This window comes from Variovorax sp. OV084, from assembly GCF_900111625.1.
Taxonomy (GTDB): domain Bacteria; phylum Pseudomonadota; class Gammaproteobacteria; order Burkholderiales; family Burkholderiaceae_C; genus Variovorax.
Genome location: NZ_FOII01000014.1, coordinates 1 through 55287, shown reverse-complemented (window position 1 = coordinate 55287; position 55287 = coordinate 1). Strand labels below are relative to the sequence as shown.

Annotated in this window: 54 protein-coding genes (1 of these 54 only partly in view); 29 read left to right on the top strand and 25 right to left on the bottom strand. The window is 66.6% G+C overall.

The features are described from left to right. The 9 genes from BMW87_RS26285 to BMW87_RS26245 form a co-directional block, all read left to right on the top strand. Positions 1–669, top strand: partial view of an ABC transporter substrate-binding protein gene (locus BMW87_RS26285; protein ID WP_093057873.1) — the 3' portion only. Its footprint begins 600 nt before the window's first position; the window shows 669 of its 1269 coding nt (coding positions 601–1269); the start codon falls outside the window, past its left edge; the stop codon is at positions 667–669. Positions 670–685: 16 nt separating this feature from the next. Further along, entirely contained in the window at positions 686–1603 is a 918-nt protein-coding gene (locus tag BMW87_RS26280) for an ABC transporter permease (protein ID WP_093057874.1), read from the top strand. A 75-nt stretch (positions 1604–1678) separates the two neighbouring features. Continuing rightward, the gene (locus BMW87_RS26275; RefSeq protein WP_093057875.1) at positions 1679–2569 is read left to right on the top strand and encodes an ABC transporter permease; all 891 of its coding nucleotides are present in this window, start codon (positions 1679–1681) and stop codon (positions 2567–2569) included. A gap of 64 nt (positions 2570–2633) precedes the next feature. Then, on the top strand, positions 2634–3764 hold the full coding sequence (locus BMW87_RS26270; protein ID WP_093057876.1) for a sterol desaturase family protein: 1131 nt from the start codon (positions 2634–2636) through the stop codon (positions 3762–3764). Next, on the top strand, positions 3764–4552 hold the full coding sequence (locus BMW87_RS26265; RefSeq protein WP_093079876.1) for a YaeF family permuted papain-like enzyme: 789 nt from the start codon (positions 3764–3766) through the stop codon (positions 4550–4552). The genes BMW87_RS26270 and BMW87_RS26265 overlap by 1 nt, the downstream gene beginning before the upstream one ends. Next, positions 4549–5787 (top strand): BaiN/RdsA family NAD(P)/FAD-dependent oxidoreductase, encoded by a 1239-nt coding sequence (locus BMW87_RS26260; RefSeq protein ID WP_093079873.1) that lies wholly within the window; start codon positions 4549–4551, stop codon positions 5785–5787. Before BMW87_RS26265 ends, BMW87_RS26260 begins: the two co-directional genes overlap by 4 nt. A 111-nt stretch (positions 5788–5898) precedes the next feature. Next, positions 5899–6111, top strand: coding sequence for a 30S ribosomal protein S21 (rpsU, locus tag BMW87_RS26255; RefSeq protein WP_007833691.1), 213 nt, complete (start codon positions 5899–5901; stop codon positions 6109–6111). Positions 6112–6221: 110 nt separating this feature from the next. Then, a complete protein-coding gene (locus BMW87_RS26250; protein WP_093057879.1) occupies positions 6222–6671 on the top strand; it encodes a GatB/YqeY domain-containing protein in 450 nt (149 codons plus the stop codon). Continuing rightward, entirely contained in the window at positions 6671–7150 is a 480-nt protein-coding gene (locus tag BMW87_RS26245) for an NUDIX domain-containing protein (RefSeq protein ID WP_256216920.1), read from the top strand. Before BMW87_RS26250 ends, BMW87_RS26245 begins: the two co-directional genes overlap by 1 nt. A 7-nt stretch (positions 7151–7157) precedes the next feature. Here the strand turns inward: BMW87_RS26245 and BMW87_RS26240 are convergent, their stop codons facing one another. Next, positions 7158–7913 carry a sulfite exporter TauE/SafE family protein gene (locus tag BMW87_RS26240; RefSeq protein WP_093079870.1) on the bottom strand — a complete coding sequence of 252 codons (756 nt, stop codon included), beginning with the start codon at positions 7911–7913 and terminating at the stop codon, positions 7158–7160. Between the two features lie 102 nt (positions 7914–8015). Between BMW87_RS26240 and BMW87_RS26235 the strand changes: the two genes are divergently transcribed. Further along, on the top strand, positions 8016–8921 hold the full coding sequence (locus BMW87_RS26235; RefSeq protein WP_093079868.1) for a LysR family transcriptional regulator: 906 nt from the start codon (positions 8016–8018) through the stop codon (positions 8919–8921). Here the strand turns inward: BMW87_RS26235 and BMW87_RS26230 are convergent. The 5 genes from BMW87_RS26230 to BMW87_RS26210 are packed head-to-tail and all read right to left on the bottom strand — an operon-like array spanning position 8908 to position 14144. After that, on the bottom strand, positions 8908–9960 hold the full coding sequence (locus tag BMW87_RS26230; RefSeq protein ID WP_093079865.1) for an NAD(P)-dependent alcohol dehydrogenase: 1053 nt from the start codon (positions 9958–9960) through the stop codon (positions 8908–8910). The genes BMW87_RS26235 and BMW87_RS26230 overlap by 14 nt on opposite strands. 41 nt (positions 9961–10001) lie before the next feature. Continuing rightward, positions 10002–11105: an ABC transporter ATP-binding protein gene (locus BMW87_RS26225; RefSeq protein ID WP_093080009.1), complete on the bottom strand. Its 1104-nt coding sequence runs from the start codon at positions 11103–11105 to the stop codon at positions 10002–10004. Positions 11106–11137: 32 nt separating this feature from the next. Next, on the bottom strand, positions 11138–11986 hold the full coding sequence (locus tag BMW87_RS26220) for a carbohydrate ABC transporter permease (protein WP_093079863.1): 849 nt from the start codon (positions 11984–11986) through the stop codon (positions 11138–11140). Next, the gene (locus tag BMW87_RS26215) at positions 11983–12864 is read right to left on the bottom strand and encodes a carbohydrate ABC transporter permease (RefSeq protein WP_093079860.1); all 882 of its coding nucleotides are present in this window, start codon (positions 12862–12864) and stop codon (positions 11983–11985) included. The genes BMW87_RS26220 and BMW87_RS26215 overlap by 4 nt, the downstream gene beginning before the upstream one ends. Next, complete coding sequence (locus BMW87_RS26210; protein WP_093079858.1) at positions 12864–14144, bottom strand: ABC transporter substrate-binding protein; 1281 nt, start codon at positions 14142–14144, stop codon at positions 12864–12866. Before BMW87_RS26210 ends, BMW87_RS26215 begins: the two co-directional genes overlap by 1 nt. 285 nt (positions 14145–14429) lie before the next feature. Between BMW87_RS26210 and BMW87_RS26205 the strand changes: the two genes are divergently transcribed. After that, a complete protein-coding gene (locus tag BMW87_RS26205; protein WP_093079855.1) occupies positions 14430–15293 on the top strand; it encodes an alpha/beta fold hydrolase in 864 nt (287 codons plus the stop codon). Positions 15294–15308: 15 nt separating this feature from the next. Beyond that, complete coding sequence (locus BMW87_RS26200) at positions 15309–16544, top strand: MFS transporter (protein ID WP_093079852.1); 1236 nt, start codon at positions 15309–15311, stop codon at positions 16542–16544. A gap of 21 nt (positions 16545–16565) precedes the next feature. Here the strand turns inward: BMW87_RS26200 and BMW87_RS26195 are convergent, their stop codons facing one another. Both BMW87_RS26195 and pmbA read right to left on the bottom strand, forming a co-directional pair. Next, the gene (locus BMW87_RS26195) at positions 16566–17513 is read right to left on the bottom strand and encodes a helix-turn-helix domain-containing protein (RefSeq protein ID WP_093057885.1); all 948 of its coding nucleotides are present in this window, start codon (positions 17511–17513) and stop codon (positions 16566–16568) included. 39 nt (positions 17514–17552) lie between these two features. Next, positions 17553–18923, bottom strand: a complete 1371-nt coding sequence (gene pmbA, locus BMW87_RS26190; protein ID WP_093079849.1) for a metalloprotease PmbA — start codon at positions 18921–18923, stop codon at positions 17553–17555. A 95-nt stretch (positions 18924–19018) separates the two neighbouring features. Here pmbA and yjgA point away from each other — a divergent pair, with 95 nt between their 5' ends. Together yjgA and mog are read left to right on the top strand one after the other, a co-directional pair. Beyond that, the gene (gene yjgA / locus BMW87_RS26185) at positions 19019–19675 is read left to right on the top strand and encodes a ribosome biogenesis factor YjgA (RefSeq protein ID WP_093057887.1); all 657 of its coding nucleotides are present in this window, start codon (positions 19019–19021) and stop codon (positions 19673–19675) included. Next, the gene (gene mog, locus BMW87_RS26180; protein ID WP_093079847.1) at positions 19672–20262 is read left to right on the top strand and encodes a molybdopterin adenylyltransferase; all 591 of its coding nucleotides are present in this window, start codon (positions 19672–19674) and stop codon (positions 20260–20262) included. Before yjgA ends, mog begins: the two co-directional genes overlap by 4 nt. 4 nt (positions 20263–20266) lie before the next feature. On the opposite strand, the gene BMW87_RS26175 is transcribed toward mog, so the two are convergent. The 7 genes from BMW87_RS26175 to czcI all read right to left on the bottom strand — a co-directional run bounded on the left by BMW87_RS26175 (position 20267) and on the right by czcI (position 28869). Continuing rightward, positions 20267–20674, bottom strand: coding sequence for a cupin domain-containing protein (locus BMW87_RS26175; RefSeq protein ID WP_093079844.1), 408 nt, complete (start codon positions 20672–20674; stop codon positions 20267–20269). Positions 20675–20684: 10 nt separating this feature from the next. Then, complete coding sequence (locus BMW87_RS26170; protein ID WP_093079842.1) at positions 20685–21437, bottom strand: SDR family oxidoreductase; 753 nt, start codon at positions 21435–21437, stop codon at positions 20685–20687. Positions 21438–21565: 128 nt separating this feature from the next. Then, positions 21566–22483: a cation diffusion facilitator family transporter gene (locus BMW87_RS26165; RefSeq protein WP_093080006.1), complete on the bottom strand. Its 918-nt coding sequence runs from the start codon at positions 22481–22483 to the stop codon at positions 21566–21568. Next, positions 22473–25676 (bottom strand): CusA/CzcA family heavy metal efflux RND transporter, encoded by a 3204-nt coding sequence (locus BMW87_RS26160; protein WP_093079839.1) that lies wholly within the window; start codon positions 25674–25676, stop codon positions 22473–22475. Before BMW87_RS26160 ends, BMW87_RS26165 begins: the two co-directional genes overlap by 11 nt. 10 nt (positions 25677–25686) lie before the next feature. Beyond that, positions 25687–27036 carry an efflux RND transporter periplasmic adaptor subunit gene (locus BMW87_RS26155; RefSeq protein WP_093079837.1) on the bottom strand — a complete coding sequence of 450 codons (1350 nt, stop codon included), beginning with the start codon at positions 27034–27036 and terminating at the stop codon, positions 25687–25689. Between the two features lie 22 nt (positions 27037–27058). Continuing rightward, the gene (locus BMW87_RS26150) at positions 27059–28396 is read right to left on the bottom strand and encodes a TolC family protein (RefSeq protein ID WP_093079834.1); all 1338 of its coding nucleotides are present in this window, start codon (positions 28394–28396) and stop codon (positions 27059–27061) included. Positions 28397–28494: 98 nt separating this feature from the next. Next, positions 28495–28869, bottom strand: coding sequence for a cation efflux protein, CzcI family (gene czcI, locus BMW87_RS26145; protein WP_093079832.1), 375 nt, complete (start codon positions 28867–28869; stop codon positions 28495–28497). 161 nt (positions 28870–29030) lie between these two features. Here czcI and BMW87_RS26140 point away from each other — a divergent pair, with 161 nt between their 5' ends. After that, positions 29031–29708, top strand: coding sequence for a heavy metal response regulator transcription factor (locus tag BMW87_RS26140; protein ID WP_093057895.1), 678 nt, complete (start codon positions 29031–29033; stop codon positions 29706–29708). After that, complete coding sequence (locus BMW87_RS26135) at positions 29705–31036, top strand: heavy metal sensor histidine kinase (protein WP_093079829.1); 1332 nt, start codon at positions 29705–29707, stop codon at positions 31034–31036. The genes BMW87_RS26140 and BMW87_RS26135 overlap by 4 nt, the downstream gene beginning before the upstream one ends. On the opposite strand, the gene BMW87_RS26130 is transcribed toward BMW87_RS26135, so the two are convergent. Beyond that, positions 31033–32286, bottom strand: a complete 1254-nt coding sequence (locus tag BMW87_RS26130; RefSeq protein ID WP_093057897.1) for a cation:proton antiporter — start codon at positions 32284–32286, stop codon at positions 31033–31035. The two genes, BMW87_RS26135 and BMW87_RS26130, sit on opposite strands and share 4 nt — an antisense overlap. A 36-nt stretch (positions 32287–32322) precedes the next feature. Then, positions 32323–32640 carry a winged helix-turn-helix transcriptional regulator gene (locus BMW87_RS26125; RefSeq protein WP_093057898.1) on the bottom strand — a complete coding sequence of 106 codons (318 nt, stop codon included), beginning with the start codon at positions 32638–32640 and terminating at the stop codon, positions 32323–32325. Positions 32641–32766: 126 nt separating this feature from the next. Here BMW87_RS26125 and BMW87_RS26120 point away from each other — a divergent pair, with 126 nt between their 5' ends. Then, positions 32767–33339: a carboxymuconolactone decarboxylase family protein gene (locus tag BMW87_RS26120; RefSeq protein ID WP_093079827.1), complete on the top strand. Its 573-nt coding sequence runs from the start codon at positions 32767–32769 to the stop codon at positions 33337–33339. Between the two features lie 16 nt (positions 33340–33355). On the opposite strand, the gene BMW87_RS26115 is transcribed toward BMW87_RS26120, so the two are convergent. Further along, positions 33356–35653, bottom strand: a complete 2298-nt coding sequence (locus BMW87_RS26115; protein ID WP_093079824.1) for a heavy metal translocating P-type ATPase — start codon at positions 35651–35653, stop codon at positions 33356–33358. 70 nt (positions 35654–35723) lie between these two features. On the opposite strand from BMW87_RS26115, the gene cadR reads away from it, so the two are divergent. Then, entirely contained in the window at positions 35724–36194 is a 471-nt protein-coding gene (gene cadR, locus BMW87_RS26110) for a Cd(II)/Pb(II)-responsive transcriptional regulator (RefSeq protein WP_093057901.1), read from the top strand. Positions 36195–36216: 22 nt separating this feature from the next. Here cadR and cysE read toward each other — a convergent pair whose 3' ends face one another. Both cysE and BMW87_RS26100 read right to left on the bottom strand, forming a co-directional pair. Beyond that, the gene (gene cysE, locus BMW87_RS26105; RefSeq protein WP_093057902.1) at positions 36217–36987 is read right to left on the bottom strand and encodes a serine O-acetyltransferase; all 771 of its coding nucleotides are present in this window, start codon (positions 36985–36987) and stop codon (positions 36217–36219) included. 84 nt (positions 36988–37071) lie between these two features. After that, entirely contained in the window at positions 37072–37803 is a 732-nt protein-coding gene (locus BMW87_RS26100) for an RNA methyltransferase (RefSeq protein WP_093079822.1), read from the bottom strand. A gap of 112 nt (positions 37804–37915) precedes the next feature. Between BMW87_RS26100 and BMW87_RS26095 the strand changes: the two genes are divergently transcribed. Genes BMW87_RS26095 through BMW87_RS26080 form a run of 4 tightly spaced genes read left to right on the top strand, consistent with a single transcriptional unit; the run spans position 37916 to position 42756 of the window. Further along, on the top strand, positions 37916–39001 hold the full coding sequence (locus tag BMW87_RS26095) for an inositol monophosphatase family protein (RefSeq protein ID WP_093079819.1): 1086 nt from the start codon (positions 37916–37918) through the stop codon (positions 38999–39001). Positions 39002–39003: 2 nt separating this feature from the next. Next, positions 39004–41256: an FUSC family protein gene (locus tag BMW87_RS26090; RefSeq protein WP_093057905.1), complete on the top strand. Its 2253-nt coding sequence runs from the start codon at positions 39004–39006 to the stop codon at positions 41254–41256. Further along, positions 41256–42329, top strand: coding sequence for a mechanosensitive ion channel family protein (locus BMW87_RS26085; protein ID WP_093079817.1), 1074 nt, complete (start codon positions 41256–41258; stop codon positions 42327–42329). Before BMW87_RS26090 ends, BMW87_RS26085 begins: the two co-directional genes overlap by 1 nt. Positions 42330–42336: 7 nt before the next feature. Continuing rightward, positions 42337–42756, top strand: a complete 420-nt coding sequence (locus BMW87_RS26080) for a YbaN family protein (RefSeq protein WP_256216919.1) — start codon at positions 42337–42339, stop codon at positions 42754–42756. 16 nt (positions 42757–42772) lie between these two features. Here the strand turns inward: BMW87_RS26080 and BMW87_RS26075 are convergent, their stop codons facing one another. Continuing rightward, on the bottom strand, positions 42773–43960 hold the full coding sequence (locus BMW87_RS26075; protein WP_093079812.1) for a DUF418 domain-containing protein: 1188 nt from the start codon (positions 43958–43960) through the stop codon (positions 42773–42775). Positions 43961–44066: 106 nt separating this feature from the next. Here BMW87_RS26075 and BMW87_RS26070 point away from each other — a divergent pair, with 106 nt between their 5' ends. The 3 genes from BMW87_RS26070 to BMW87_RS26060 are packed head-to-tail and all read left to right on the top strand — an operon-like array spanning position 44067 to position 47386. Next, positions 44067–44534, top strand: a complete 468-nt coding sequence (locus BMW87_RS26070) for a helix-turn-helix transcriptional regulator (RefSeq protein WP_093079809.1) — start codon at positions 44067–44069, stop codon at positions 44532–44534. A gap of 10 nt (positions 44535–44544) precedes the next feature. Beyond that, a complete protein-coding gene (locus tag BMW87_RS26065; RefSeq protein WP_093079807.1) occupies positions 44545–44955 on the top strand; it encodes a VOC family protein in 411 nt (136 codons plus the stop codon). Between the two features lie 34 nt (positions 44956–44989). Further along, complete coding sequence (locus BMW87_RS26060) at positions 44990–47386, top strand: ATP-binding cassette domain-containing protein (protein ID WP_093079804.1); 2397 nt, start codon at positions 44990–44992, stop codon at positions 47384–47386. On the opposite strand, the gene BMW87_RS26055 is transcribed toward BMW87_RS26060, so the two are convergent. Together BMW87_RS26055 and BMW87_RS26050 are read right to left on the bottom strand one after the other, a co-directional pair. Then, positions 47371–47793 carry a TfoX/Sxy family protein gene (locus BMW87_RS26055; RefSeq protein WP_093079801.1) on the bottom strand — a complete coding sequence of 141 codons (423 nt, stop codon included), beginning with the start codon at positions 47791–47793 and terminating at the stop codon, positions 47371–47373. The two genes, BMW87_RS26060 and BMW87_RS26055, sit on opposite strands and share 16 nt — an antisense overlap. Beyond that, positions 47790–48452 carry a suppressor of fused domain protein gene (locus tag BMW87_RS26050; protein ID WP_176928914.1) on the bottom strand — a complete coding sequence of 221 codons (663 nt, stop codon included), beginning with the start codon at positions 48450–48452 and terminating at the stop codon, positions 47790–47792. The genes BMW87_RS26055 and BMW87_RS26050 overlap by 4 nt, the downstream gene beginning before the upstream one ends. Positions 48453–48601: 149 nt before the next feature. Here BMW87_RS26050 and BMW87_RS26045 point away from each other — a divergent pair, with 149 nt between their 5' ends. Beyond that, a complete protein-coding gene (locus BMW87_RS26045) occupies positions 48602–48856 on the top strand; it encodes a DUF1488 family protein (protein WP_093079799.1) in 255 nt (84 codons plus the stop codon). A gap of 4 nt (positions 48857–48860) precedes the next feature. On the opposite strand, the gene BMW87_RS26040 is transcribed toward BMW87_RS26045, so the two are convergent. Next, complete coding sequence (locus BMW87_RS26040; protein WP_256216918.1) at positions 48861–49790, bottom strand: LysR substrate-binding domain-containing protein; 930 nt, start codon at positions 49788–49790, stop codon at positions 48861–48863. 125 nt (positions 49791–49915) lie between these two features. Between BMW87_RS26040 and BMW87_RS26035 the strand changes: the two genes are divergently transcribed. The 3 genes from BMW87_RS26035 (at position 49916) to BMW87_RS26025 (ending at position 53405) form a co-directional block, all read left to right on the top strand. Next, the gene (locus BMW87_RS26035) at positions 49916–50923 is read left to right on the top strand and encodes a Bug family tripartite tricarboxylate transporter substrate binding protein (RefSeq protein ID WP_093079796.1); all 1008 of its coding nucleotides are present in this window, start codon (positions 49916–49918) and stop codon (positions 50921–50923) included. Between the two features lie 150 nt (positions 50924–51073). Beyond that, positions 51074–52060: a Bug family tripartite tricarboxylate transporter substrate binding protein gene (locus BMW87_RS26030; protein ID WP_093057916.1), complete on the top strand. Its 987-nt coding sequence runs from the start codon at positions 51074–51076 to the stop codon at positions 52058–52060. A 25-nt stretch (positions 52061–52085) separates the two neighbouring features. After that, entirely contained in the window at positions 52086–53405 is a 1320-nt protein-coding gene (locus tag BMW87_RS26025; RefSeq protein ID WP_093079795.1) for a sulfatase family protein, read from the top strand. Between the two features lie 98 nt (positions 53406–53503). Here BMW87_RS26025 and BMW87_RS26020 read toward each other — a convergent pair. Beyond that, a partial coding sequence (locus BMW87_RS26020) for an AAA family ATPase (protein ID WP_143062615.1) occupies positions 53504–55287 on the bottom strand: 1784 nt, incomplete at its 5' end.

Here is a 55287-nt window from a genome sequence, read left to right as displayed (position 1 = left end):
GCGATCCTGAACATTCCGTCGATCGGCATCATGGACGCCGCGATGGTGGTGGAGGCCAAGGGCATCCACAAGTACGCCGACAAGGGCAACATGACCAAGGCCGAGATCGACCTGACGATCAAGACCCTGATCGAAGCCAAGAAGGCCGGCCAGTTCCGCGCGCTGTGGAAAGACTTCAACGAGTCGGTGAACCTCATGGCCTCGGGCGAGGTCGTGATCCAGTCGATGTGGTCGCCCGCCGTCACGGCCGTGCGCAGCAAGGGCATCGACTGCACCTTCCAGCCGCTCAAGGAAGGCTATCGCGCCTGGGCCTCGGGCTTCGGCCTGCCGGCCACGCTCTCGGGCAAGAAGCTCGATGGCGCCTATGAGTTCATCAACTGGTTCCTCGACGGCTGGGCCGGTGCGTACCTCAACCGCCAGGGCTACTACAGCGCCGTGCTCGACACCGCCAAGACCAAGATGGAAGCCTACGAGTGGGCCTACTGGATGGAAGGCAAGCCCGCCGCGCAGGACATCAAGAGCCCGCAGGGCGACGTGATCGCCAAGGCAGGCTCGGTGCGCGACGGCGGCAGCTACGAACAGCGCATGGGCGGCATCGCCTGCTGGAACGCCGTGATGGACGAGAACGAGTACATGGTCCGCAAGTGGAACGAGTTCGTCGCGGCCTGACCTTCGACCTGAGCTTGTGAGCGCCCCCTCGACCAGCGCGTCCGTCGCCACCACGCCCATCCATGCTGTGAAAGCATGGTGGCAGGCGGCGCCGTTCGCGCTGGTGTTCCTGCTGTTCTTCCTGGTTCCGCTGGCGCTGGTCGCGATGGTCAGCCTGTGGAACTTCAACGAATACGAGCTGATCCCTGCGGTCACGCTGCGCAACTACCTGAGCCTGTTCGAGGGTTGCTCGCGCCTCACCGACAACGGCGACCTGTGCGTCACGCTCAACACCTACCTGAGCACGTTCAAGTTCTGCGTGCTGGTGTGGGGCATCACACTGCTGATCGGCTTTTCGGTTGCGTACTTCCTGGCGTTCCACGTGCGCTCGTCGACCATGCAGACGGTGCTGTTCGTGCTGTGCACGGTGCCCTTCTGGACTTCGAACGTGATCCGCATGATCTCGTGGGTGCCGCTCTTGGGGCGCAACGGGCTGGTCAACCAGGCGCTCATGGGCCTGGGCCTCGTGAACCAGCCTGTGGAGTGGCTGCTGTTCTCCGATTTCTCGGTGGTGCTGGCCTTCGTGCACCTCTACACGATGTTCATGATCGTGCCGATCTTCAACAGCATGATGCGCATCGACCGCTCGTTGCTCGAAGCAGCCAGCGATGCGGGCGCCTCGGGCTGGCAGACGCTGTGGAACGTGGTGGTGCCGCTGTCGCGCACCGGCATCCTGATCGGGTCGATCTTCGTCATCACCATCGTGATGGGCGACTTCGTCACCATCGGCGTGATGGGCGGCCAGCAGATCGCCTCCATCGGCAAGATCATCCAGGTGCAGACCTCGTACCTGCAGTTTCCGCTGGCTGCGGCCAACGCGATGATCCTGCTGGCTGTCGTGCTGATGATCATCTGGGGGCTGACACGGCTGGTCGACATTCGAAAGGAGCTCTAGGGTGAACCTGGATTCTTCCGTTCTGTTTGGGGTGCGTCGTTCGGGGCGCGCTCACGCCCTGAAGGAAAAATACAAATGAGCCAACGCATAGGCGAACAACGCAGCCCCGGCTTCTGGCCTCTCGCCACGGTCTTCGCCCTGTTCGTGCTGTTCCTCTACGGCCCGATGATCACGATCTTCGTGCTCAGCTTCCAGGGCCCCGAGGGCGGTCTCACCTTCCCGTTGCGCGGCGTCTCGCTGCACTGGTTCTACAAGCTGGCTGAAGGGCTGGGCACAGTGGACATCGGCGCGGCCTTCAGGCGCTCGCTGGCGCTGGGCGCGGTGGTGATGGCCTTCACTGTCGTGCTGTCGGTGCTGGCAGGCCTGGCGTTCCGCAAGAAGCTCGCGGGCAGCAACGCCCTGTTCTTCGTCACGGTGGCCAGCCTCATCATGCCGTCGATCATCATCTCGCTCGGCATCGGCCTGCAGTTCCGGCTGATCGACACGGGCATCAAGAGCGTGCTGACGGCGATGGACGCGACCACGCTGCTCGAAGGCTACGGCACCGCGCTGGGCCTGTTCAGTTCCGCCCTCGGCGCGCACCTGACCTGGACGCTGCCCTTCGGCCTGCTCATCATGTTCGCGGTGTTCAACCGCTTCAACCCCGCCTATGAGGAAGCCGCGCGCGACCTCGGTGCCACGCCGTGGCAGACCTTCCGCTTCGTGGTGCTGCCGCTGATCGGCCCGTCGATCGTGGGCATCGGCATGTTCGGCTTCACGCTGTCGTGGGACGAGATCGCCCGCACCTCGCAGGCCATCGGCGACGTCAACACGCTGCCGCTCGAGCTGCAGGGCCTGACCTCGACCGTCACCACGCCGTCGATCTATGCGCTGGGCACGGTGACCACCGTCGTGTCGCTGCTCGTGATGGCCGTGGCGCTGGGCTCGGCCGCGCTGCTGCGCCGCAGGGCTGTGCGGCCCAGGTGAGATTTTTCCTACAGCCGCCTCTAAAATCGCGCTCCAACACAAAGTACAAGCGAGAGAGGCGGGCATGCTGGACATCGACAAACTCAACGAATTCACCCATAACCACGGCGAACTGCGCCGTGGCCAAGGGCTGGTCACAGGCACCATCGCACTGAGCCTGGCCATCCTGTGCTTCCTCGGCGTACTGGCCTTCCACTTTCCGCAGTACCTCACCACGCCCGAGCTGCGCAAGAGCTACAACGTCGACGTGATGCGCTACATCCTGCTGGCGGCGCTGGTCATTTCGGGTGGGCTGTCGCTGGTCAACATCATCTTCAACCGCTCGCGCTGGCTCTCGTCGGCGGCGTTCCTGCTGGTGGTGGCGTCGGCGCTGCTCGGCGGGCACAAGGTGCCGGTGCACGACTTCGCGGACAACACGCCGTACATCGGGCTCGACTGGTTCATCCTCGACCTGCTGGGCTCGTCGCTGATCTTCATCTTCATCGAGAAACTCTTTGCGCTGCGCAAAGACCAGCCCGTGTTCCGCGAAGAGTGGCAGACCGACTTCCATCACTTCGTGGTGAACCACATGATCGTGGGCTTCGTGCTGCTGGCCACCAACCTGATGGTGCACAAGCTCTTCGGCTGGGCCGCCAATGACGGCATTCGCGGTTGGGTGGGCAACCTGCCGTTCTGGGCCGGGCTGCTGCTGATCGTTCTGGTGGCCGACCTCGTGCAGTACTGGACGCATCGCGCCTACCACGAGGTGCCGGTGCTGTGGCGCCTGCACGCGGTGCACCACAGCGTGAAGAGCATGGACTGGATGGCGGGCTCGCGCCAGCACATCCTCGAACTGCTGATCACGCGCACGCTGGTGCTGGCGCCCATCTATGTGCTGGGCTTCAGCAAGGACGTGATCGACGCCTACATCGTGGTGGTCGGCTTCCAGGCGGTGTTCAACCACTGCAACGTGAGCGTGCGGCTCGGTCCGCTGCGCTACCTGATCGTGACGCCCAACTTCCACCACTGGCACCACAGCCAGGACCAGGAAGCACTCGACAAGAACTACGCGGCGCACTACGCCTTTCTCGACTACATCTTCGGCACCGCGGTGAAGAGCACCAAGCTCTGGCCCGAAAAATACGGCGTGCTGGGCGACTACGTGCCCAACGGCTTCTTCAAGCAGCTGAAGTTTCCGTTCATCTGGAAGGGCTGATGCGCGCCGCGTTCAAGACCGCCGCGGTCGTCGTTGCCGCGGGCGCTGCCCTGCTGCTCACGGCCTGCGCCACCCGCATCGACCTGCCGACCAAGGATGCCGGCTTGCGTCTGCGGGTGCAGAGCTCGGTCATCGCGCCAGGCAACGGCGGCGAACTCATCGCGGCCGACGCGCTGGAGCCCGGCGACATCCTGCTGACCTCCATCGCCACGGTGAATTCCTTCGGCATCCGGCTGGGCACCTTCTCGCCGGTGAGCCACGCGGTGCTGTACCTCGGCGACGGCCAGATCGCCGAAGCCGTGGGCACCGGCGTGCGCGCGCGGCCGCTGGCCGATCTGGTCGATGAAGAGCAGATGGTGGTGGCCTTTCGCGTGCCGGGCGTCGACGAAGCCGGTGCCGGGCGCATGCGCGAATGGGCGCTGTCGCAGGTCGGCGCGCGCTACAACACCGTGGGCGTGCTGCTGAACGCGCCTTTCGTGCTGAACCGGCGCCTGTGCGAACTACCGCTGGTGCCAAGCGCGGTCAGCAACTACTGCGTGAGCGGCATGGCGATGGTGCAGCTGGGTGCAAGCCGCGACGACCAGTTCTTCTGCTCGCAGTTCGTGCTCGAGGCCTACAAACAGGCTGGCCTGCCGATCACCAGCGCCGACCCGCGCTGGGTGAGCCCGTCCGACCTGCTGCACATGCGCGAGGGCGACGTGCCCTCCATTGCCACCACGCAGCCGCTGCGCTACGTGGGCCACCTGAAATACAACCCGCCGCCGCTGCTCGCGGCAGACGGCCCTTGAGCGCGGCCGCTTCATCGCGCTTCGACGTCGTCGTGATCGGCGCCGGGGCTGCCGGGCTGTTCTGCGCCGGCGTGGCGGGTCAGCGCGGGCTCAGGGTGCTGGTGGTGGACCACAGCGAAAAGGTGGGCGAGAAGATCCGCATCTCGGGCGGCGGGCGAGCCAATTTCACGAACCGCGATCTCGACGTGCGCGCACCGCAGCGCCACTTCATCGGCGACAACCCGAATTTCTGCCGCTCGGCGCTGTCGCGCTATGCGCCGCAGCAGTTCATCGAGCTGGTGCAAAAACACGGCATTGCCTTCCACGAGAAGCACAAGGGGCAGCTGTTCTGCGACGGCTCGTCGCAGCAGATCGTCGACATGCTGCTGGCGGAATGCGCGGCGGGTGGGGTCGAGCGGTGGCAGCCGTGCAAGGTCGGGAAGATTGCGTTTTCTGGCGCTGATGCTGATGAGTCGGGCGCTGGCAGCTATCAAATCGAGAGCGATCACGGGCTGATCGAAACGCCGAAGATCGTGGTGGCCACGGGCGGCCTGTCGATCCCCCAGATCGGCGCCAGCGACTTCGGCTACCGCCTTGCCGAGCAGTTCGGCCTGCGCCTCGTCACCCCCCGTCCGGCGCTGGTGCCGCTGACCTTCGGCGGCGAAGGCTGGGCGCCGTATGCCGAACTGGCCGGCCTGGCGCTGCCGGTGCGCATCGAGACCGGAGCGAAGAAGGAAAAGATGGCCTTCCTCGAAGACCTGCTCTTCACCCACCGCGGCCTGTCTGGCCCGGCGGTGCTGCAGATTTCGAGCTACTGGAAGCCCGGCACCCCGCTCACGCTGGATTTCGCGCCCGGCATGAACGTGGCGGAGGCGCTGGGCGAAGCCAAGCTGCGCTCGAAAAAGCGCATCGCCAACGAACTGGCCACGCTGGTGCCCTCCCGGCTGGCTGACGCCTGGGTCGGGCAGGATCCGGCGCTGCAACGTCCTGTCAACGAAGCTGCCGACAAGTCGCTGGCGGCCCTGTCGGAGCGCATCGCCCGCTGGCAGATCACCCCCAGCGGCACCGAAGGTTACAAAAAAGCCGAAGTCACGGCCGGCGGAGTCGACACCCGCGACCTGTCGTCCCAGACCATGGAATCGAAGCAGCCGGGCCTGTATTTCATCGGCGAAGTGGTCGATGTGACCGGCTGGTTGGGCGGATACAACTTCCAATGGGCCTGGGCGAGCGCCCACGCGTGCGCAACCGCGCTATAATCGCGGGCTAACTCTTGGCCTCCCCTCAACGGCCGCAAAAAGTTTTCAGTTGAGGAACCCCGGCTTGGGGCCTCGATCTCTCCAGGCCAAATTCATTTCAACGATTCATCAATGACCACCATCCGCGTTAAAGAAAACGAGCCCTTCGACGTCGCACTGCGCCGTTTCAAGCGCACCATCGAAAAGCTCGGCCTGCTGACCGACCTGCGCGCCCGCGAGTTCTACGAAAAGCCGACCGCCGAGCGCAAGCGCAAGAAGGCCGCCGCGGTCAAGCGCCACTACAAGCGCGTGCGCAGCATGCAGCTGCCCAAGAAGCTGTACTAAGCAACACCCAGGGCGGCCGGCTCCAGACGAAAGTCAGCACCGCCGCCCCGTTGCCTCAGCCGCGCCAGGGAAACCTGCCGCGGCTTTTGTTTTTTCCGAAAGGTTGCCGAATGACTCTCAAAGAACAAATCACCGAAGACATGAAGACGGCGATGCGCGCCAAGGACTCCGAGCGCCTGGCCACCATCCGCCTGCTGCTCGCCGCCCTGAAGCAAAAGGAAGTCGACGAGCGCGTGGAACTCGACGACACCATGGTCGTCGCCATCGTCGACAAGATGGTCAAGCAGCGCAAGGACTCGATCGCGGCCTTCACCACCGGTGGCCGCCCCGATCTGGCCGACAAGGAAGCCGCCGAGATCAAGGTGCTGGAGGCCTACCTGCCCCAGCGCATGAGCGCCGATGAAACGGTGGCCGCGGTGAAGGCCATCGTGGCCGAGCTGGGCGCCAGCGGCCCCGGCGACATGGGCAAGGTGATGGGCGTAGTCAAGACCCGCCTCGCCGGCAAGGCCGACATGGGCCAGGTCAGCGCAGCGGTCAAGGCCGCTCTGACGGGCGCCTGATGATGAACAGCACCGGCAGCAGCCCCTCCGCCACGATCCCCAAGGCCTGCGCCTGCATGGTTGACGCGCGGGGCCGGCTGCTGGTGTTCCGCCATCCCGAGGATGGCAACATGCAGTTGCCCAAGGGCACCATCGAGCCCGGTGAATCGCCTGAAGTGGCGGTGCGCCGCGAGCTGCTCGAGGAATCGGGCCTCGATTACACCGGCCCGTTGCAATCGCTGGGCACGCTGCACCGCGAATGCGAAGCCGGCGTCGAAGGCAACACGCACCGCCACCCGCAGCTGTGGCACCTTTTCCTGATGCGCGCCCAAGGCGCCCTGCCTGAAACCTTCACGCACATGGCCACGGGCAGCCCTGAAGAAGAAGGCCTGGTGTTCGCGTTCCGCTGGCTCGAAGCGGGCGATGCACTCGACGACTTCGCATTGCCCTACCGCCAGACCATCGAGCGCGTTCGCGCTGCCCTGCTGCTGGCAGCCTGACTTCGGCTCACAGCCCGGCGCGCGCGGCCATGTACAGACCCAGCAGCGCCAGCCCGATCAGGAAGCAGCGCTTGAACACCGCCACCGAGAGCCGCTGCCGCAGCCAGGTCCCGAGCACCATGCCGCCGATGGCCGGCACCAGCATGGCGATCGACCCGCCCATCGCCGACATCGGGTAGCCCCCGTTCCCAACCAGCCCGATGGCCAGCACCACCGTCGAGGTGGTGAACGAGATCCCCATCGCCTGGATCAGCGAATCGCGCTGGAACCCCAGCGCCTGCAGGTACGGCACCGCCGGCACCGCAAACACTCCGGTCACCGCCGTCACCAGCCCCGTGACGATGCCCACCAGCGGCCCCACCCAGCGCGCCTGCGCGTCGGTCACGTGAAGCTGCTGCCCGGTCAGCCCCCAGACCGCGTAGACGACCAACGCCACCCCGAGCGCGAACGAAGCCCAGGCCCCCGCCGGCACGCCCAGCCACAGCGCCCCGCCCAGCGTGCCGATCACCACCCCCACCTGCATGCCGCCGATGCGCCGCAGCACCGGCATGAAGGTCGCGCGCGGCCCGGTCTGCCAGATGTTGGTGACGAGCGACGGCACGATCAGCAGCGCCGCGGCCTGTACCGGCGACATCCACAGCGCGAGCAGCGCCATCGACACCGTCGGCAGCCCGAGGCCGACCACGCCCTTGATCACCCCGGCCAGCAGGTACACCGCCGCGGCGGCGGCCCAGAAACTCGTTGCGTCGATCGAATGCGTCATCGGGACACGACTCTGCCGACGAAGCCGGCCTCTGGAAATCGGGCATTCGCAGAGGTAGCCTCAGGCTGCGGCTGAGGCTCCTGGTGCACACTCCGCCGAACCATGCGATTCGATCTCACCGACCTGCGGCTCTTCCTCAACGTCGTCGAAGCCGGCAGCCTCACCGGCGGCGCCGGGCGCTCGCACATGACGCTGGCCTCCGCCAGCCAGCGCGTGCGCGGCATGGAAGACGCGCTCGGCAGCCCGCTGCTCACCCGCCACGCGCAAGGCGTGCGCCCCACCGAGGCCGGCCGCACGCTGCTGCACCACGCGCGCGTCGTGCTGCAGCAGATGGAGCGGCTGCGCGGCGAACTCGGCGAATACGGCCAGGGTCTCAAGGGCCATGTGCGCTTCATGTGCGGCACTTCGGCGCTGACCGAGCACCTGCCCGAGGTGCTGAGCCGCTTTCTCGCCGAGCATCCGCGCATCTCGGTCGACCTCGAGGAGCGTCCCAGCCCCGACACGGTGGACGCGCTGCGCGCCGGCCTGTGCGACATCGGCATCGTCTCGGACGCCATCGACAGCGAAGGCCTCGAATGCCACCCCTTCCGCCGCGACGACCTCGTGCTCGTGATGCCCCGCGGCCACGCGCTCGCCGGACGCCGGCGCCTGCGGCTGGCCGACGTGGTCGACAGCGAATTCGTGGGCCTGCCCGCGGACAGCGCACTGCAGCTGTTGATCACCCAGCATGTGCGTGCGCTCGGCAAGCACCTGGCCTACCGGGTGCGCGTGCGCAACTTCGAGGCCGTGTGCCGCATGGTGGAGTACGGCATCGGCGTCGGCATCGTGCCGCAGACCGCGGCCGAACGTTGCGCCCGCTCGATGAAGATCGCGCGCGCCTCGCTCGCCGACAAATGGGCCGAGCGCACGCTGATGGCTTGCGTGCGCTCGTCGGAAGACCTGCCGCTCAACGCCCGGCGCATGCTCGAGCACCTGATCGCGCCTCCGGAAGAAGCTACGAGGAAGTGACGGGCTCCCCAAACTCGATCTGGATCTTCACGTCGGTCGCGCGCCCCGCAGCGGCCTCCTCGAAGGCCTCGATGCCATCTTCGAACGCGAAGGTGCGCGAGATGAAGGGCTTCACGTCGACCTGCCCCGACGCGATCAGCGCCAGCGCGCGCGGGAAGATGTTGGCGTAGCGGAACACCGACTCGATGCGCACTTCCTTCGCCTGAATGGCCACGATGTCGAAGGCAACCTTGCCAGCGGGTATGCCCACCATCACGAGGCAGCCGCCGGGACACAGCAGCTCGAAGATGTCGTCGAAGGCGCGCGCGCTGCCGCTGGCTTCGAACACCACGTTGGCGCCCCAGCCGTCGGTCAGCGACTTCACGGTGTCGGCGAGCTTGGTGTTGCGCACATCGACCGTGGTGACGGCCGGGTTGTCCGCAAACAGCGCCAGCTTCTCGGGCACGAGGTCCGCGAGGATCACGCGCGCCGCGCCGCCCGCAAGTGCAGCCAGCGCCGTCATCGCGCCGATGGTGCCCGCGCCGATGACCACCGCCACGTCGCCCGGCTTCAGCGCCGCCTTCTTCGCGGCCTGCAGACCGATGGCCAGCGGCTCGACGATGGCGCCCTCGCCGAAGCTCACGTTGTCGGGCAGGCGGAAGGTGAAGGCCGCCGGGTGCACCACGAAGGGCGTAAGACAGCCGTGGATCGGCGGCGTCGCCCAGAAACGCACGGCAGGGTCGAGGTTGTAGATGCCTTCGAGCGTGGCGCGCGAGTCCATTTGCGGAATGCCGGGCTCCATGCATACGCGGTCGCCCGGCTTCAGGTGCGTGACTTCCGCCCCCACCTCGGCCACCACGCCCGAGGCCTCGTGGCCCAGGATCATTGGATCTTCCACCACATAGGGGCCGATGCCGCCGTGCTGGTAGTAGTGGACGTCGCTGCCGCACACGCCCACGGTGTGCATGCGGATCTTCACGTCACGCGGCCCCACGTCCAGGGGAAGGTCTACGTCGCGCAGCCTGAGCTCATGCGCTTTTTCCAGAACCAGTGCTTTCATTTCTTTTCGTCCTTGAAGGGGTGTTTGGATGTGTCAGTGCGTCAATGCAAAGGGGTGTCGGTGCGCAGCAGCGAGGCACCGGTGTCGATGTCGAACAGGTGCACCTGCAACGGGTCGGCCACGAAGCGCACCGCATCGCGCAGCCGCGGGCACTGCGCCGAGGGCATCAGCGCAGCGATTTCGCTCTCGCCCTGCCCGAAGCTCACCAGCACTTCGTTGCCGAGGTACTCGATGAGCTGCACCTCGCCGGCAAAGCCGCCTGCGCGACCGCCCTGCGTGTCGACCTGCAGGTGCGCGGGCCGCACGCCCAGCGTCACACGCTCGCGGCCTTCGAGTGCGAAGCGGCGCGCGTCCACGCGCACCGTGCCTTCGCGGCCCGCCAGTTCGAAGCTGCCGTCAGCATCGCGCACCATCATCTCGACCAGGTTCATCGGTGGCGTGCCGATGAAGCCGGCCACGAAGGCCGAGCGCGGCCGCTCGAAGATCTCGCGCGGCGAGCCGACCTGCTCGATGCGCCCGTCGCGCAGCAGCACGATGCGGTCGGCCAGCGTCATGGCCTCGTGCTGGTCGTGCGTGACGTACACGGTGGTGGTCTTCAGCGCCTGGTGCAGCCGGGCTATCTCGATGCGCATGTGGTTGCGCAGCTTGGCGTCGAGGTTGGACAGCGGTTCGTCGAACAGGAACACCTTGGGCGTCTTGATCATGGCGCGCGCAATCGCCACGCGCTGCTGCTGGCCGCCCGACAGCTCGGTGGGCCTGCGCTGCAGGTACCGCTCCAGGCCCAGTGTGTCCGATACCTCCTTGATGCGCGCATCGATCTCGGCCTTGGGCACCTTCAGGCGCTTGAGGCCGAACGCGATGTTGTCGCGCACGCTCATGTGCGGATAGAGCGCGTAGTTCTGGAACACCATGGCAATGCCGCGCTCCTGCGGCGGCAAGTCGTTCACGCGCTGGCCGCCGATCAGCAGGTCGCCGTCGGAAATATCTTCCAGCCCCGCGAGCATGCGCAGGATGGTCGATTTGCCGCAGCCCGAGGGGCCCAGGAACACGACAAACTCGTTGTCCGACACGTCGAGGTCGAACTGGTGCACGACCTGTGTTTCGCCGTAGCGCTTGATGATGTTGTGACAGCTGATTGCGGACATGTTGTTCTTCGAGGGAAAGGAAATGATCTGGCTCATGCTGCGTCGCGCTTGCGCTTGAAGGCGGCGTTGAGGAAGCCGCTGAGCACGCCGACCATCAAGAGCGGTGGCAGCGACAGCAGGATGACCGAGGCATTCAAGATGCCCCACGGCACGTCACGCCCCAGTTGGCTCAGCTCCGAGGCAACGATGGGCAGCGTCTTCGCATCCGAAGTGGTGAGCATCAGCGCAATGAGAAACTCGTTCCACACCAGCACGAAGCCGAAGGCGATGGCGCCGACCAGCGAGCGCGCGGCAATCGGCAGCGCCACCTTGAAGAAGATCGCATAGGGACCGTAGCCGTCGACGCGACCCGCCTCTTCCACCTCTTTCGGCACAGCCTTGAAGGCCGGTATGGCGAGCCAGATCACGGTCGAGAGCGTGAGCAGCGTGTAGGTGACGATCAGTGCGAAGCGCGTGTCGTACAACTCCAGCTGCAGCCAGATCACCATGAGCGGAATGGCCACGGCCACGGGCGGCAGGAAGCGCATCGACAGCACGAAGAACTGGATGTCGTCAGCCCAGCGCAGCGGATAGCGGGCGAGCGCATAGGCAGCCGGCAGCCCGAGCACCGCGCCGACGATCACCGCCGCGCCCACCACCACGATGGAATTGAGCAGCCCCTGCGCCACGGCCTCGCGGCTCAGCACGTAGACGTAGTTCTCCAGTGTCGGCGTAAAGAAAATCTTCGGCACTGCCGAGACGATGTCCACCCGGTTCTTGAACGAGTTGAGAAAGGTCCAGAACACCGGCACCAGCGCGGAGAGCCCTGCGGCGACCAGCACCAGCCGGGCTAGCAGCGTGCCTGGGGAGAACGGGGTTTTCTTTTTTTGCAAAGCGCTCATTCCGGTCGCGTCCATTTCCAGATGTAGGTGAACGCCACGGTCGAGGCGACCATCATCAGCACAGCCATGCTCGACGCGTACGAGATGCGCCCAGACTCGATGAAGCCCTGCGAGAAGGCGTACATGTCCAGCGTCTCGGTGGAGATGCCGGGCCCGCCACGCGTCATCACGTAGATCAGATCGAAGGCGCGCAGCGACTCGACCATCTTCACGAAAGTCAGGCTGATGAGCGGCGCCTTCAGCATCGGCAGCGCGACGTACGCATACACCTCCCAGGTCTTCGCATGGTCCATGCGCGCGGCCTCGAAGGGCTGTGGCGGCAGCGTCTCGAGCAGCTTCAGTACGATGACCGCAAAGAACAGCCCCCACTGCCACACGTCCACGAACGCCACCGTGAGCAGCGCTGTGAGCGGGCTGGCCAGCAGGTCCAGCGGCTCGCCGGTGATCGCCTTGTACGGATACGTCAGCAGTCCGAACAGCGGATGAAAGGCGAACTTCCACACGAAGGCGGCCGACACGCGCGGCAGCAGCACGGGCACGATGAACAGCATCGACAGCAGGTTGCGCCAGCGCGCGGTGGTGCACTGGAACAGCAGCACACCCAGCAGCACCGCGAGCCCCATGGTCGCGCTGACCGTCAACACTTCCCACACCAGCGACACCCGCACGGAGTTGAGAAAGCGCCGGTCGGAAAACAGCTGGATGTAGTTCGACATCCAGACCCAGCTGGAATCGGCCTGCCCGAGCTCGCGGTCTTGCAAGGAGATGCCGATCGCGAACAGCGTCGGCACCAGCGCCAGCACCGCGAGCACCAGCAGGCCCGGCCCGATGAAGACGACCGGCAGCCTTGTCTTTTTTCGTTTCTCCCTGGCGGCCATCACTTCTTGCGCCGTGCGATCAGTTGCTTCGCGTAGGCGTCGAGCTCGTCGAGGCCGGCCTTGATGTCGGTGCGCGAGCCGGTGATCAGCTCTTCGAGAATGATCCCCCAGCGGTCGCCGAGGTCGGGCCAGGCGGCGTCCTGCCAGAAGTTCACGGCCGTGAGCTTGCCGGTGTCGGCCAGCGCCTTGCCGAGGTCGGCGCCGTAGCGCTTGGCGAACTCGGGGCTGCCCAGCACGCTGGTGCGGTTGAGCTCGCCGAACTGGCCTTCGGCGAGGCGGCGCTGCTCCTGCTGCCTGGAAGTGGCCCAGGCGACGAACAGGCCCGCGCACTTCTTCGCCTCCTCGGTCTTGTTGGCCTTGGCCCCGATGGCCAGCCCGTGGCCGTAGCCGCCGCCGGTCAGCGGCGTGGGCGGCGGCAGGTAGGCGACCTTGCCGATCACGGTCGACATCTTGGGGTCGAGCGCGTTGCCGGCCAGCGGGGTCGACTCGATCAGCATCGCCACCTTGCCCGCGAGGAAGGCGCCGGTGGCCTCGTCCCAGCCGCCGGTCTTGGTGCCGGGCGCCGAGTACTTGAACAGGTCGAGGTAGGTCTGCGTGGCCTTCACCGCGGCGGGCGAATCGAACACGGGCTTGTCGCCGTCGAACCACTGGCCGCCGTAGCCGCGGAAGAACGGCATCCAACGCCACACGTTGGCACCCGAACCGCGCTGGCCGCGCAGGGCCACGCCGTAGATGCCGTGGGCCGGGTCGTTGAGCTTCTTCGCGGCTTCGGCGAATTCCTCGAGCGTGGTGGGCGGCTTGATGCCGGCCTTCTCGAGCAGGTCCTTTCGGTAGACCAGCAAGTCGCCGCCACCGGTGAGCGGCGCAAACCAGGCCTGGCCGTCGAAGGTGGCGACCTTCTGGCGGCCGGGGTCGAAGTCGGCGTAGTCGTAGTCGGCCGGGTAGTACTTGGCAAGCGGCACGATCCACTTCGACTGGGCGAACAGCGGCACGTTGGCCTCGTCGACGTAGTACACGTTGTACTTGCCGACGGTCGAGGCGTCGGCGCGGGTCTTGGTGCGGCGGTCGTTCTCGTTGAGGTTGTCGATGCTGAACGACGCGCCGCTCAGCGCCTTGAACTCGTCCTTGTACTTTTCCAGCAGGGTCAGTCCGTCGCGCGGCTGGGACAGCACGCGCACATCGTCCTTGCAGGCCTGCTGCGCCTGCGCATGGCCCGCTGCGGCCAATGCCGCCAGCAACAGTGCGCCGGCCTTGATGCAGCGCGTGGCTCGGTTCGTCATCGTTCGTCTCCTGGTCTTGTTTGTGAAGGGCTTGCGAGAGGGACGAAGCGTATGCAGCCGTGGGCGGGCGCTGCGTACACGCGCGCCGGTGGACTGGTACTTCGATGACCAGCGGGCTTGGGGTTTTGCCGGGGGTGGCGTACGAATTCGCCAATCGGTTGCAATGTAAAACTAGATCGATAGAATTCGCGTGGTTTTGTTTTGAAACCTAGAACGCCGAAAGCAGAACGTGCAGCGACCGGCCGATCGCCAATCGCCCCCATCCACCCCTTTCCGGAATCCGCCATGACCCACTACCGCACCGCCACCATCGACGGCCTGAACATCTTCTACCGCGAGGCGGGAGACCCGGCGCTGCCGCCCCTGCTCCTGCTGCATGGCTTTCCGGCCTCCTCCTTCATGTACCGGGAGCTGCTCGAACGGCTGGCCCATCGCTTCCACGTCATCGCACCCGACTACCCCGGCTTCGGCCACAGCGACGCACCATCGGTCGTCGAGTTCAGCTACACCTTCGACCACCTCGCCGACGTCGTCGAGAAGTTCACGGAACAACTCGGCCTGACGCGCTACGGCCTCTACATGCAGGACTTCGGCGGCCCGGTGGGATTCCGGCTGGCCAGCCGCCACCCCGAAAGAGTGAGCTTCCTGGTCGTGCAGAACGCCAACGCCTACGAAGAAGGCCTGCCGGACGATTTCTGGGGCCTGGCCCGCGAGCTGTGGAGGGACCCGTCGCCGGCCAACTACGCCAGGATCCGCGAAGCCGCCATGTCGGACGCAGCCCTGGAATGGAACTACATCCACGGCGTGAAAGACGCGGCGCGCATCAACCCCGACAGCTGGCTGCTGCAACGCGCCCTGCTGGCCCGCCCCGGCAACAAAGACGCAATGGCGGCCCTGCTGCACGACTACGGCCGCAATCTCTCGCATTACCCGGCCTGGCAGGCCTACTTCCGCCAGCACCAGCCGCCGACGCTGGTCGTGTGGGGCGCCAACGACGTGATCTTTCCACCGTCGGGCGCGTATCCCTACCAGCGCGACCTACGGCAAATCGATTTCAAGCTGCTCGACACCGGCCATTTCGCGCTCGAAGAACTGGGCGAAACGATTGCCGCCCACATCGAGCGCTTCCACGACGCCTTGCGTGCCTGACGGCAGGGCATCGTCATGCAATTGAACATCGATGCGGCCGCGGCCCGTGATGCGCAGGCACGGACTGCCACGCCACAGATAACGGCCGCGATGGCGCTGCTGTTCGCGGTCGCCTGCGGGCTGGCCGTGGCCAACGTCTACTACGCCCAGCCGCTGCTGGACACGCTGGCGGCCACCTTCGGCATCCGCCCCGCCACGGTCGGCATCGTGATCACCATCACCCAGGTCGGCTACGGCCTGGGGCTGCTGCTGGTCGTTCCGCTGGGCGACCTGATCGACCGGCGGCAACTGATCGTGGGGCAATCGCTGCTGTCGGTGATCGCCCTGCTCTGCGTCGCGCTGGCGCCCAGCGCGGCGATCCTGCTGCCGGCGATGGCCGCCGTGGGCCTGCTGGCCGTCGTGACGCAGGTGCTGGTCGCCTACGCCGCACTCATGGCCCCGCCGGGCGAGCGCGGCCGCGTGGTCGGCATCGTCACCAGCGGCATCATCGTCGGCATCCTGCTGGCGCGGGCGGTGTCGGGCACGCTGTCCGATCTTGTCGGCTGGCGCTCGGTGTATTTGGTGTCGGCCGCAGCCACGCTGGTCGTCTCCGGCCTGTTGTGGAAGGCGCTCCCGCGACGCGCACTGCCCTCGGTGCGCATTTCGTACCTGCAGCTGATCCGGTCGGTGTTCACGCTCTTCGCCGAAGAGCCTGTGCTGCGCATCCGTGCGGTGCTCGCGATGCTGATCTTCATGGCCATCACGATGCTGCTGACGCCGATGGTGCTTCCGCTCACGTCGCCGCCGTTCTCGCTGTTGCACACGCAGGTGGGCCTGTTCGGCCTGGCTGGCGCGGCCGGCGCCATGGGCGCTGCGCGCGCGGGCCGCCAGGCGGACCGGGGCCGCGCACAGCGCACTACCGGCATCGGGCTGTCGGTGATGCTGCTGTCTTGGGGGCTCATCGCCATGCTGCCGTGGTCCATCTGGGCGATGGTGGTCGGCGTGGTCACGATCGACTTCGGCCTGCAGTCGGTGCATGTCACCAACCAGAGCCTGATCTACCGCGTGCGCCCGGAAGCCCAGAGCCGCCTGACCGCCGGCTACATGATCTTCTATTCCATCGGCTCCGCCACCGGATCGATCGTCTCGACGATGCTGTATGCACACGGCGGCTGGAACATCGTCTGCCTGGCCGGGGCCCTCACCAGCGGCCTGGCACTGGCGTTCTGGGCCATGACCCGGCACCTGACGCCGCAGGATGCCAGCCCCTGATGAGCTTCAGCACCGGGAAGCTCAGGCCGTGGTAGCGAGCGGCGTGTTCTGCGCGGTGCGCAGGCCGAAGCGGTCCTGCGCCTGCTGGCGGTAGGCCGAGGGGGTCATGCCCTTGAGCTGCAGGAAGCGCCGGTTGAAGTTCGCGAGGTTCGCGAAGCCCACCTCGTAGCAGATGTCGCTCACAAGCCGGTCGGAGGTCTGCAGCATCTCGCAGGCCTTGGCGATTCGCAGGCGAGTGACGAAGTCGGTGAAGGTGGCGCCCATGTGCTTGTGGAAATAGCGCGAGAAGCTGCTTTCGGCCATGTTGGCCACGGCGCACACGGCCGGCAGCGACAGCTCTTCGGTCAGGTGCTGGTCGAGGTAGTCGAGCACGCGGCGCATGCGGGTGTTGGCGCTCGGGTCTTCGCTCGCCGTGCCTGTGGTGTTCGAAATCTGGCGCCAGTCGGGCCAGCGGGCCAGCTCGTGCAACAGGCCGATGAACTCCGCCAGCCGGGCCATGCCCTCCTGCGCCTGCACGCGCAGGAAGCGTTCGCGCACCAGCGCGTGGATGCCGAAGAACTCGATGCCGAGCCTGGCGCGGTCGAGCATCGGCAGCACCGCCTTCAGCTCCGGGAACAGGTCGGTGCCCTTGCGCAGCGGCTCGTCGCGAAAGTGGATGACCATGCTGCGCTCGGCAATGCCCTCGGGCGGGACGTCGTGCGAAATCCAGGTATGGGGCAGCCGGGCGCCCACCAGGGCCACGTAGCCGGGCTCGAAGCGGCCGATGTGGTCGCCGACGAAGGCGTCACCGCTGCTGCGGTTGATGCACTGCAGTTCGTATTCGTCGTGGTAGTGCCAGCAGTCGAAGGGCCAGGGCACGCCGTGCTGCAGGCAGCGCACCGAGCTGCCGCCCGCCGGCTCGAAGCCGAGCCTCGGGTCGCGCAGCAGTTCGTGCTCGAGTTCCGGCTTGCGCGCTGCGTTGTGTCTCATGGTTCTGTGAGCGTTCGCGCGGTGGCCGGCGGTGCTTTCTCAGCTGCCGGCGATCTTCATCCGGTTCACCAGGACCGATCCCGTGGTCTTGGCGCCGAAGGTGTAGGCATCGGCCCCGATGGCCTCGATGCCCATGAGCATGTCTTTGAGGTTGCCGGCGATGGTGATCTCCTGCACCGGGAAGGCGATCTTGCCCTTCTCGACCCAGAAGCCGCTGGCGCCGCGCGAGTAGTCGCCGGTCACGTAGTTCACGCCCTGGCCCATCAGCTCGATCACGAACAGGCCGGTGCCCAGCTTGGCGAGCATGGCGTCGAGGTCGTCGGTGTGCTTGGTCAGGCGCGAGCTCAGCGTCAGGTTGTGCGAGCCGCCGGCATTGCCGGTGGTCTTCATGCCCAGCTTGCGGGCCGAGTAGGTCGAGAGAAAGTAGCCTTCAAGGCGGCCGGCATCGACCACTTTGCGCGCCCGGGTGGTCACGCCTTCGTCGTCGAAGGGCGAGCTGCCCTTGCCGCGCAGCACGTGCGGGTCTTCGGCCACGTCGACGTGCTTGGGCAGCACGGGCTTGCCCAGCGAATCGAGCAAGAAGCTGCTCTTGCGGTACAGCGACCCGCCGCTCACGGCCTGCACCAGCCCGCCCAGCAGGCCCACGGCCAGCGGCGACTCGAACAGCACCGGGCATTCGGTGGTCTTGATCTTGCGCGACTTCAGGCGGCTGAGCGCCCGTTCGGCGGCGTAGCGGCCCACGGCCTGCGGGCTGGCCAGTTCATCGGCCGAACGCATGGAGCTGTACCAGGCGTCGCGCTGCATGTCGTCGCCCTTGCCGGCAATGGGCGCCACCGAAATGGAATGCCGCGAGCTGGCGTAGCCGCCGCGAAAGCCGTGCGTGTGGGCGCTGAAGAAGTGGCTCTGCTGGGCCGAGACGCCCGCGCCCTCGCTGTTGGTGATGCGCTTGTCGGTCGACAGGGCCGCTTCTTCGCACTCCAGCGCCAGCTTGGCGGCCTGTTCGCTCGTCACGTCCCAGGGGTGGAACAAGTCAAGTTCGGGGTGCACCTTGGCGATGTCTTCTTCGTCCGGCAGGCCGCTGACGGGGTCTTCGGCCGTGAAGCGGGCGATGTCGTAGGCCGCCTGAACGGTCTGCTTGATGGCCCCTTCGGAGAAGTCGGAGGTGCTGGCATTGCCGCGGCGGTGGCCCACGTAGACCGTGATGCCCAGCGACTTGTCGCGGTTGCGCTCGACGTTCTCGAGCTCGCCCTTGCGCACCGACACGCTCAGGCCGCAGCCCTCGGAGGCCTCGGCCCCGGCGTCGGTGGCACCGAGCTTCTTGGCATGCGCCAAGGCGGTGTCGACCAGGTTTTCGAAGAAGGAGCGGCTGTAGGCGAAGCCGGAATCGGCGCGCGAGGAGGATGTCGTCATGTGGTGGCTATGATACTTGCGCCCCCTGTTTCACGTTTTCTCCCCAGCTTCCCACCGCGTTGCAACGCCGCACGGTGCGGCCCAGAATCCACTCCATGTCCCGCAAACCCAAAAAAGGCTATTTCGTCCGTGGCCAGTTCGTCGCCGAAGGCAGCGAACTCGACCTTGAGCTCAAGCGCGAGCTCAAGGGCACCGACGAAGCCAGCCGTACCGACCTCAAGCGCGAAAGCGACGAGTTGCAGAAGCTAGGCACCGAGCTGCTCACGCTGCGCGCCGGCCTGTTCGATACGCTCCAGCTCGACGAAAAACTGGTCGACGCCATCGCCGAAGCCAAGCGCATCACCAATTTCGAGGGCAAGCGCCGCCAGATGCAGTTCATCGGCAAGCTCATGCGCAAGCTCGAGCCCGAGGTGCTGGAGGCCGTTAAACAAGCCCTGTCCGAGCAGAGCATCGCGCCGGCCGCCGAAACCGCCGCCCTGCACGAGGCCGAGCGCTGGCGCGACCGGCTGATTGCCGACGACGACGCCCTCGGCGGCTGGATAGAAACCCACCCCGCCACCGATTCCCAGCAGCTGCGCGCCCTGGTGCGCCAGGCCCGCAAGGACATGAAGACCGGCCCGGCCGGCGAAGCGCCGCGCCAGGGCAAGGCCTACCGCGAGATCTTCCAGCTGGTGCGTGCCCAACTGGCGGTGCACGGCGGAGCCGACCACGCGGCAGCGGCCGCCGCCCAAGACCGGGAAGAGGACGCATGAGTTCGTTCGACCCGGTCCGCATCGGCATCGTCTCGGTCAGCGACCGCGCCTCCAGCGGCACCTACGAAGACAAGGGCCTGCCCTCGCTGAAAGAGTGGCTTGGCCGGGCGCTGAAGAACCCCATCGAATTCGAACCCCGGCTGATCCCCGACGAGGCCGACCGCATCAGCGCCACGCTGATCGAACTGGTCGACGCCGGCTGCTCGCTGGTGCTGACCACCGGCGGCACAGGCCCCACCCTGCGCGACGTGACACCCGAGGCCACGCTGGCCGTGGCCCACAAGGAAATGCCCGGCTTCGGCGAGCAGATGCGCCAGATCAGCCTGCGCTTCGTGCCGACGGCGATCCTGTCGCGGCAGGTGGCGGTGATCCGCGACAAGAGCCTGATCATCAACCTGCCGGGCCAGCCGAAGTCGATTGCGGAAACGCTCGAAGGGCTGAAGGACACCGAGGGCGTGCAGGTCGTGCCGGGCATCTTCGCGGCGGTGCCCTACTGCATCGACCTGATCGGCGGGCCGTACCTGGAGACCGACGACACGGTCTGCAAGGCTTTCAGGCCCAAGTCGGCCATCCGGCCACCGCGCTGAGCGTCTACTTGACCAGCGTGAGCAACGGCACGCCCTTGTCCTTGACCATCGTCACGAGGAACTTTGCGGGCTTGGTGGCGCTGGCGTTGCGGCCGCCCGTGTGGATGTCGGCCGGGCCCTCGTAGAAAGTCTGGCCGGGGGTCAGCGTGACCTCCTTGCTGCCTTTCACGCCCATCACGATCGATCCCTCGAGCACGTACACGAAGGCGTGGGCATCGTGGCGGTGGACGGGATCGACTGAGCCTGGCGGAAAGTCGACAACGAACGTGACTGCTTCCTTGCCGGGCATATCCGCCAAGTCCTTCGTCATGAGCATGGTCACGGCGGCTTCGGGGGCCGCCAGGGCGGGCATCGCGACGAAGGTGCCGAACGCGAGGCCGAGGGAAATGCAGGTTTTCTGAAAACGGGTCATGGGTTGCCTTTCAGGCCAGCGCACGCTGCGCAAGCCAGTCTTCGAAGCGGATCGTCCCGAGGCGCGGGGCGTTGCCGGGTGTCAGTGAGCGGTCGTCGAGTTGCACGCCGAAGTAGCTCGCCCCGGCATCGGTGACGACTGGCCGCTTGTCGCCGGTCGCCGCGAACAGGCGCCGAACCAGCGCGTCGAGCGGCAACGCCTGCGGGCCCGCGATCTCGATCCGGCCCCGCGCGGGCGGCTCGGCCACCACGGCGGCGAGCGCGGCGGCCACGTCATCCGCCGCCATCGGCTGTATCAACGCGTTCGACAGCCGGACTTCGCCGCCCCGCACGCTCCCGTCGGCGATACCGGCCACGAATTCGAAGAACTGCGTGGCCTGCACGATGGTCCAGGGCACGGGCGAGGCCTCGATCAGCTCTTCCTGGCGTTGCTTGGCGCGGAAATAGCCGCTGGCCAGCAGGCGATCGGTGCCGACCACCGACAGCGCGATGTGATGCGCCACGCCGGCTTCCGCCTCGGCGGCCAGCAGGTTGCGCCCAGCGGTGTCGAAGAAATTCAGCGCCGGCCCGTCCTCGAACGAGGGCGAGTTGGCCACGTCGACGACCACATTGGCGCCCGCCAGCGCGGCCTTCAGGCCTTCGCCGGTGAGCGCGTTGACGCCCGTCGAGGGCGACGCGGCGTTGACCTCGTGGCCTGCATTGCGCAGGCGCGTGGCGAGCTTGGAGCCGATGAGGCCGGAGCCTCCGATGATGACGATCTTCATGGTTGATTCCTCGGTGGATGGAGTCAAAAAGAACGCCCCCCGTGGCCGTCCATGCGAGAAAGACGTCCAGCGGGGGGCGTCTGTGACACCGGGACCGAAAAATCCCGGGAATCGACCGATCGAGCCAGCTAGGTGGCCGCTACCGCAGGCCCGAAGCCATGGCTCTCGGCCGCCTGTTCGCAAGGCACGCGTTCGACCTGCACGGTCGAATGGTGGATGTCGAAGCGCTCGGCCAGCAGGGCGCGCAACTGCAGCATCAGCGGCGCCATGTCATCCACATCCGGCGTGCACACCACGTGCACGCTCAGGCTCACCTTGCCGCTCGAGAGTGCCCATACATGCAGGTCGTGCAGACTGGCGACGCCTTCGCTGCCCAGCAGCGCACGCTCGACCTCGGGCAGGTCCACGTCGTCAGGCACGCCTTCGAGCAGCACGTTCAGGCTCTCGCGCAACAACCGCCAGGTACGCGGCAGCACCCACAGGCCGATGGCGACCGCGATCACCGAATCGACCCACGCCCAGCCGGTGAAGCGGATCACCAGAGCCCCGACGATCACGCCGACCGAGCCCAGCATGTCGGCCCACACCTCCAAGTACGCGCCCTTCACGTTGAGGCTCTTGTCCTTGCCTGCCGCGAGCAGCCGCATGCCGATCAGGTTGACGACCAGCCCGCCCACCGCCACCAGCAGCATCATGGTCGACTGGATCTCGGCCGGCGTGGAGATGCGCCGCCAGGCCTCGTACAACACGTAGATGGCCACGAAGAACAGCAGCACCGCATTCAGCACCGCCGCCAGGATCTCGAAGCGGTAGTAGCCGAATGTGCGCCGCCTGTCGGCGGGCCGCTTGCCGATCCAGATGGCGGCCAGCGAAATTGCCAGCGCCACGGTGTCGGTGAACATGTGGGCTGCATCGGACAGCAGCGCGAGGCTGCCCGACACCAGCCCGCCGACCACCTCGGCCACGAGGTAGACCGTGGTCAGCAGAAGCGCCCAGCGCAGTGCCTTCTCGTTGCCGCCTACAGCGTGTGAATGCTCATGTGCCATGGGAGCCTTGCAATGCAGGATCGAGTGGCGCGCCATGAACCTGCTCCTGCACTTCTTCCTCTTCTTCATCGCGCCGGTGCGCAATGCGGTAGAGCAGCGGAAGCACCAGCAGCGTCAGCGCGGTCGACGAAAGAATACCGCCGATCACCACCGTGGCCAGCGGCCGCTGCACTTCGGCGCCGGTGCCGGTGGCAATGGCCATCGGCACGAAGCCCAGCGAGGCGACCAGCGCCGTCATCAGCACCGGCCGCAGCCGCGTGAGCGCGCCTTCGCGTATGGCAGCGTCCAGCGGCAGGCCGCCTTCGCGCAGGTTGCGGATGAACGAGATCATCACCAGCCCGTTGAGCACCGCCACACCCGACAGCGCAATGAAGCCCACCGCCGCCGATATCGACAGTGGAATGCCGCGCATCCACAGCGCCACGATGCCGCCCGTGAGCGCGAACGGAATGCCGGTGAACACCAGCAGGCCGTCCTTGAGGTTGCCGAACATCGCAAACAGCAGCGTGAACACCAGCAGCAGCGACACCGGCACCACGATCTGCAGCCGCTGCGTGGCCGAGGCGAGGTTCTCGTACTGGCCGCCCCACACGGTCCAGTAGCCGGTGGGAATCTTCACGTTGCGCATGGCCTCCTCTGCCTCGGCCACGAAGGAGCCGAGGTCGCGGCCGCGCACATTGGCGCTCACCACGATGCGGCGCTTGCCGTCCTCGCGGCTCACCTGGTTGGGGCCGGGCGCGATGTCGAGCGTGGCCACCTCGCCCAGCGGGATGAAGCTGGTGCGCTGGCCTTCGGCGCCCGCGCCCTTGGGCAGGGCCACGGGCAGGCGCTTGATGGCTTCGAGGTCGGTGCGCAGGTTCTCGGGCAGGCGCACGATGATGTCGAAGCGACGGTCGCCGTCGAACAGCGTGCCCGCCTCGCGCCCGCCTACCGCGGTGGAGATCGCGTCCTGCACGTCGCCCACGTTGAGGCCGTAGCGCGCGGTCTTGTTGCGATCGATGTTCACGGTGAGCATCGGCAGGCCGGTGGTCTGCTCGACCTTCACCTCGGCCGCGCCGGCGATCTTGCCCAGCACGCCCGACACCTCGGCCGCCGTCTTGTTCAGCACGTCCATGTCGTCGCCGAAGATCTTCACGGCCACGTCGCTGCGCACGCCCGAGATCAGCTCGTTGAAGCGCAGCTGGATGGGCTGCGAGAACTCGTAGTTGTTGCCCGGCAGCTTCTCGACTTCCTCCTGCACCGCAGCGAGGAGCTCCTCGCGTGTACGACGAGGCTTGGGCCACTCGCTCTCCGGCTTGAGCATGATGTAGCCGTCGGAGATGTTCGGCGGCATCGGGTCCGAAGCAATCTCCGCTGTGCCGGTGCGCGCAAACACGCGTTCGATCTCCGGAAACTTTGCTTTCAGCGTGCGTTCGAGTTGCTTCTGCATCTCGACCGACTGCGTGAGGCTGGTGCCCGGAATGCGCAGCGCCTGGATGGCGAAGTCGCCTTCGCTCAGGCTCGGCACGAACTCCGTGCCCAGGCGCGTGGCCAGCAGGCCCGACAGCACCACCGCCACGGCGGCCAGGGTAATGACCAGCGGCTTGGCCGCCATGACGCGCGCCAGCAGCGGCTCGTAGCCGCGCTTGGCCCACACCATCAGGCGGTTTTCCTTCTCGCTGACCTTGTTGCCGATGAACAGCGCCACTGCCGCGGGAATGAAGGTGATCGACAGGATCATCGCGCCCAGCAGCGCAATCACCACGGTGAAGGCCATCGGGTGGAACAGCTTGCCCTCGACGCCCGTGAGCGCAAAGATCGGCAGGTACACGATCATGATGATCAGCTGGCCGAACAGCAGCGGCCGGCGCGCCTCCTGCGAGGCCGCGAACACTTCGTGGAAACGCTCGCTGCGCGTCAGCGGCCGCCCCTTGTGCGCCTGTGCATGGGCCAGCCTTCGCACGCAGTTCTCCACGATCACCACCGCGCCGTCGATGATGATGCCGAAGTCCAGCGCGCCCAGGCTCATGAGGTTGGCGCTGACCTTCTGGTTCACCATACCGGTGAAGGTGAAGAGCATCGACAGCGGAATCACCAGTGCGGTGATCAGCGCCGCGCGGATGTTGCCGAGGAACAGGAACAGGATCGCGATGACCAGCACCGCGCCCTCGAACAGGTTCTTCTTCACCGTGGTGATGGCCTTGTCGACCAGCACGGTGCGGTCGTACACCGTCACCGCCTTCACGCCGGCGGGCAGCGTGCGGTTGATTTCCTTCATCTTCTTGTCGACCGCCTGCGACACGGTGCGGCTGTTCTCGCCGATCAGCATGAACACGGTGCCCAGCACCACCTCGCGGCCGTTGTCGGTGGCGGCGCCCGTGCGCAGTTCCTTGCCGATGCCGACCTCGGCCACGTCCTGCACGCGCAGCGGAATGCCGTTGGCGTTGCCCAGGATGACGTTGCCGATGTCTTCCGCCGACTTCACCTGCCCCGGCGCGCGAATGAGGTACTGCTCGCCTCGCTTCTCGATGTAGCCCGCGCCCACGTTGGCGTTGTTGCGTTCCAGCGCGGTGACGAGGTCGGTCATCGTGAGGCCGTGGGCCAGCAGCTTGGCCGGGTCGGGCGCGATGTGGAACTCCTTTGCATAGCCGCCGATGGAGTTGATCTCGGTCACGCCCGCCACGTTGCGCAGCTGCGGCTTGATGATCCAGTCCTGGATCTCGCGCAGGTCAGTGGGCGAGTAAGGCTTGCCGTCGGCCTTCTTCGCGCCCTCTTCCGCTTCGACGGTCCAGAGGTAGATTTCGCCAAGGCCGGTCGAGATGGGCCCGATCACCGGCGAGATGCCGCCGGGCATGCTTTCCCTTGCGGACTGGATGCGCTCATTGACGAGCTGCCGCGCAAAGTAGATGTCGGTGCCGTCCTTGAAGATCACCGTGACCTGCGAAAGACCGTAGCGCGACAGCGAACGGGTCTGCTGCAGGCCCGGCAGGCCCGCCATGACGGTCTCGATGGGGTAGGTCACGCGCTGCTCGGTCTCCAGCGGGGAGTAGCCGGGCGCGGCGGTATTGATCTGCACCTGCACGTTGGTGATGTCGGGCACGGCGTCGATGGGCAGCTTCTGGTAGCTGAAGATGCCGAGTGCCGCCATGCCGAGCACGGCAAGCAGGATCAGCCAGCGCTGCTCGATGGAGAAGCGGATGATGCGTTCGAACATGCGGGCTTCCTCAGTGGGTGTGCGTGGCCGAGCTCTTGCCCTGCTGCGACTTCACGACGAAGCTGCCGCTGGCCGCATAGGGCGCGCCGGGCTTCAGGCCGCTCACGATCTCGATGCGCTTGCCGTCGCTGCGCCCGGTCTGCACGTGCTGCGGCACAAAGCCGCCGGGCACGCGCAGGAACACGGTGGGCTTGTCTTCCACCGTCTGCACCGCTTCGGCCGATACGGTCACGGGGGCATCCGTCTCGGAGGCCACCAGCTCGACATTCACGAACAGGCCCGGGCGCCAGATGCGCTGCGGGTTCGTCAGCGTGACACGCGCGGTGGCGGTGCGCGTCTGCGCGCCGATCAGCGAACCCACGTACGACACCTTGCCGGTCGCGGTCTGGTCGAAGGCGCTGGAGCGGATGCTCACCGGCTCGCCGATGCGCACCAGGTTCAGGTTGTTGGCGGCCACGCTGATCTCGGCCCACACGGTCGACAAGTCAGAGATGGTGAAGACGTTGACGGTCTCGCCCACCGATTCGCCGAGCGAGATGTGCTTTTCGACCACCATGCCGTCGAAGGGCGCGCGCAGCTCGTAGCGGCCCAGCGCCGACGAGCCCGGCGTAGCGCCCAGCGCCAGCAGCTTCTGGTTGGCATTGGCCACCGCAATCTGCGCTTCCTGCATCGCCTGCTGGGCCTGCAGGTAGTCCTGCTGCGGGGAGATCTTTTCTTCCCACAGTTTCTTCTCGCGCTCGTAGGTGGAGCGGACCAGCTCCAGACGGCGCTGTGCCGATTGCAGCGCGCTGCGTTGCTCCGACAACGAAGGGCTCGAAAGCACCGCCAGCACCTGGCCGCGCTTGACTTCCTGACCGAGGTCGGCCGATACGCTGTCGACCACGCCCGCCACGCGCGGCACCACGTGGGCGGTGCGGTCTTCGTTGAACTTGATTTCGCCAGGCAGTTGCAGCGACGACTTGATGCGCGCGGGGCCGGCGCTCTCGATCGTCATGTCGGCGGCCTTGACCTGCTCGTCGGTGAAGGCGATCTTCTCTTCGTCTTCCTTGTGCTCCGACGTTGTGGCTTTTTCCTTGTCCTTGCCTTCCTCGTGGTGCTCGTTGTCGGCATGGCCCTTGGCCTCGCCATGATCGTGGTCGTGGTCCTTGCCCTCTTCCTTGGCTTCCTTGCCGCCTTCTTCGTGATGCTCGCCGTCGCCGTGCCCGGCAGCTTCCGAATGGCCGGCCGCTTCGGGCTTGGCGGGTGATGTGTGCAGGATCATCGCGCCCGCGCCGAGGCCCAGCACCAGGACAACCGCGATGGCGATCCATTGCTTCTTGCCGACGCGCTCGGCGAAAGGTTTGCGTTCTTCGGTGTTCATGATGTGTGGAGTTCCTTGCTTGTCAGCGCGCGACGGGTGGTGTCGCGGCAGAGATGTCGTTGCCTTCGTTGCCCAGCAGTCGGTCGAGGTCACCGGCGGCGCGGTGCGCGTCGGCGAGTGCCAGCAGGTATTGCGCTCGCACCTGGAACAGCGTGCGCTGCGCGTCGAGTGCTTCCAGGAAGCTGAACTTGCCCAGCTCGAAGCCCTTGGTGGCGGCCTTGTAGGCGGTCTCGGCGCCGGGCAGCGCGTCGCGCTGCAGCGTTTCAGCGGTGGCGCGCGCGGAGCGCAGGCGCTCCGAAGCTTGTGCGACATCGGTGCCCAGTTGCAGCTCGGCAGCAACGAGGTCGTCGCGCGCCTTCTCTTCGCGGCTCAGCGCCTCGGCCACGTTGCCGCGGTTGGTGTCGAAGATCGGCAATGGAATCGACAGGCCCACGACCACCTGGTTGCGCCGGCTGCTGCCGGTTTCGCCTTCGGATGCCGGCACACGCTTGGCGCCGAGCGACACGGTCACGTCGGGGATTCGCTTGGCCTGCTCCAGGTCGGACAGCGCCTTGCGCCGCTCGACTTCGAGCCGCGCCTGCTGCACCACGGGCGCCGCGCCCAGGCGGCTGGCCACGTCCTGCACCGGTGCCGGCAGCTGGTCGACAGCGCCATCCACCTGCGTGAAGCGCGGGTTCGGGTTGCCCCACAACGCGGCCAGCTGCTGGCGCGACGAGCGCAGCGTGCCCTCGGCCTGCAGCAACTCGACGCGGATGCCGGCCTCGGCCACGCGCGCCCTGGTTTCTTCCAGTGGCGAGACCTTGCCGGCGGCCACGCGGTTGGCCGCTGCGCGGGTGGCAGTCTGCGCAAGGCTCACCGAGTCCTGCGCGAGCCGCAGGCGCTCCTGCGCCGTGAGCACGTCGAAGAAGGCGGTGACGGTCGCCGCGCGCACCTCGGCGCGGCGGCCTGCCAGCGCCGACGCGGCCTGGTCGCGCGCGCGTTCGGCCGCCGTCACGCGGGCCGCGCGCTTGCCACCCAGTTCGAGGGGCTGGCTCAGTTGCAGCGTGGTGGTGCGGTTGTCGCGGCGCAGGTCTTCCACCTGCGCGTCGAGCGTGGGGTTGGGCCAGGCGCCGGCCTGGACGATGGCGGCCTCGGTGGCCTCCTGCTCGCGGAACGCGGCAGACAGGCCGGGGTTGGCCTGCAACGCCATTGCAACGGCGTTGCGCAGGGTCAGCGGGCCCGCGGGCTCCAGAGTACGGGCAGCTACGTTGGACTGCTGTGAATACGGGGTGCCGGCAGCGGCCGACACTGCGACCTGTTGTGAAAAAGCCGGGGGCGCCGCCATGGCCAACATGGCCAGCGGCACGAAGAGCGTGCGCATCGAATTCTCCTGGGTTGCGAAACAACGGACGGACGAATTCGGCGAGAAGAGCTCAGCTGATGGTGAGTATCAGAGGGGAAATGTGTTCTCTCGCCGAATCAAAGGGCGAGAGACCAGTCGGGACGGACCGGAACGTCGGAGATGTGCGAGTCGAAGCGCTCGGCAGGCATTGCGCGCAGGGCCTGGGCCACGCGCGCCGCAGCCAGCACCGGCGCCACCGAAGCATCCGCATGCTGGGCATAGCCTGCATGGCAGACCGCGCATTCGCCGACCACTGCATTGGGCTGGGTGCTGGAGTTTTTCTGCGCGCCCTCGCCGCTGTGGCTGCGGTCGGTGCCGCGGGTTTCGCTTTCGTGGTGGCCCCAGTGCTCGGGCTGCGTATCGCGCTCATGCTGGCAATACGCCGATGCCGACGCCCAGCTGAACTGGAACGGCAACAGGACGAGCAGGAAGATGAGGAGCCAGCGGCGCATGGAGGCAAAAAGTATATCGACGGCCTGCGGCGGGCATTCCGGCAATGGCCCTGCGAACTGCAGGCCCGGCGCAATGTATGACACGGGGGTAGGGGTTTGTCCGTCAATAGGATTACCGAAACGTAACCCGCTTATTGAAAGTGCTTCGATACCATGCGGCAATGAGAATACTTGTCATCGAAGACGAGCCCAAACTAGGCGACTACCTAAAAAAGGGGCTGGAGGAGAACGGTTACGTCGTGGACATCGCCCGCGACGGCATCGAGGGGAGATACCTCGCCACAGAGGGGGAATACGCATTGGTCCTGCTCGACGTGATGCTCCCCGGCATCGACGGCTTTGCCGTGCTGCAGGCCATCCGGCGCACGAAGAACGTGCCCGTGCTGGTGCTCACGGCGCGCGACAAGGTCGAAGACCGCGTGCAGGGGCTGCAACAGGGCGCGGACGACTACCTCGTCAAGCCCTTCTCCTTCTCCGAATTGCTGGCCCGTGTGCAGGCCCTGCTGCGACGCGGCAAGCCGCAGGAATCGACCGTGCTGCGGCTGGCCGACCTGGAGGTCGACCTCCTCAGCCGCAAGTGCGTGCGCAACCGCACGCGCCTCGACCTCACGGCCAAGGAGTTCACGCTGCTGCTGGTGCTGCTGCGCCGGCGCGGCCAGATCCTGTCGCGCACCACGCTTGCCGAGCAGGTGTGGGACATGAACTTCGACAGCGACACCAACGTGGTCGAAGTGGCCATCCGGCGCCTGCGCAGCAAGCTCGACGACCCGTTCGAGGTGAAGCTGCTGCACACCGTGCGCGGCATGGGCTACGTCCTCGAAGACCGCTCCTGGTCTTGACCGCCCGGCCGCACTCACTCCAGAGCCGCTTGTCGCTCTGGTTCGCCGCGCAGACCCTGTTCGGGCTCAGCGTGATCTGCTTCGCCATCTACCTCGTCACGGCCTGGAGCTTCGGACAGAAACAGGAAGAGGAGCTCAACCAGAAGGCAGTGCTCGTGGAGCACCTGCTGAAAGAGGCCGAGAAAGGCGGCGACCTCGTCTTCCTGCGGCACAAGCTCGACGACTTCTTCTCGATGCAGGACGACGTGAGCCTGTCGATCTCGCATGCGGGCAAGCAGCTTTTCCAGTCCAGTCCCACGGCCGGCGGCCGCTGGATGCGGCGCGACCTCGTGGTGCCCTGGCAGCAGAGTGGCCTGACGATGCAGCTGCAGGTGCAGCTCGGCGTGAACACGGCACAGGAAGCCCGCCTGCTCGAGCGGCTCGGATGGACGCTGCTGGGAGCCGTCGTGCTGGGCACGGCGCTGGTCTCGCTCACGGGCATGTGGCTGGTGCGGCGTGGCCTGCGCCCGCTCAAGGCGCTGGCCCAGCGCACCGCTGCAATGGCGCCCGACAAGGCCAACCACCCCATCGACGCGATGGACTTCGCCGAAGAGCTGCGCCCATGGATCACGCAGTTCAACGCGCTGCTGCTGCGGGTGCAGCGCGCCTACGTACAGCTCGAATCATTCAACGCCGACGTGGCGCACGAGCTGCGCACACCGCTTGCCAACCTGATCGGCTCCACCGAACTCGCACTCACGCGCCCGCGCAGCAACGAAGAGCTGCAGACCGTGCTCGCCTCCAATCTCGAAGAGATCGGCCGGCTCTCGGGCATCGTCACCGACATGCTGTTTCTCTCGCAGGCCGAGCGCGGTGCGCCGATGCGCACGCGGGCCGTGACGAGCCTGGCGGTGCAGGCCGGCGACGTGATCGACTTCTACGACGCCATGCTGGAAGAAGCCGGCCTGCGTGCGGAAGTGAAGGGCGACGCCATGGCCGACGTGGACGCCGCGCTTGTCCGGCGCGCACTCTTCAACCTGCTGGGCAATGCGATCCGCTTCGCGGTGCCGGCTTCGACGATTCGCATCGAGATCGGGGTAGAGAGCGACGATGAATTCGCAGTCGCGGTCGTCAACCGTGGCGAGCCGATCGACCCCGCCGCCCTGCCCCGCCTGTTCGAGCGCTTCTACCGCGCGGCGCAGGCGCGGGACGGCTCGACCCGGCACCACGGCCTGGGCCTGTCGATCGTGGAAGCCATCGCGCGCATGCACGGCGGGCGCGTGTTCGCCGCCAGCCAAGGCGGTGAGACGCGCATCGGATTTACTGTGCGGCGCGGCGGCAGCGACTAGGGCTTGGCGTGCGCGGCATCTGCCGCAACCGCTGCCTTGCGGCCGATGAACAGGTTGATCAGCGGCCCCGTCATCGCCGTGGTCACGAGCGCCATCACCAGCAGCATCGTGAAAAGCTCCGGGCCGATCAGCCCCGCGTCGAGGCCGATCTTCATCACGATGAGTTCCATCAGCCCGCGCGCATTCATCAGCGAGCCGGTGGCCAGGCTGTCGCGCCAGCCGTAGCCCGCCATGCGCGCGCCGGCTGCGCCGCCGGCGATCTTGCCGACGGTGGCGACGCCCACGATCAGCAGCATCGCGCCGAGGCTCGCGCCCGAGAAGGCGTTGGACGTGGTGCCCAGCCCCGCCAGCGCGAAAAACAGCGGCATCAGCACGACGATGGAGATCGGCTCGATGCGTTCGGTGAGCGACTTCAGCAGCCGGTCGTCGCGCGGCAGGCAAGCGCCGAACAGGAAGGCGCCGAACACCGCATGCAGGTGCAGCCACTCGGTGACCAGCGCCGTCGCCAGCAGGCCGAGCATCAGCGCCGCCATCACGGTGGTCGATGGTTCGCCCTCGGGCGCCTTGGCGCGCAGCAGCCGTGCGAAGGCCGGCTTGAGCCCGAAGAACAGCGCCAGCAGCACAACCGCCATGCCCAGCGTGGTCTTGAGCAGGCCCTGGTAGCCCTCGCCTGCACCGACCATCGCGACCACGAAGGCCAGCAGGATCCAGGCGAACACGTCGACCACGGCCGCAGCGCCCAGCGACAGCTGACCGAAAGGCGTGCGCGTCATGCCGCGGTCTTTCAGGATGCGCGCCATCACGGGAAAAGCCGTGATCGACAGCGCCGCCGCGATGAACAGCGCAAACGGCCAGAAGCCGACGCCGGCCGGCGCAAGCGTGGGATGCAGCGCCGGCGCAATCGCGATGCCCAGCGCCATCGGCACGACCACGCTCAGCACGCCCACATAGCCCGCCGAGCGAAGCTGCTCACGCACGCCCTGCGACGCCCGCAGCTCCAGGCCGACCACGAACATGAACAGCACCAGCCCCAGCGTCGACAGCGATGAGAGCCCCTGCAGCGACTCCTTGGAGAACAGCTGCGCGTGCAGCGAAGGAAACAGCGCGCCCATGACGACCGGCCCGAGCATCAGCCCCGCCGCCATCTCGCCGACCACGCCGGGCTGCCCCACATGGCGAAGCACCCACCCGCACAAACGCGCGGTGGCCAGGATGACGATGAGCTGCAGCAGGAGCGAAGTGACGGACATCGAGGGGTTGGAATCGGTGAAGAAATTCGGCCGATGTTAGTTCGAAGCCGCGTCGTCGAGCCAGCGGTTGGCCCACTGGTTCAGCGGCGTGAGGCGTTTGACGAGTTCGCTGCCCGACTCGGTGAGCACATAGCCTGCGTCGGCAAGCTCGACCACGCCGACGGCACGCAGCTCCTTGAGCCGGTCGTTCAGCACCGAGGGCGACATGTCGTCCGTGCTGACGCGCAGCGCCCTGAAACTCTGCGGCAGGCCGTCGCGCAGCTCCCACAGGATGCGCAGCGTGCCCTTGCGGCCGAGCTGCTCCAGCAGCCGCATGATGGGTCGGCGCGATGCCGTGGGTTGTGCGTCTTCCATGCCGAATCCTTCGAATGACTGATTGGCGAGTGTACGTCCTTGCGCTACGCATTTCGTAGCGATAGACTGCGCCCGATCGCTACGCTTTCCGTAGCGACTTCATCCACTTCATCGAAGGAATCACCCATGGCCGAGACAGCCGCGAACCGCGCGCCGAGGATCCCCCCACTCGAAGCCCCCTACCCCGAACCCATCGGCGAACTGCTCACGCGCATGACGCCGCCACAGGCGCCCGAAGTTCTCGCGCTGTTCCGCGTGATGGCCGTGAACCCCGCGCTGGCCGAGCGCACGCTCGACCTGGGTCGCTACCTGCTCGGCCGCAAGGCCGCCATCAGCCTGCGCGAACGCGAGATCGTGATCCTGCGGGTCTGCGCCCGCTGCGGCGCGGAGTACGAATGGGGTGTGCACTGGACCGGCTTTGCAGACGCGGCCGGCTTCAGCGAGACCGATCGGCGCGTGATGGCCTCGCCAGACGAAGATCTCTCATTGCTCGCGGCGCGCGATCGGCTGCTGGTGTCAATGGTCGACCAGCTGCACGACACCAGCGACGTAGACGATGCGCTCTGGGAAGCCTTGAACGCACACTGGAGCCACGCGCAGCTGGTCGAGCTGATGATGCTCGCGGGCTGGTACCACTCGGTGAGCTACGTGTGCAATGCAGCGCGCGTGCCGCTGGAGAAGTGGGCAGCGCGCTGGTAAGGCCGACAGCAACAACCTATTTCGGCACGCGCATCAACCGCAGCCCGTTCGCCACCACCAGCAGGCTCGCACCCATATCGGCGAACACCGCCATCCACATCGTCGCGCTGCCGAACACGGCGAGCACGAAGAACACGCCCTTGATGCCCAGCGCGAGCGTGATGTTCTGCCACAGCACCGAATGCGCGCGGCGCGAAAGGCGGATGGTCTCGGGGATGCGGCGCAGGTCGTCGTTCATGATGACCACGTCGGCCGCTTCCATCGCGGTGTCGGTGCCGGCCCCGCCCATCGCGAAGCCGATGTCGGCCTGCGCGAGCGCGGGGGCATCGTTGATGCCGTCGCCGGTCATCGCGGCCGCGCCGTAGCGCTGCTGCATGGCCTTGATGGCGTCGAGCTTTTCCTCGGGCAGCAGGTTGCCGCGCACGTCGTCGATGCCGGCGTGGGCGCCGATGGTCTTTGCCGTGGCGGTGTTGTCGCCGGTGAGCATCACGGGCACGACGCCAAGCGCGCGCAGCTCCGCAACCGCGGCCTGCGACGATTCCTTGATGGTGTCGGCCACGGCAAACAGCGCGAGCACGGCCTTGTCCGATGCGAGCAACGTGACAGTGCGGCCCGCTTCTTCATGGCGCTTCAATTCGGCGTCGAGCGACGGCGTGCACAGGCCACGTTCCTCGATCAGGCGGTGGTTGCCGAGCACGTAGGACTGCCCCGCGTGCGTGGCCTGCACGCCGCGGCCGGGCAGCGCGGTGAAGTCGCCGACCTCGTCCCGCTGCCCCTTCAAGCCTTCGGCAATGGCCTTCGACACGGGGTGATCGGAGCGGCCCGCGATGCTGGCGGCAATGGCGAACACCGTAGCTTCGTTGCCCGATGCGTCGATCAGCACGGACTCCACAAGCTTCGGCTTGCCTTCCGTGATGGTGCCCGTCTTGTCGAGCGCAACGGCCTTGAGCTTGCGTGCCTCCTCAAGGTAGGTACCGCCCTTGATGAGGATGCCGCGCCGTGCGGCCGATGCGAGCGCGCTCACCACCGTGACGGGCGTGGAAATCACCAGCGCACACGGGCATGCGATGACCAGCAACACCAGCGCCTTGTAGATGGCCTGCAGCCAGGTCCAGTCCATGAACAGCGGCGTGAGCGTCGCGACGGCCAGCGCCAGCACGAAGACGGTGGGCGTGTAGATGGCGGCAAACCTGTCGACGAAGCGCTGCGTCGGCGCGCGCGAGCCCTGTGCCTCTTCGACCGCGTGGATGATGCGCGCGAGCGTGGTGTTGGCCGCCACGGCCGTCACGCGAAACTCCAGCGCGGCGGTCTGGTTGATGGTGCCTGCGAACACGGCGTCGCCGATGGTCTTGTCGACCGGAATGCTCTCGCCCGTGACTGGTGCCTGGTCGATGGCGCTGATGCCGGCGGTGACAACGCCGTCGAGGGGCACGCGTTCGCCGGGGCGGATACGCGCGATGGTGTCGAGCACCACGGTGTCGGCCATCACAGTCTTCCAACTGCCGTCGGCCTGCTTCACCTCGGCCTGCTCGGGCGCGAGCGCCAGCAGGCTCTGGATGGCGTTGCGCGCGCGGTCCACGGTGCGGGCTTCGATGAGCTCGGCAATCGCATAGAGCGCCATCACCATCGCGGCTTCGGGCCACTGGCCGATGATGAAAGCGCCCGTCACGGCCACGGCCATCAGGGCATTGATGTTGAGGCGCCCGCGCACCAATGCGCCGAAGCCCTTCTTGTAGGTGTCGAGTCCGGCAAGGCCTATGGCGCCCAGCGCGAGCACCATCTCGGCGGCCATGAAGCCCTTGCCCTCGAGCCCCATGAAGGAGATCGACTCGGCCGCGATGGCCAGCACCAATGCGGCGACGAGGCGCGCGAGGCCCATGCTCATGCCCGCAATGCGCGCTGGCGCGACGGGTTTCGCGCCTGTCGCTTCGACTACAGGCTCGGGCTTGAAGCCGGCCTTGCGGATTGCATCGAGCGCCAGGGGCAGGGCAGCAGCGTCCGCCGTGATTGCCATCGTGCGTTCGCCGAGGCGAAAGCGCAGACCCTGGACACCGGCTACCGGCTCCAGCGCGCGGCGGATCTCGGACTCTTCGACGGCGCAATCCATCGTGGGAATGCGAAAGAGCAAGGCGCCCTTCGGGATGTCGGCCGTGTCGACGACGGCTGGCGACGAGCCGCAGACCGGGTTGCCGCAGCAGGAGGTTTCGGCCGGAGCATGCGCATGCGTCTGTCCGTGCGCATGGCTGTGACCATGGTCGTGATCGTGCGGGTGAAGGGCCGGAGTGACCGGGCTCAGAGTGGTCTGATTCGTCATGGAATCGATTGGAAACCCTGAAGCAGGTGTAGAGTCAACCGCTCATTTCCACTCGTACATTTGCCGCATCATGAAAATCGGTGAACTGGCCAAGGTCGCGAACACGCCGGTCGAAACCATCCGGTACTACGAGCGCGAGCGACTGCTGCCCGAGCCCGCGCGCACCGACGGCAACTACCGCATCTACGACGAAGACCACGCCCAGCGCCTGGGTTTCATCCGCCGTTGCCGCTCGCTGGACATGACCCTCGACGAGATCCGCAGCCTGCTGAAATTTCGCGACGCACCACAGGAAGACTGCGGCGAGGTCAACCAGCTGCTGGACGACCACATCGGCCACGTGGCTGCGCGCATCACCGAGCTCAAGACATTGGAAAAGCAGTTGAAGGCGCTGCGCCAACAGTGCTGTGGCCCCGAATCGGCAAGCGCCTGCGGCATCCTGCAGGAACTGGACACCGCCGCGCTCGCACCCGAGGCCTTCAGTCAGCACGCAGGCCACGTGCATGGGGCGCTGCACGCGCCCGCCAAGCGCGCCGGCTAGTCAGGCCGGCCGGCCGGGCTTGCTATTTGCCGATGAGCTGCGTGAGCTTGTCCGCCTCGAAGCTCTCGTCGCGCGCCGCGTCGCCGGGCACGCAGTCCTTGGTGCCGGGCTGCGCCGACAGCTTCTCGATGGCCTGCCACAACAGCGCGATCTGGTGCTCCTGCCCCGACGCGCTGTCGACCAGCCCGCGCAGCGCCTGGCTCAGCGGGTCATCGTCCAGCGTGATGCCGTAGGCGGAGAACTTCTGCGGCTCGGCCACATCGGCGCTCTCGTCGGTCTTCGACGGGATGATGCGCGCGGGAATGCCCACCGCCGTCGCCCCTGCCGGCACCGGCTTGATGACCACCGCATTGCTGCCGATCTTCGCGCCGTCGCCAACGACGAACCCGCCCAGCACCTTGGCCCCCGCGCTCACCACCACATTGCGCCCCAGCGTCGGATGCCGCTTGGTGCCCTTGTAGAGCGAGGTGCCGCCCAGCGTCACGCCCTGATAGATGGTGCAGCCGTCGCCAATCTCGGCCGTTTCGCCGACCACCACGCCCATGGCATGGTCGAAGAACACCCGCTCGCCGATCTTGGCCGCCGGGTGAATCTCGATGCCGGTCATCCAGCGCGCCCAGTGCGCAATGAAGCGGGCGGGCCACTTGAAGCCATGCGTCCAACAGGCGTGTGCCCAGCGATGCAGCACCACGGCATGGAAGCCGGGGTAGACCGTGATCACTTCCCAGGCGCTGCGGGCGGCCGGGTCGCGTTCGAGGATGCACCGGATGTCGGCGCGCAGTCGAGAGAACATCGCTGCCTTTTGTCGTTATATCGATATGGGGCGGGCAGTCTATAACCCGCCGTCATCGCTTACAGGCGATAAGGTTTTAAAAGGCTACGAGCCTCGCGGCGGGCGGGTGGCGTCGCTCATGGCCTTGGCGATGCCGCGCAGGATGTGGATTTCTTCCGGCGTGGGCTGGGCGCGGTTGAAGAGCTGCTGCAGCCTCGGCATCAGCTTCTTGGGCGCCTCTGGGTCGAGAAAGCCGATCTCCACGAGGGAGCGCTCCCAGTGATCGAGCATGCCGGCCACGGCCTGCGCATCGGCCGCCTGCACCGGGTTGGTGGCCTCGCGCACCTCGTAGCCGCCGAGCGCCAGCCGCCATTCATAAGCAACCACCTGGATTGCCGCGCCCAGGTTCAGCGAGCCGAACTTCGGGTCGGTCGGGATGCTCAGCGCCACGTTGCAGCGGTAGACGTCTTCGTTCCGCATGCCGAAACGCTCGGAGCCGAACAGGAAAGCCACGTGCTGGTCGCCCTGCTTCGCCAGCGGCTCCAGGTGCTCCCGGGGCGTGCGGGTGGGCGGGCCGAAGTCGCGCGGGATCATGGCCGTGGCGCACAGGTGGGTCACGCCGTCCAGGGCTTCGTCCAGCGTTTCGACGATGCGGGCGTTGGTCAGCACGTCGAGCGCACCACTCGCGCGCTGGATGGTTTCCTCGCGCCGCAGCACGTTGGCCCAGCGGGGCGCCACCAGCACGAGGTCGTCGAAACCCATGGTTTTCATGGCGCGGGCGGCGGCGCCCACATTGCCGGCGTGACTGGTCTGGATCAGGATGAAACGGGTGCGCATGGCGGGTTTGGAGACACTAACGGGCGGAGCCGGTAAAATGCCCGATTCTCGCCGCCCGCATCGCCGGGTCGCCTCCGGGGGACCAACCCCACCGTTCTTCTCACAATCCAGAATGTCGTCCCCCAACCTGCATCCCATGCTCAACGTGGCCGTCAAGGCCGCACGCGCCGCCGGCGCGATCATCAACCGCGCCGCCCTCGACGTCGAGGCCGTGCGCATCTCCCAGAAGCAGGTCAACGACTTCGTCACCGAAGTCGATCACGCCAGCGAAAAAGCGATCATCGAGACGCTGCTTGGCGCATACCCGGGGCACGGCATCCTGGCCGAAGAATCGGGCACCGAATACGGCGCCAAAGACTCCGACTACGTCTGGATCATCGATCCGCTCGACGGCACCACCAATTTCATCCACGGCTTCCCTGTGTACTGCGTGTCCATCGCACTGTCGGTGCGCGGCAAGATCGAGCAGGCCGTGGTCTACGACCCCACCCGCAACGACCTGTTCACCGCCACCAAGGGCCGCGGCGCCTACATGAACGAGCGCCGCATCCGCGTCTCGAAGCGCACCCGCCTCAACGAGTGCCTGATTTCCACCGGCTTCCCGTTCCGCACCGGCGACAACTTCAAGCAGTACCTGGCCATCATGGCGGACATGATGCCCCGCGCGGCCGGCCTGCGTCGCCCCGGCGCCGCTGCGCTCGACCTGGCCTACGTGGCCGCCGGCTTCACCGACGCGTTCTTCGAAACCGGCCTGAACCCCTGGGACGTGGCCGCGGGTTCGCTGCTGGTTACCGAGGCCGGCGGCCTCATCGGCAACTTCACGGGCGAGCCCGAATTCCTCGAGCAGCGCGAATGCCTGGCCGGCGCCCCACGCATCTACGGCCAGCTGGTGCCGCTGCTCGCCAAGTACTCCAAGTTCGCCAACGTCGACGACAAGCTGCGCGCCAGCGACCGCGTGCGCGCCGTGTCCGCCTCGACCAAGTCGAACGCGGACGATGCCTCGGTCGACCTCTACGCCCGCAGCACCGTGGTCGACTTTGCCGACGAAGCGGCCGAAGGCGCCACCCCGGCCGCCGCCGAAGCGAAGCCCGCTCCCCGCAAGCTCACGCGCGTGCGCCGTGACGCGCCCGCCAACGGTGCCTCTCCCCAGTCTTCCCAGCCTTCCCAGCCCCGCGAGGGCGACGCTTCCGCCAAGTGACGATGCTGGGGCCCAACGCCGCGCCCCGCGTTCGTGCCGCTCTGCGCATTGCGCTGAGCCACTACGTCGCGAGCGGGCTCACCGTTGCGCTGGGCCTGCTGTTCATCTCGGGCGGCATCCACTTCTGGCTCGGCACCATCGCTGCCTCGGCCGCCGCCACCGGCGTGATCGTCACCGCGCCGCCCGACCTGCCCGGCCCGCGCCGCGGCAAGTTCTTCCAGATGCTGCCGGCGCCGCTCATCGGCCTGCCGCTGTTCTTTGCCGTGCAGATGCTGCACACCGCGCCAATCCGCCTCGGGCTGCTGCTGGTGCCCGCCACCTTCATGGCCTTCCTGGCCATGGCCTGGGGCAAGCGGGGCATCCCGATCGCGATCGCGGTGATGTTCTCGATGGTGTTCTCCATGGCCACGCCGGCCCCCACCGGCATGGCCGACGCGCTGGAGCGCACCTGGCACTTCGGCCTGGGCGCGGGCCTGTACGTGATCTGGGCCACGCTCGCCAACCTGGCACTCAACGGGCGCTTTCGCACCCAGTCGGTAGCCGACGTGCTGTATTCGCTGGCCGCGCTGATGCGCACCGAGGCCAGCCAGTTCCTGCCGCAGGACGAAACCCGCGACGTGCGCGACACCCCCGCGCCGGTGCTGGGCCAGCTACTGCGTGAACAGGCCGCGCTGGCCGACCAGCTGCAGGCCACGCGCGACATCGTGCTCGAATCGCCGCGCACCCCGCGCCGCCAGCGCCTGGCCGCCATGCTGGTGATCGTGCTCGAAATGCGCGACCAGCTGCTGGCCAGCGAGCTCGACCTGGACACCCTGCGTGCCCACCCCGCACATGCCGAGGCGCTGATCGAAATGCGCTGCGTGCTCGAAGAACTCGCCGACGAAACCATCGCGCTGGCCGACGCCCTCATGATGGGCCGCCACCCCGAAGCCGTGGCCGACCGGCGCCCGCGCCTCGCGGCCATCCACGTTTCGGCCGACGACAGCGCAAACATGCACGGTGGAGGCGGCGGCCACATCGGCCCCACGGCTGCCATGCTCGCGCGCGGGCTGGCCAGCCGCATCGGCCACATCAACGACGAAGTGCTGCGCCTGTCGGCCATGGCGCGCGGCGATGCCGAGCCCAACCTTGCCGTGGTGCGCGCCAACTGGCAGCTCTTCGTGAGCCCGACCGACTGGTCGTTGCGCCCCTTCCTCACGCTGTGGCGCTGGGACCAGCCGCCGCTGCGCCACGCCATTCGCGCGGCGCTGGCCATTGCCGCGGGCTACGCCATCGCTGTGTCGATGCCCTGGGGCTCTCACGACTACTGGATCCTGCTGACCATCGTGGTCGTGCTGCGCGGCAGCCTCTCGCAGACGCTGGAGCGGCGCAACGCGCGCGTGGCCGGCACGCTGCTGGGCTGCGTGCTCGCGGTGGGGCTGCTGTCGGCGCACCCGTCGGCGCTGATGCTGCTGGTGATCGTGACCGTGGCGCAGGCCATTGCGCACAGCTTCGCGGTGCGGCGCTACCTCATCACCGCCGTGGCGGCCACCGTGCTCGGCCTGGTGCAGGCCCACATGCTGAACGTGGGCGTGGCGCCCATCTTCGCGCTGTTCGAGCGCATCGCCGACACGCTCATCGGCGCAGCGCTGGCCTGGGGCTTCTGCTACGTGCTGCCCTCGTGGGAGCGCACGCAGATTCCGGCGCTGGTGTCGCGCGTGCTCACCGCGCAGGCCCGGCATGCGCGCCTGGCGCTCGGCCTGGGCCAGCTGCAGGCCATCGACAGCAGCCCCGAGCTCGAATGGCGTCTCGCGCGCCGCGAGGCCTACGACAGCCTCTCGGCGCTGGTGCAGGCCACGCAGCGCTCGCTGTCGGAGCCGCGCGCGGTGCAGCCGCCGCTGGAGCCGCTCGAACACCTGCAGGCCCACAGCTACCAGCTGCTCGCGCAACTGAGCGCGGTGAAGTCGATGCTCGTGCTGCGGCGCGACCGCCTCACGCCGGCAGAGGTCGAGGGCCCCATCAGCCGCACCGCGCAGCGCATCGAGGCGGCCATCGGAACCACTCCCACCACCGGCCCCTCTCACCCCGAGAGCGCCGGCTCGACCACCGTCGGTGGCCCGATCCCCCTGCCCGACCCGTTCGACAACGACATCAGCCCCTGGCTGCTGCGCCGGCTCGACCTGGCCACGGCCCTGGCCACGCAGCTGCGCGACGACGCGGCGCGAATTCTTCAACCCCTGAACGAGACAACAGCAGCCACGACGACCACCGCCTGATGACCAAAGAGATACTTGCCCACCCCTGGTTCGGCACATGGATTGCCATCCTCGTCGCCATCCCGCTCGCTCTTCTGGTTCACCGCATCGGCGGCCTTGTCCTGAAGCGCATCACCCGCCCCGTACCCACGGTGCACGCGATGGTGATCAACTGCAACGCGCCGGCGCGGCTCGTGCTGCCGCTGGTGGCGCTGCTGCTCATCTTCCAGGCGGCGCCTGACGACCTTCGCTTCATCGGCAACGTTCGCCACCTCAATGGACTGCTGCTCATCGCCGCCGCCACCTGGCTCACGGTGAAGGCCATCAGCGGTTTCGCCGACGGCGTGCTGGCGCAAAACCCCTCCGACATCGCCGACAACCTGCAGGCTCGTCGCGTGCTCACGCAGACCCGCGTGCTTGCGCGCACCGCCATGACAGTGGTCGTGGTGGCCGGCGGCGCGATGATGCTCATGACCTTTCCCGGCGCGCGCCAGGTGGGCGCGAGCCTGCTGGCCTCGGCCGGCGTGATCGGCATCGTGGCCGGTCTTGCGGCCAAGCCGGTGTTCAGCAACCTCATCGCCGGCCTGCAGATTGCGCTGGCGCAGCCGATCCGCATCGACGACGTGCTGGTGGTCGAAGGCGAATGGGGCCGCGTCGAAGAAATCACCGGCACCTTCGTCGTCATCCGCATCTGGGACGACCGGCGCCTGATCCTGCCGCTCACCTATTTCATCGAGAAGCCGTTCCAGAACTGGACGCGTCACTCGGCCCAGCTGCTCGGCTCGGTCTTCATCTACGTCGACTACGGCATGCCGCTCGCGCCGCTGCGCGAAGAGGCAGAGCGCATCGTGAAGGCCGCGCCCGAGTGGGACGGCCGCTTCTTCAACCTGCGCGTGACCGACGCCACCGAGCGCACCGTGCAGGTCCGCGTGCTCTGCACCGCCGCCACCTCGGGGCTGGCCTTCGACCTGCGCTGCAGCGTGCGCGAGGGGCTGATCGATTTCATGCAGCGCGAGTACCCGCAGTTCCTGCCGAAGACGCGCATCGCGAGCGAAGGCAACCAGGAGCGCGAACACCAGCAGGCTGTGGCCTGATCCAGCCTTGAAGCCAGAGCAACCGCCCCCCGAACGGCACTCCGCGCTCACGCGGGCCCTGCTGTACGGCTTTGCGCTGCTGTGCCTGGTGCTCGGCCTCATCGGCGTCGTCGTGCCCGGCATGCCAACGACGGTGTTCATCCTGATGGCCGCATGGGCCGCGGCCCGCAGCTCGCCGCGGCTGCACGCCTGGCTGCTGAATCACCGCCTGTTCGGCCCGCTGCTGCACAACTGGGCCAACGGCCGTACCGTGAGCCGCCGCGCCAAGTGGAGCGCGACGGCAACGATGGCGGTGTGCGCGGTGATCGTTTCTTTCACCGCACACCGCACCTGGCTCGCCGTACTGGCCATCGCGTGCATGGCGACGGTGCTGGCGTGGCTGTGGTCGCGGCCTGTTCCTCCTCCCCCAGCCCCGCCGACACCGTGAGCATTGCGACCGGGGATCAGCGCCTGCGACGCATCGCAGGAAGCGCGAGGTTCGTGAACGCGCGCAGCAGCCACTCCACCGGCCCGTAGACGAAGCGGCTCATCCACCAGCGGCTCAGCACCAGCTGCGCCGCGAAGATCGCGAAGGCGATGGCCGTTGCCGCGAGCGGGCCGACCGTGCCGATCCAGCGCAGCCCGTACGCCAGGAAGAGCCATGCGCACACCAGCGACTGCATCAGGTAGTTGGTCAGCGCCATGCGCCCCGCCGGCGCCAGCAGGCCTTCGAGCACGTGACCGCGCGGCGTCTGCATCAGCAGCACCAGGCCTGAGGCATAGGCGGCGGCAAGAAAAGGCGCCGTCAGCAGCGTGGCCGCGAGGCCATAGAGCTCGCGGACAGCGTTGTCCAGCCGTATCGACGGAAAGGCATACACCAGGGCCCCCGGCAGCCCGATGGCCAGCCCCCAGAACAGCAGTCGCCGGAACAGCGCACGATGCGCATCGGCGTTCGCGAAGAGTCCGCGCCGCCCGGCGATGAAGCCCGCGAAGAACATCGCCAGCGCCGTCGGCGCCTGCACAAGCCCCGTGACCCACCAGATCTGCGACAGCTCGCGCAGGTGCTGGACGATCACCGTGGCGGGCGTTCCGCGATAGGCCCCCAGTGCCGCAGCCGCCTCGCCGTAGGCATTGCGCATCGTGTCCTGCGGAATGCCGGCCAGCGCCCACAGATACCCCATGCCAGCCCAGAGCAGCGCCGTCGCCAGCACCAGCCCGACCGCGCAGCGAGCGAGGAATACATCGCTGCGCCGCCGGAGCATCAGCAGCACCGCGCCCAGCACCGCATAGGTGGTGAGGATGTCGCCGTGATAGAGCACCACAGCATGCAACAGGCCGATGACCCACAGCGCCCCCAGGCGCCGCAGCAGGCGCGGCGCGAAGGGCTTGCCGTCGCGTTCGGCCGCGCGCATCTGCAAGGTGAAGCTGTAGCCGAAGAGAAAGGAGAACAGCAGATAGAACTTGGTCTCGAACACCAGCGTCCTGACGAGCAGGGCCGCGCGCTCCAGTGCCGATTGCGCCATCGGATCGGGCACGCCGACGCCGTAGTAGGTCGAGGAAAAGCTCGCGATGTTCACGACAAGGATGCCCAGCAGCGCGAAGCCGCGCAGGGCGTCGACCAGCGACTGGCGTTCAGGGTCGACTTTTCTCATGAGTCCACCATTAGACCAAGCGGCCGATCTGCGGTTCAAAAGCCCCTTGATCTCGAACGCCCCACTCGGCTTGAGCACTGCGGCGCACCATGGCACGATCCGCCGGATGACCAGCAGACCCACCGCCGCGCAGCAACTGCGCGACCTCGCACGGCTGCGCCGCGTTCGCGACCGGATCGACCGCGAATACGCGCAGCCACTGGACCTTGAAACGCTTGCCCGCGACGCGGGCATGTCGGCCGGGCACCTGAGCCGCCAGTTCCGCATCGCCTACGGCGAGCCGCCGTATGCCTACCTGATGACGCGGCGCATCGAGCGCGCAATGGCGCTGCTGCGCCGCGGCGACCTCAGCGTTACCGAGGTCTGCTTCGCGGTCGGCTGCGGATCGCTGGGCACCTTCACCACCCGCTTCACCGAACTCGTCGGCATGCCGCCCGGCAGCTACCGGCGCCAGGAAGCGAGCGCGACCGAGGGAATGCCTTCGTGCGTGGCCAAGCAGGTGACACGACCGATCAGGAATCGAGAAGCGCCGGCCCCGGAGCCGCAGCTAGCATCGCCACCCCTGCCTACCTAGCACTATCGCCATGAACATCACCATTCACTCGACCTTCCTCCCGCACGACGACCCGGAAACCTCGCTGGCCTTCTACCGCGACACCCTCGGCTTCGAGATTCGCAACGACGTCGGATACGGCGGCATGCGCTGGATCACGATCGGCCCCGCCGGCCAGCCCGGCATTTCGATCGTGCTGTATCCGCCGGCCGCCACGCCCGGCCTCACCGACGACGAGCGCCGCACCATCGCCGAGATGATGGCCAAGGGCACCTACGCCACGATCCTGTTTGCCACCAAGGACCTCGACGGCGCCTTCGCGCGGCTGCAGGCCGCCAAGGCCGAGATCGTCGAGGAGCCGACCGAGCAGCCCTACGGCGTTCGCGACTGCGCCGTGCGCGACCCGGCGGGCAACATGATCCGCATCCAGCAACTGCGCTGACCCATCACCCCAAAGACGGAGACACGGAGACACGATGAGCAAGGCCCCAAAGAAGGACTCGAAGGACACGCAGAAAAACGCACCGCACGCCGCCGACCACCACGACCTGATCCGCGTGCAGGGCGCGCGCGTGAACAACCTCAAGGACATCAGCGTCGAGCTGCCCAAACGGCGGCTGACGGTGTTCACCGGCGTCTCGGGCTCGGGCAAGAGTTCGCTGGTGTTCGGCACCATCGCCGCGGAGTCGCAGCGGCTCATCAACGAAACCTACAGCGCCTTCGTGCAGGGCTTCATGCCAACGCTGGCGCGGCCCGAGGTCGACGTGCTCGACGGCCTGACGACCGCGATCATCGTGGACCAGGAGCGCATGGGCGGCGACCCGCGCTCCACCGTCGGCACCGCGACCGACGCCAACGCGATGCTGCGCATTCTCTTCAGCCGCCTCGGCAAACCGCACATCGGCTCGCCGAGCGCCTTTGCATTCAACGTGCCATCGGTCAAGGCAACCGGCGTCATCACCGTCGAACGCGGCACCAGCAAGACCGTGAAGCAAAGCTTCAATCGCACCGGCGGCATGTGCCCGCGCTGCGAAGGCCGGGGCGCCATTACCGACTTCGACCTGACGGCGTTCTACGACGACAGCAAGTCGCTCAACGAGGGCGCGCTCACCATTCCCGGCTTCAGCATGGAGGGCTGGTACGGCCGCATCTTCAACGGCTGCGGCTTCTTCGACCCCGACAAGCCGATCCGCAAGTTCACCAAGAAAGAGCTCGACGCCCTGCTCCACAAGGAGCCGACCAAGATCAAGGTCGATGGCATCAACCTCACCTACCAGGGACTGATTCCGCAGGTGCAGAAGTCTTTCCTCGCGAAAGACGTCGATGCCATGCAGCCGCACATCCGCGCCTTCGTGGAGCGGGCAGTAACGTTCAGCACCTGCCCCGAGTGCGAAGGCACCCGGCTCAGCGAGGCGGCCCGGTCTTCGAAGATCAAGAAGATCAACATCGCCGATGCATGCACCATGCAGATCAGCGACCTGGCCGAATGGGTGCGCGGCCTCGACGAGCCTTCTGTGGCGCCGCTGCTCGCCAAGCTGGCGCACACGCTCGACTCGTTCGTGGAAATCGGGCTCGGCTACCTGAGCCTCGATCGTCCCTCGGGCACGCTCTCGGGCGGCGAGGCGCAGCGCACGAAGATGATTCGCCATCTCGGCTCCTCGCTCACCGACGTGACCTACGTCTTCGACGAGCCGACCATCGGGCTGCACCCCCACGACATCCAGCGCATGAACAGCCTGCTGCTGCGGCTGCGCGACAAGGGCAACACCGTCCTCGTCGTGGAGCACAAGCCCGAGGCCATCGCCATCGCCGACCACGTCGTTGACCTCGGCCCCGGCGCGGGCACTGCCGGCGGCACCGTCTGTTTCGAGGGTACCGTCGAGGCGTTGCGCGCCAGCAGCACCCTCACAGGCCGGCACCTCGACGACCGGGCCGCTCTGAAGAAGAAGGTGCGCAAGCCCACTGGCAAGCTGCCGATCCGCGGCGCGAAGACGCACAACCTGCGCAACGTGAGCGTCGACGTGCCGCTCGGCGTGCTGGTCGTCGTGACGGGAGTGGCTGGCTCCGGCAAGAGCTCGCTCGTGCACGGGTCGATTCCTGCCGGCGCGGGCGTGGTGTCGGTAGACCAGGGCTCGATACGCGGCTCGCGGCGCAGCAACCCTGCCACCTACACCGGGCTGCTCGACCCGATCCGCAATGCGTTTGCGAAGGCCAACGGCGTGAAGCCTGCCCTGTTCAGCGCCAACTCCGAGGGCGCCTGCCCCGCCTGCAACGGCGCCGGCGTCATCTACACCGACCTCGCGATGATGGCCGGCGTTGCCACCACCTGCGAAGAGTGCGAGGGCAAGCGCTTTCACGCCTCGGTGCTCGAGCATCACTTCGGCGGGCGCGACATCAGCGAAGTGCTCGCCATGTCGGTGACTGAAGCCAAAGAGTTCTTCGGCGCTGGCGATGCACGCACGCCGGCTGCGCACGCCATCCTCGACCGGCTGGCCGACGTCGGGCTCGGCTACCTCAGCCTGGGCCAGCCGCTCACCACGCTTTCAGGCGGCGAGCGGCAACGGCTCAAGCTGGCCACTCATATGGCGGAGAAAGGCGGCGTGTACGTGCTCGACGAGCCGACAGCCGGCCTGCACCTTGCCGACGTCGAGCAACTGCTCGGCCTGCTAGACAGGCTGGTGGATGCAGGCAAGTCGGTCATCGTCGTCGAGCACCACCAGGCGGTGATGGCGCACGCCGACTGGATCATCGACCTCGGCCCCGGCGCCGGGCATGACGGCGGCCGGGTCGTGTTCGAGGGCACGCCTGCTGACCTCGTCGCCAGCCGCTCCACCCTCACGGGCGAGCATCTCGCGGCCTACGTCGGCGCCTGAGCGGGGCGCTTCTTGCGCGGCGCAGCAGGCTTAGGCCGCTGCGCGCCCACCGCGCTCGCATACGCCTTCACGGCCCATTCGCGCAGCACGTGCGGGTCGTCCATCGCATCGACCGGCGCCTGGTAGTAGCTCGCCACCTTGACGTTCGAGACGCGCGTGGCATACGTGAAAGGCGTTGCTCCGATGCGTTCGAACTCCGGGCGGGTGGTGTCGTCCACTCGCAAGTAGAGCGTGCTCTTCATGACGAAGGCGAACTGCACACCCTGCATGACCAGACCGAAGCCGCCGAAGAAGCGCTTGACCTCGATCGGGCCCATCGCATGCAGCGACTCGGCCAGCTCGAGCGCACGCTCACGCGACGGTTCGGACTTTGTTGGTGCGGCTGTAGCTCCTTTTGCACGGCTCATGCGACGGCCTTGCGTCGCGGGTCCGTCACGGGGAAGCCACCATGCACTTCGAGCAGCCGGAGCAGCGCTTCGGAGCTGTGCGCCCTGGCCCAGTCCTTTTCTGAATCGGTAATACCCACGGCATGAAGAAAGTCGAACTGGCCCGAGGCCAGCTGCGCCGTGGCGGGGTAGTGCTTCGGCTCAGCCAGCACAACGCAGCGCAGGCCGATGGCGCCCTTCTCGCGGATCACATCGCCAATGGGGATGCGGCCGCCGTAGTCGAGCAGCGGTTTGTCTTCACCGAATTGCCCGTGCGCGAGCAGCACGTTGTAGGCCAGCAGCCGGCGCAGCAGCTTGATCGGCCACTGGTCCTTGGGCTGCGAGGGCACCTCGATGACCAGCTCGGAACCCAGCCACGAATATTCCTCGGGGTTGTAGTCGGCAGGCTCCGTCTCCCAGGGCGTCGATCCGCCCGAAGTGACGTAGAGCCACGAGTTGCGCGTGGGCGTCGGCTCGAACTCGAACACGCCGAGGTGCAGCCAGCGCGGATCGATGTTTTCGGCGCCCAGCGACGTGAAGTCGTCGTGGTCCAGCACGAAGATGCCGTTGTGCTTTTCACCGAACAGCTGCGGGTAAAGGGTCTCCTCGCGGTAGGCCCAGACTTCTTCCAACGAACTCATCGGCTGCTCCTCCTCTGTATGTCCATGCCGACGAGAGCATAAGCGTGAGACCGGACAGACGCCACCGGCATTAAGGACTAGAGTGCCCCACGCGGATGTCTTTCTGCGCATCACCGAAAGGACTCCCATGACACACACCAGGCCTTGCGATGGCTGACGCCCCCTTCTTTCACGACGCTTCGGGCACGGTGCGCTTTTCGGTGGCGGTGGAAGGCCACGACGTGAACGCAAGCATCGGAAGGGAAACCCTGCGCTATCACTACCGCACCGGCGAAGACGCCGACCCACTGAACACCTACGGCCTTCATGCCCAGGAAATCGACGCGGCCGTGCGACGCCGGCTGGCGCAGGGCTCGATGGAGCCCGTGATGCTGCGGGAAAACGACCTCAAGGCTCCCGCCTAGGGCCTCAACCCTTTCGCTTGAGCACGATCCCGCGGATCGTCGCGAGCAGCAGCCGCGCGCCCTCCCCCAGCTCGCCGCTGCGGCGCACCGTGAACCCGACCGGGCCTTCGGTGCTCGACGTGTCGATGGCCACGCGCTTCAACTCGCCGCGCGCGATGAAGCCTTCCACCGCTCCTTGCGGCGCGAACCATACTGCGTCGCAGCGCTGCAGCAGCCCCACCACGAAGCTCGTGTCGGTCGCCTCCACCAGCCGATTGGGCAGCGCCAGGCCTTGCGCGATCAGGAAGGCATCGGCCGTGTGCCTGATGAGCGTGCCCGACACCGGCAACACCAGCGGGTGCGCGGCCAGCGCGTCGAGCGTCGGCTTGCGCCGTGACGCGAGCGGATGGCCGGGGCGCACCACCAACAGCAGCGGCTCGCTGAAGAGCTGTTCGAAGGCCAGGTCAGCCATCGCCGAGGCTTGCGCGAGGCGGCCGAGCACGACGTCGATTTCGCCCTGGCGCAGCTGCGTCATGAGCTGCGCATTGGTGCCGCTCATCACGCGCACGCGCAGCGCGGGGTGCGCTTCGTTCAGCAGGGCGACGGCTTCGGGCAGCAGGTTGGCCACCATGTTCGGCAAGGCGCCAACGGCCACGCGCAACTGGTCGGCCTCGGGCTGGTCCATGGCCAGGCCCATGCCTTCGCGCAGGCCGCGCAGGGCAGAGACGGCATGGCGCACCAGCACCTCGGCGGCCGGCGTGAGCTCCACGCCGCGGCGGCGGCGCAGCAGCAGCTGGCGGCCGACGATCTCTTCCAGCTCGGCAATGGTCTTGGACACCGCCGGCTGTGTAAGCGACAGCGCCTCGGCCGCGCGCACGAGGTTGCGCTCTTGCGCCACCATCACGAGGCATTGCAGATGGCGCAGCTTCAGGCGCGCAAAGTTCATGGCTGACATGGGGCTTTCCTTGAGCGAGCGGCCGTTTGAATATAACCATTTGGAATACCTGGCAGAAGAGCTTTCAGTTGTACCGGTGCTCCCAGCCTCCTAGAGTTGCCTCCAACAAGGAGACAAACAGAGACATGACCACCGGTTCACCGAAAGCCTTCGGCGGCACACGCCGCCTTGCCTTTGCCATCACTACCTGCGCGGCACTCGCCCTTGGCACCATCGCCACCCACGCCACCGCAGCCGATGCGCCCTACCCCACCAAGGCGGTGAAGTTCCTCACCAACTTCCCCGCAGGCGGCCCCATCGACATCCTCGGCCGCGCGCTGGCCGATGCGCTGCAGAAAGACCTGAAGCAGCCCTTCATCGTCGACAACCGGCCCGGCGCCGGCGGCAACATCGGCGCCGACCTGGTCGCCAAGAGCCCGGCAGACGGCTACACCGTGCTGCTGGGCATCGACAGCACCTTCACCATCAATCCGCATCTGTACGCGTCGATGCCCTTCGCGGCCAAAGACCTGAAGCCGCTGATGATCTTCAGCTCTTCGGGCCTGAGCTTCGGCGTGGCCCCGGGCGTCAAGGCGAAGACGCTGCCCGAGTTCATCACGCAGGCCAAGGCCGAGCCGGCCACCTTCAGCTCGGCAGGCAACGGCAGCCCCGGCCACATTGCCGCCGAGATCTTTGCAACCGAAACGGGCGCGAAGATCACGCACGTGCCCTACAAGGGCAACTCGCCCGCCGTGCTGGCGCTGATGGGCGACGAGGTGCAGGCCGGCATCCTCGCCACGCCGGGCCTGCTGCCGCAGGTGCAGTCGGGCAAGCTGCGCGCGCTGGCCGTTACCGGCAAGCAACGCTCGCCGCTGCTGCCGCAGGTGCCCACCGTGGGCGAACTGGGCCTGAAGGGCCTGGAGTTCGAGGTGCTCTATATCTCGATGGTGCCCGCCGCCACGCCCGAACCGGTGATGCAGACGCTGCGAGCCTCGCTGCAGAAGGCGATGGCCCTGCCCGAGGTCAAGGCCCGGCTGGCCTCGCTCGACATGGTGCCGCTCGGCGAAACCGGCAGCGCGGCCAGCGAGCACCTGGCCGCCAGCCAGGCGCGCTACGGCCGCATCGTCAAGGCAACCGGCATGAAGGTGGACTGATGAGGCCGGTGTTGTCGCGGGGTAAACCCCGGCAATGGTTGATTTGATCAATCGAACGCAGCGTCTTCAGAATCGTCCGCAACCGCGAGCCTCGCGGTCACACTTACTGGTCACCGCCCGACCGAAGACGACGACAAGGACTTGCCCATCATGCTGCCGACCTCCCTTTTCACCCGCCGCGCCGCCGGCCTGCTGGCCATTGCCGGCTTTGCGGCGGCCTTCGCCACCCAGGCAAGCGCCCAGGCCAAGTTCGACACACCCCTGCACATCGTGGTCGGCTACGCCCCCGGCGGCGCCACCGACCGCGTGGCGCGCATCGTGGGCGACAAGCTCGGCGCCAAGCTGGGCGTGGCGGTGGTGGTCGACAACAAGCCCGGCGCGGGCGGCCGCCTTGCGGCGCAGCAGGTGAAGATCACGCCCGCCAACCAGAACGTGCTGATGCTCGCCAACCCCGCCGTGATGATCGTCGCGCCGCTGGTCTTCAAGGACAACAACTACGACCCCGAGCGCGACTTCGTGCCCGTGTCGTACGTCAACGACTACAACTTTGCGCTTGCCGTCTCGCCCAGCCTGCCCGTGCGCGAGCTGAACCATCTGCTGGCCTGGATGCGCGCCAACCCCACGCAGGCCAACGTGGGCGTGCCGGCCACCGGCAGCCTGCCGCACTTCTTCGGCCTCATGGTCGGAGAAAAGGCCAACGTGCAGACCCAGGTGATCGGCTACCGCGGCTCGGCCCCGCTGCTGAACGACCTGATCGGCGGACAGGTGCCCATTGCCGTCGACACCGAAGACGTGGTGGTGCCGCAGCATGCGGCGGGCAAGCTGCGCATCCTGGCGCTGTCGGGCGCCAAGCGCTCGCCCTTTGCGCCGAACGTGCCCACCTTCAAGGAAGCCGGCCTCGACCTTTCCGCCACCGGCTGGAACACCTTCTTCGCGCCGAACAGCATGTCGAAGGACAAGGTCGAGCGCCTGTCCAACCTGATCCGCGAAGTCATGCAAGACCCGGACACGCAACGCAAGTTCAAGGACTCCGGCATGACGCCGGTGGTGAGCACCCAGGCACAGACCGCTGCCATGCTCAAGGCCTACCGCGCGCAGTGGGCGCCCGTAGTGCAGAAGTCAGGCTACCAACCCTGACCCCCGAAAGAAACGTCAAAGAGACATGACCACCAGACCCAACATCATCTTCATCGTTGCCGACGACCTCGGCTATGCAGACCTCGGCTGCTACGGCGGCCGCGATGCCGTGTTCGGCCCCGTGTCGCCCGTGCTCGACGGCCTGGCTGCCAACGGCCTGAAGCTCACGCAGGGCTACGCGAACTCGCCCGTGTGCTCGCCCACGCGCTTCGGCATGATCACTGGCCGCTACCAGTACCGCCTGCGCGGCGCCGCCGAAGAGCCCATCAACAGCAAGAGCCGCGGCAGCACCACGCTCGGCCTGCCCACCGACCACCCCACCCTGCCGTCATTGCTGAAAGCCAGCGGCTACCAGACCGCGCTCATCGGCAAATGGCACCTGGGCTACCCGCCCACCTTCGGCCCGCTGCGCTCGGGGTACGACGAATTCTTCGGGCCCATGTCGGGCGGCGTCGACTACTTCACCCACTGCGATTCCACCGGCCGCCACGACCTGTGGTTTGGCGAAGAAGACAAGCAGGAAGAGGGCTACCTCACCGACATCCTCTCCAAGCGCGCGGTCGAGTATGTGGAGCGCATGTCAGAGCAGGAAGCGCCCTTCTTCCTGAGCCTGCACTACACCGCCCCGCACTGGCCATGGGAAACGCGTGACGACGCCGCCAAGGCGCCCACCGTGAAGGACAACCTGTTCGACCTGGCCGGCGGCAACATTCATGTGTACCGCCGCATGATTCATCACATGGACGAAGGCATCGGCTGGATCATGGCCGCACTGCAAAAGCACGGCATGGCCGACAACACGCTGGTGGTGTTCACCAGCGACAACGGCGGCGAACGCTTCTCGGACAACTGGCCGCTGGTAGGCGGCAAGATGGATTTGACCGAAGGCGGCATCCGCGTGCCATGGATCGCGCACTGGCCCGCGGTGATTGGCAAAGGCGGCGAGAGCACGCAGCTGTGCATGACCATGGACTGGTCGGCCACCATGCTCGACGCGGCCGGAGTTTCAGCGCACTCGGACTATCCGCTGGACGGCGTGTCGCTGATGCCCGTGCTGAAAGACGCGAAGCACAGCTTTCGCAGGCCGCTGCACTGGCGCATGAACCATCGCGGGCAGGAAGCGATGCGCGATGGGGACTGGAAGTACCTGAAGGTGGACGGGAACGAGTACCTGTTCAACATTCCTGCGGATGAGCGCGAGCGGGCGAATCTGGGGAAGAAGGAGCCTGAACGACTGGCTGCAATGCGGGCGGACTGGGCGGCTTGGAATGCGACGATGCCTGCTATTCCGGAGGATGCGACGGTTAGTTTGGGGTATTCGGTTCGGGATATGCCACAGAGGTGAGGGGCGACAGCAAGGGCTCTTGCCGTAGAAAGCGAGCGCATGTCCCCCCGAAGACGCAAGGCCCGAAGGCCTGCACCGGTAGACATGATCGAGCCATCTCAAAGGGCGGATCTAAGCGCTTCAAAGTGCAATGGGTCTTGCACTTCGATGAGTGAGATCAGATCATCTACCGCAGCCTCGATGTCGCAGATTAGGTCGGTATTCGAGGCAATGCGTTCGATGTTGTTGGCATGTGAGAAGTAGTGCAGAACCTTCAATATGCGCTTGGACTTTTCCCGGCCAAACAGCCTCTCGGCGCGTTGGTCTACCGTTCCGTTGACCGAATCAGGATATTTTGCATATGTGTAGAGCTCCACGAAGCGACGTACCGCATTGGGAATGTGCATCAGCACCTTGTAGTCGGACTTGTCCGTGGCGTTCCTGAAATCATCTAGCACCGAGAAGAGGAAGTGATATTCCGAGGAGTACTTGGACATCGAATCCGGCATATTCCCGAAAGTCGATGCGGTTGGCGAGACTCGCTTGATCAAGTAATTTGAGGTCTTCTTCGCGCTCACCGGCAGCTCGCGGAGAAGTCCGAAGAATTCGAAGTTGTGCGTGGAGAAAAAGACCTGCTGGCACTTCGTCTTCCACTCCCCTCCCGGCCCTCCTGCCTGCTCAAAGAAGATCTCACGAATGATTGCAGCAACCTGAAAGATGTGATTGCTGTCAAGGCTGGAGATCGGATCATCGATATAGACGATCGCCTTGTCGAAGTCCTTGAGTTCTTTGAGTTTGGTTAGGAAGAACGAGAAGGCGATAGCCGTCTTCTCGCCTTCGCTTAGGTGCTTAGCGATGCTGCCGTCGCGTCGCACCAGCTGGAATCGCTCCTCGCCCGCGATCTTCAGCACCTTGATCTGCACGCTGTCCGAGCCAAGGAGGTTCTCGATGCACTGGTTAATTTCCTCACGGCCTTTTTGCGATTGGCTGATCGTGGCTTCTAGGTCGAGCCTCTGCTTTTCGACCGATTCGCCACACGCTTTCAGCTTCTGCACACGCGCGCCATATCGTTTTTGTTTCCCCGCGCGCCCGTCCAGATCCTCGCGCTCGTAAAAGGCCTGGGCATGGTGGAGCTTGGCACGCTTGATCGCCTCATGCTTCTCCTTCTTGAAGTGCTGAGCCACTTGATTGTGTTCGCCGATCACCTTATCCAACGCTACTCCTGCCTTGATCCAGGCGTCCACCGCGGTCTCGTCGAGGGTCGCAAACTCTCGGGCGGCGAAGGGCGCCGCGATTTTCTCTCGCACCTCCCCTTCCAACTTGGCTACGAGCTTGTCATGCGCTTCGCCCGCTGTCTGCGCAGTGTCGGCTGCTGCCGTATAGCGATCTCGAAACTGCGCATTCACCGTCAGTGCACTCGCTGGAGCGAACGCCAGTTGGGCCTGGGAAACACGTTCGAGGAGCATTTCAAGCTTGTCCTTGAAGTCGGCCTGATCCTTTGAAAAGTGCTCGCGGAGCTCCTTCAACCGCTCCGCGCTCAGAGAATTTCCGCAGAACTCGCAATTCTCCTTGTGCTCATGCAACGGAAGCCCGATCTCGATCCAACGCGCGACCGCGGTGTTTTGAGTGAGGTATCCGATCGCATGCGCCATCTCTGGCTTCTGCGCAAGCAGCTTCCGGGCGTCGTTCCAGACGTCAGGCAACAAGCTCTCGGCGTTCAACTTGTCAATCGACGGCAACGCGTCTTGCTCCGACGTTCGAGCAAGCTTCGTGTCAGCGTCGAGCTGCTCGTCGGTCAGCTTGCAGTCTGAATCGCCCCGGCTTTTGTGGAGGCTCAACACTCTGAGAGGATTGAGCCATGAAGAAATCGAACAAGTTCTCACCCGAGGTGCGTGAGCGCGCG

Bases quoted from the DNA above. Each gene is read 5' to 3' on its own strand.
- BMW87_RS26275 (WP_093057875.1), top strand. From the start codon at position 1,679: ATGAGCCAACGCATAGGCGAACAACGCAGCCCCGGCTTCTGGCCTCTC.
- BMW87_RS26270 (WP_093057876.1), top strand. From the start codon at position 2,634: ATGCTGGACATCGACAAACTCAACGAATTCACCCATAACCACGGCGAA.
- BMW87_RS26265 (WP_093079876.1), top strand. From the start codon at position 3,764: ATGCGCGCCGCGTTCAAGACCGCCGCGGTCGTCGTTGCCGCGGGCGCT.
- rpsU (WP_007833691.1), top strand. From the start codon at position 5,899: ATGACCACCATCCGCGTTAAAGAAAACGAGCCCTTCGACGTCGCACTG.
- BMW87_RS26250 (WP_093057879.1), top strand. From the start codon at position 6,222: ATGACTCTCAAAGAACAAATCACCGAAGACATGAAGACGGCGATGCGC.
- BMW87_RS26245 (WP_256216920.1), top strand. From the start codon at position 6,671: ATGATGAACAGCACCGGCAGCAGCCCCTCCGCCACGATCCCCAAGGCC.
- BMW87_RS26240 (WP_093079870.1), bottom strand. From the start codon at position 7,913: ATGACGCATTCGATCGACGCAACGAGTTTCTGGGCCGCCGCCGCGGCG.
- BMW87_RS26235 (WP_093079868.1), top strand. From the start codon at position 8,016: ATGCGATTCGATCTCACCGACCTGCGGCTCTTCCTCAACGTCGTCGAA.
- BMW87_RS26230 (WP_093079865.1), bottom strand. From the start codon at position 9,960: ATGAAAGCACTGGTTCTGGAAAAAGCGCATGAGCTCAGGCTGCGCGAC.
- BMW87_RS26225 (WP_093080009.1), bottom strand. From the start codon at position 11,105: ATGTCCGCAATCAGCTGTCACAACATCATCAAGCGCTACGGCGAAACA.
- BMW87_RS26220 (WP_093079863.1), bottom strand. From the start codon at position 11,986: ATGAGCGCTTTGCAAAAAAAGAAAACCCCGTTCTCCCCAGGCACGCTG.
- BMW87_RS26215 (WP_093079860.1), bottom strand. From the start codon at position 12,864: ATGGCCGCCAGGGAGAAACGAAAAAAGACAAGGCTGCCGGTCGTCTTC.
- BMW87_RS26210 (WP_093079858.1), bottom strand. From the start codon at position 14,144: ATGACGAACCGAGCCACGCGCTGCATCAAGGCCGGCGCACTGTTGCTG.
- BMW87_RS26205 (WP_093079855.1), top strand. From the start codon at position 14,430: ATGACCCACTACCGCACCGCCACCATCGACGGCCTGAACATCTTCTAC.
- BMW87_RS26200 (WP_093079852.1), top strand. From the start codon at position 15,309: ATGCAATTGAACATCGATGCGGCCGCGGCCCGTGATGCGCAGGCACGG.
- BMW87_RS26195 (WP_093057885.1), bottom strand. From the start codon at position 17,513: ATGAGACACAACGCAGCGCGCAAGCCGGAACTCGAGCACGAACTGCTG.
- pmbA (WP_093079849.1), bottom strand. From the start codon at position 18,923: ATGACGACATCCTCCTCGCGCGCCGATTCCGGCTTCGCCTACAGCCGC.
- yjgA (WP_093057887.1), top strand. From the start codon at position 19,019: ATGTCCCGCAAACCCAAAAAAGGCTATTTCGTCCGTGGCCAGTTCGTC.
- mog (WP_093079847.1), top strand. From the start codon at position 19,672: ATGAGTTCGTTCGACCCGGTCCGCATCGGCATCGTCTCGGTCAGCGAC.
- BMW87_RS26175 (WP_093079844.1), bottom strand. From the start codon at position 20,674: ATGACCCGTTTTCAGAAAACCTGCATTTCCCTCGGCCTCGCGTTCGGC.
- BMW87_RS26170 (WP_093079842.1), bottom strand. From the start codon at position 21,437: ATGAAGATCGTCATCATCGGAGGCTCCGGCCTCATCGGCTCCAAGCTC.
- BMW87_RS26165 (WP_093080006.1), bottom strand. From the start codon at position 22,483: ATGGCACATGAGCATTCACACGCTGTAGGCGGCAACGAGAAGGCACTG.
- BMW87_RS26160 (WP_093079839.1), bottom strand. From the start codon at position 25,676: ATGTTCGAACGCATCATCCGCTTCTCCATCGAGCAGCGCTGGCTGATC.
- BMW87_RS26155 (WP_093079837.1), bottom strand. From the start codon at position 27,036: ATGAACACCGAAGAACGCAAACCTTTCGCCGAGCGCGTCGGCAAGAAG.
- BMW87_RS26150 (WP_093079834.1), bottom strand. From the start codon at position 28,396: ATGCGCACGCTCTTCGTGCCGCTGGCCATGTTGGCCATGGCGGCGCCC.
- czcI (WP_093079832.1), bottom strand. From the start codon at position 28,869: ATGCGCCGCTGGCTCCTCATCTTCCTGCTCGTCCTGTTGCCGTTCCAG.
- BMW87_RS26140 (WP_093057895.1), top strand. From the start codon at position 29,031: ATGAGAATACTTGTCATCGAAGACGAGCCCAAACTAGGCGACTACCTA.
- BMW87_RS26130 (WP_093057897.1), bottom strand. From the start codon at position 32,286: ATGTCCGTCACTTCGCTCCTGCTGCAGCTCATCGTCATCCTGGCCACC.
- BMW87_RS26125 (WP_093057898.1), bottom strand. From the start codon at position 32,640: ATGGAAGACGCACAACCCACGGCATCGCGCCGACCCATCATGCGGCTG.
- BMW87_RS26120 (WP_093079827.1), top strand. From the start codon at position 32,767: ATGGCCGAGACAGCCGCGAACCGCGCGCCGAGGATCCCCCCACTCGAA.
- BMW87_RS26115 (WP_093079824.1), bottom strand. From the start codon at position 35,653: ATGACGAATCAGACCACTCTGAGCCCGGTCACTCCGGCCCTTCACCCG.
- cadR (WP_093057901.1), top strand. From the start codon at position 35,724: ATGAAAATCGGTGAACTGGCCAAGGTCGCGAACACGCCGGTCGAAACC.
- cysE (WP_093057902.1), bottom strand. From the start codon at position 36,987: ATGTTCTCTCGACTGCGCGCCGACATCCGGTGCATCCTCGAACGCGAC.
- BMW87_RS26100 (WP_093079822.1), bottom strand. From the start codon at position 37,803: ATGCGCACCCGTTTCATCCTGATCCAGACCAGTCACGCCGGCAATGTG.
- BMW87_RS26095 (WP_093079819.1), top strand. From the start codon at position 37,916: ATGTCGTCCCCCAACCTGCATCCCATGCTCAACGTGGCCGTCAAGGCC.
- BMW87_RS26090 (WP_093057905.1), top strand. From the start codon at position 39,004: ATGCTGGGGCCCAACGCCGCGCCCCGCGTTCGTGCCGCTCTGCGCATT.
- BMW87_RS26085 (WP_093079817.1), top strand. From the start codon at position 41,256: ATGACCAAAGAGATACTTGCCCACCCCTGGTTCGGCACATGGATTGCC.
- BMW87_RS26075 (WP_093079812.1), bottom strand. From the start codon at position 43,960: ATGAGAAAAGTCGACCCTGAACGCCAGTCGCTGGTCGACGCCCTGCGC.
- BMW87_RS26070 (WP_093079809.1), top strand. From the start codon at position 44,067: ATGACCAGCAGACCCACCGCCGCGCAGCAACTGCGCGACCTCGCACGG.
- BMW87_RS26065 (WP_093079807.1), top strand. From the start codon at position 44,545: ATGAACATCACCATTCACTCGACCTTCCTCCCGCACGACGACCCGGAA.
- BMW87_RS26060 (WP_093079804.1), top strand. From the start codon at position 44,990: ATGAGCAAGGCCCCAAAGAAGGACTCGAAGGACACGCAGAAAAACGCA.
- BMW87_RS26055 (WP_093079801.1), bottom strand. From the start codon at position 47,793: ATGAGCCGTGCAAAAGGAGCTACAGCCGCACCAACAAAGTCCGAACCG.
- BMW87_RS26050 (WP_176928914.1), bottom strand. From the start codon at position 48,452: ATGAGTTCGTTGGAAGAAGTCTGGGCCTACCGCGAGGAGACCCTTTAC.
- BMW87_RS26045 (WP_093079799.1), top strand. From the start codon at position 48,602: ATGGCTGACGCCCCCTTCTTTCACGACGCTTCGGGCACGGTGCGCTTT.
- BMW87_RS26040 (WP_256216918.1), bottom strand. From the start codon at position 49,790: ATGTCAGCCATGAACTTTGCGCGCCTGAAGCTGCGCCATCTGCAATGC.
- BMW87_RS26035 (WP_093079796.1), top strand. From the start codon at position 49,916: ATGACCACCGGTTCACCGAAAGCCTTCGGCGGCACACGCCGCCTTGCC.
- BMW87_RS26030 (WP_093057916.1), top strand. From the start codon at position 51,074: ATGCTGCCGACCTCCCTTTTCACCCGCCGCGCCGCCGGCCTGCTGGCC.
- BMW87_RS26025 (WP_093079795.1), top strand. From the start codon at position 52,086: ATGACCACCAGACCCAACATCATCTTCATCGTTGCCGACGACCTCGGC.